At 35.3% G+C, this 53675-nt stretch carries 53 protein-coding genes and 1 tRNA gene (1 of these 54 only partly in view); 12 read left to right on the top strand and 42 right to left on the bottom strand.

Annotation, left to right across the window (positions count from 1 at the left end):
• Positions 1-70: 70 nt before the first annotated feature.
• The gene (locus AABL81_RS08155) at positions 71-487 is read left to right on the top strand and encodes a hypothetical protein (RefSeq protein WP_341340784.1); all 417 of its coding nucleotides are present in this window, start codon (positions 71-73) and stop codon (positions 485-487) included.
• A gap of 39 nt (positions 488-526) precedes the next feature.
• On the opposite strand, the gene AABL81_RS08150 is transcribed toward AABL81_RS08155, so the two are convergent.
• The gene (locus tag AABL81_RS08150) at positions 527-1201 is read right to left on the bottom strand and encodes a carboxylesterase family protein (protein WP_341340783.1); all 675 of its coding nucleotides are present in this window, start codon (positions 1199-1201) and stop codon (positions 527-529) included.
• A 691-nt stretch (positions 1202-1892) separates the two neighbouring features.
• On the opposite strand from AABL81_RS08150, the gene AABL81_RS08145 reads away from it, so the two are divergent.
• Positions 1893-1966, top strand: a tRNA-Arg gene (locus AABL81_RS08145).
• Between the two features lie 66 nt (positions 1967-2032).
• On the opposite strand, the gene AABL81_RS08140 is transcribed toward AABL81_RS08145, so the two are convergent.
• The 10 genes from AABL81_RS08140 to AABL81_RS08095 all read right to left on the bottom strand — a co-directional run bounded on the left by AABL81_RS08140 (position 2033) and on the right by AABL81_RS08095 (position 8741).
• Complete coding sequence (locus AABL81_RS08140) at positions 2033-2521, bottom strand: GNAT family N-acetyltransferase (protein WP_341340782.1); 489 nt, start codon at positions 2519-2521, stop codon at positions 2033-2035.
• Positions 2522-2552: 31 nt separating this feature from the next.
• Complete coding sequence (locus AABL81_RS08135) at positions 2553-3098, bottom strand: hypothetical protein (RefSeq protein ID WP_341340781.1); 546 nt, start codon at positions 3096-3098, stop codon at positions 2553-2555.
• Between the two features lie 117 nt (positions 3099-3215).
• Positions 3216-4082, bottom strand: a complete 867-nt coding sequence (locus AABL81_RS08130; RefSeq protein WP_158210572.1) for a hypothetical protein — start codon at positions 4080-4082, stop codon at positions 3216-3218.
• 185 nt (positions 4083-4267) lie between these two features.
• Positions 4268-5023, bottom strand: a complete 756-nt coding sequence (locus AABL81_RS08125) for a YegJ family protein (RefSeq protein ID WP_410505276.1) — start codon at positions 5021-5023, stop codon at positions 4268-4270.
• Positions 5024-5096: 73 nt separating this feature from the next.
• Positions 5097-5699: a rhomboid family intramembrane serine protease gene (locus tag AABL81_RS08120; RefSeq protein ID WP_158210571.1), complete on the bottom strand. Its 603-nt coding sequence runs from the start codon at positions 5697-5699 to the stop codon at positions 5097-5099.
• A gap of 18 nt (positions 5700-5717) precedes the next feature.
• A complete protein-coding gene (locus AABL81_RS08115) occupies positions 5718-6167 on the bottom strand; it encodes a DUF7832 domain-containing protein (RefSeq protein ID WP_158210570.1) in 450 nt (149 codons plus the stop codon).
• Positions 6168-6366: 199 nt separating this feature from the next.
• Entirely contained in the window at positions 6367-6795 is a 429-nt protein-coding gene (locus AABL81_RS08110) for a hypothetical protein (protein WP_158210569.1), read from the bottom strand.
• Between the two features lie 113 nt (positions 6796-6908).
• Positions 6909-7457 (bottom strand): HutD family protein, encoded by a 549-nt coding sequence (locus AABL81_RS08105; protein ID WP_341340780.1) that lies wholly within the window; start codon positions 7455-7457, stop codon positions 6909-6911.
• A gap of 72 nt (positions 7458-7529) precedes the next feature.
• A complete protein-coding gene (locus AABL81_RS08100; RefSeq protein ID WP_341340779.1) occupies positions 7530-8030 on the bottom strand; it encodes a hypothetical protein in 501 nt (166 codons plus the stop codon).
• Between the two features lie 114 nt (positions 8031-8144).
• Positions 8145-8741: a hypothetical protein gene (locus AABL81_RS08095; protein ID WP_341340778.1), complete on the bottom strand. Its 597-nt coding sequence runs from the start codon at positions 8739-8741 to the stop codon at positions 8145-8147.
• Between the two features lie 158 nt (positions 8742-8899).
• Here AABL81_RS08095 and AABL81_RS08090 point away from each other — a divergent pair, with 158 nt between their 5' ends.
• The gene (locus AABL81_RS08090; protein ID WP_341340777.1) at positions 8900-9883 is read left to right on the top strand and encodes a DUF6624 domain-containing protein; all 984 of its coding nucleotides are present in this window, start codon (positions 8900-8902) and stop codon (positions 9881-9883) included.
• A 67-nt stretch (positions 9884-9950) separates the two neighbouring features.
• On the opposite strand, the gene AABL81_RS08085 is transcribed toward AABL81_RS08090, so the two are convergent.
• The 12 genes from AABL81_RS08085 to AABL81_RS08030 form a co-directional block, all read right to left on the bottom strand.
• A complete protein-coding gene (locus AABL81_RS08085; protein WP_233269257.1) occupies positions 9951-10742 on the bottom strand; it encodes a tetratricopeptide repeat protein in 792 nt (263 codons plus the stop codon).
• Between the two features lie 29 nt (positions 10743-10771).
• Positions 10772-11935 carry an erythromycin esterase family protein gene (locus AABL81_RS08080; RefSeq protein WP_341340776.1) on the bottom strand — a complete coding sequence of 388 codons (1164 nt, stop codon included), beginning with the start codon at positions 11933-11935 and terminating at the stop codon, positions 10772-10774.
• 476 nt (positions 11936-12411) lie between these two features.
• The gene (locus AABL81_RS08075; protein ID WP_158210562.1) at positions 12412-13473 is read right to left on the bottom strand and encodes a hypothetical protein; all 1062 of its coding nucleotides are present in this window, start codon (positions 13471-13473) and stop codon (positions 12412-12414) included.
• 145 nt (positions 13474-13618) lie between these two features.
• Entirely contained in the window at positions 13619-13906 is a 288-nt protein-coding gene (locus tag AABL81_RS08070) for a GNAT family N-acetyltransferase (protein WP_158210561.1), read from the bottom strand.
• A gap of 12 nt (positions 13907-13918) precedes the next feature.
• On the bottom strand, positions 13919-14308 hold the full coding sequence (locus AABL81_RS08065; RefSeq protein ID WP_158210560.1) for an OsmC family protein: 390 nt from the start codon (positions 14306-14308) through the stop codon (positions 13919-13921).
• A 10-nt stretch (positions 14309-14318) separates the two neighbouring features.
• A complete protein-coding gene (locus AABL81_RS08060; protein WP_158210559.1) occupies positions 14319-15236 on the bottom strand; it encodes a pirin family protein in 918 nt (305 codons plus the stop codon).
• 269 nt (positions 15237-15505) lie between these two features.
• Positions 15506-15835: a DMT family transporter gene (locus tag AABL81_RS08055; protein WP_158210558.1), complete on the bottom strand. Its 330-nt coding sequence runs from the start codon at positions 15833-15835 to the stop codon at positions 15506-15508.
• 81 nt (positions 15836-15916) lie between these two features.
• Positions 15917-16525, bottom strand: a complete 609-nt coding sequence (bioD, locus tag AABL81_RS08050) for a dethiobiotin synthase (RefSeq protein ID WP_341340775.1) — start codon at positions 16523-16525, stop codon at positions 15917-15919.
• Positions 16526-16529: 4 nt separating this feature from the next.
• Complete coding sequence (locus AABL81_RS08045; RefSeq protein WP_341340774.1) at positions 16530-17648, bottom strand: aminotransferase class I/II-fold pyridoxal phosphate-dependent enzyme; 1119 nt, start codon at positions 17646-17648, stop codon at positions 16530-16532.
• Positions 17641-18249 carry a hypothetical protein gene (locus AABL81_RS08040; RefSeq protein ID WP_090407028.1) on the bottom strand — a complete coding sequence of 203 codons (609 nt, stop codon included), beginning with the start codon at positions 18247-18249 and terminating at the stop codon, positions 17641-17643. The genes AABL81_RS08045 and AABL81_RS08040 overlap by 8 nt, the downstream gene beginning before the upstream one ends.
• A 136-nt stretch (positions 18250-18385) precedes the next feature.
• Positions 18386-18793: a helix-turn-helix domain-containing protein gene (locus AABL81_RS08035; RefSeq protein ID WP_341340773.1), complete on the bottom strand. Its 408-nt coding sequence runs from the start codon at positions 18791-18793 to the stop codon at positions 18386-18388.
• Between the two features lie 14 nt (positions 18794-18807).
• Entirely contained in the window at positions 18808-19182 is a 375-nt protein-coding gene (locus AABL81_RS08030; protein ID WP_341340772.1) for a hypothetical protein, read from the bottom strand.
• Positions 19183-19694: 512 nt separating this feature from the next.
• Between AABL81_RS08030 and pdxR the strand changes: the two genes are divergently transcribed.
• Positions 19695-21176, top strand: a complete 1482-nt coding sequence (pdxR, locus tag AABL81_RS08025) for a MocR-like pyridoxine biosynthesis transcription factor PdxR (RefSeq protein ID WP_158210555.1) — start codon at positions 19695-19697, stop codon at positions 21174-21176.
• A gap of 67 nt (positions 21177-21243) precedes the next feature.
• On the opposite strand, the gene AABL81_RS08020 is transcribed toward pdxR, so the two are convergent.
• The 6 genes from AABL81_RS08020 to AABL81_RS07995 all read right to left on the bottom strand — a co-directional run bounded on the left by AABL81_RS08020 (position 21244) and on the right by AABL81_RS07995 (position 26169).
• A complete protein-coding gene (locus AABL81_RS08020) occupies positions 21244-21960 on the bottom strand; it encodes an SDR family NAD(P)-dependent oxidoreductase (RefSeq protein ID WP_341340771.1) in 717 nt (238 codons plus the stop codon).
• Between the two features lie 40 nt (positions 21961-22000).
• Positions 22001-22699: a hypothetical protein gene (locus AABL81_RS08015; RefSeq protein ID WP_341340770.1), complete on the bottom strand. Its 699-nt coding sequence runs from the start codon at positions 22697-22699 to the stop codon at positions 22001-22003.
• Between the two features lie 73 nt (positions 22700-22772).
• Entirely contained in the window at positions 22773-23456 is a 684-nt protein-coding gene (locus AABL81_RS08010; protein WP_341340769.1) for a DUF4328 domain-containing protein, read from the bottom strand.
• Positions 23457-23469: 13 nt separating this feature from the next.
• The gene (locus tag AABL81_RS08005; protein WP_341340768.1) at positions 23470-24081 is read right to left on the bottom strand and encodes a hypothetical protein; all 612 of its coding nucleotides are present in this window, start codon (positions 24079-24081) and stop codon (positions 23470-23472) included.
• An 81-nt stretch (positions 24082-24162) separates the two neighbouring features.
• A complete protein-coding gene (locus AABL81_RS08000; protein WP_341340767.1) occupies positions 24163-25215 on the bottom strand; it encodes a tyrosine-protein phosphatase in 1053 nt (350 codons plus the stop codon).
• A gap of 192 nt (positions 25216-25407) precedes the next feature.
• On the bottom strand, positions 25408-26169 hold the full coding sequence (locus tag AABL81_RS07995) for a GNAT family N-acetyltransferase (RefSeq protein WP_341340766.1): 762 nt from the start codon (positions 26167-26169) through the stop codon (positions 25408-25410).
• 293 nt (positions 26170-26462) lie between these two features.
• Here AABL81_RS07995 and AABL81_RS07990 point away from each other — a divergent pair, with 293 nt between their 5' ends.
• Positions 26463-27941 carry a catalase gene (locus AABL81_RS07990; protein WP_341340765.1) on the top strand — a complete coding sequence of 493 codons (1479 nt, stop codon included), beginning with the start codon at positions 26463-26465 and terminating at the stop codon, positions 27939-27941.
• 94 nt (positions 27942-28035) lie between these two features.
• Here the strand turns inward: AABL81_RS07990 and AABL81_RS07985 are convergent, their stop codons facing one another.
• Positions 28036-30063: a tetratricopeptide repeat-containing sensor histidine kinase gene (locus AABL81_RS07985; protein WP_341340764.1), complete on the bottom strand. Its 2028-nt coding sequence runs from the start codon at positions 30061-30063 to the stop codon at positions 28036-28038.
• A 305-nt stretch (positions 30064-30368) separates the two neighbouring features.
• On the opposite strand from AABL81_RS07985, the gene AABL81_RS07980 reads away from it, so the two are divergent.
• Positions 30369-32963, top strand: coding sequence for a tetratricopeptide repeat protein (locus AABL81_RS07980; RefSeq protein ID WP_341340763.1), 2595 nt, complete (start codon positions 30369-30371; stop codon positions 32961-32963).
• Positions 32964-33101: 138 nt separating this feature from the next.
• Here the strand turns inward: AABL81_RS07980 and AABL81_RS07975 are convergent, their stop codons facing one another.
• From AABL81_RS07975 to AABL81_RS07945, 7 genes are all read right to left on the bottom strand, one after another.
• Positions 33102-34157, bottom strand: coding sequence for a linear amide C-N hydrolase (locus AABL81_RS07975; RefSeq protein WP_158210545.1), 1056 nt, complete (start codon positions 34155-34157; stop codon positions 33102-33104).
• A gap of 67 nt (positions 34158-34224) precedes the next feature.
• Complete coding sequence (locus tag AABL81_RS07970) at positions 34225-35532, bottom strand: cryptochrome/photolyase family protein (RefSeq protein ID WP_341340762.1); 1308 nt, start codon at positions 35530-35532, stop codon at positions 34225-34227.
• Positions 35533-35675: 143 nt separating this feature from the next.
• Complete coding sequence (locus AABL81_RS07965; RefSeq protein ID WP_158210543.1) at positions 35676-37106, bottom strand: anion permease; 1431 nt, start codon at positions 37104-37106, stop codon at positions 35676-35678.
• 19 nt (positions 37107-37125) lie between these two features.
• Positions 37126-38334 (bottom strand): porin, encoded by a 1209-nt coding sequence (locus AABL81_RS07960; RefSeq protein ID WP_158210542.1) that lies wholly within the window; start codon positions 38332-38334, stop codon positions 37126-37128.
• A gap of 10 nt (positions 38335-38344) precedes the next feature.
• On the bottom strand, positions 38345-39097 hold the full coding sequence (locus tag AABL81_RS07955) for a succinate dehydrogenase/fumarate reductase iron-sulfur subunit (RefSeq protein WP_158210541.1): 753 nt from the start codon (positions 39095-39097) through the stop codon (positions 38345-38347).
• A gap of 10 nt (positions 39098-39107) precedes the next feature.
• Positions 39108-41027, bottom strand: a complete 1920-nt coding sequence (locus AABL81_RS07950) for a fumarate reductase/succinate dehydrogenase flavoprotein subunit (protein ID WP_158210540.1) — start codon at positions 41025-41027, stop codon at positions 39108-39110.
• A 12-nt stretch (positions 41028-41039) separates the two neighbouring features.
• Positions 41040-41690, bottom strand: a complete 651-nt coding sequence (locus AABL81_RS07945; RefSeq protein WP_158210539.1) for a succinate dehydrogenase cytochrome b subunit — start codon at positions 41688-41690, stop codon at positions 41040-41042.
• Between the two features lie 839 nt (positions 41691-42529).
• Between AABL81_RS07945 and AABL81_RS07940 the strand changes: the two genes are divergently transcribed.
• Complete coding sequence (locus AABL81_RS07940) at positions 42530-43018, top strand: GNAT family N-acetyltransferase (protein WP_341340761.1); 489 nt, start codon at positions 42530-42532, stop codon at positions 43016-43018.
• Between the two features lie 123 nt (positions 43019-43141).
• Here AABL81_RS07940 and mdtD read toward each other — a convergent pair whose 3' ends face one another.
• Both mdtD and AABL81_RS07930 read right to left on the bottom strand, forming a co-directional pair.
• Positions 43142-44569, bottom strand: coding sequence for a multidrug transporter subunit MdtD (mdtD, locus tag AABL81_RS07935; RefSeq protein ID WP_158210537.1), 1428 nt, complete (start codon positions 44567-44569; stop codon positions 43142-43144).
• 280 nt (positions 44570-44849) lie between these two features.
• Positions 44850-45455, bottom strand: coding sequence for an anthranilate synthase component II (locus tag AABL81_RS07930; protein WP_341340760.1), 606 nt, complete (start codon positions 45453-45455; stop codon positions 44850-44852).
• A gap of 43 nt (positions 45456-45498) precedes the next feature.
• On the opposite strand from AABL81_RS07930, the gene AABL81_RS07925 reads away from it, so the two are divergent.
• Positions 45499-46467: an aminodeoxychorismate synthase component I gene (locus tag AABL81_RS07925; RefSeq protein ID WP_341340759.1), complete on the top strand. Its 969-nt coding sequence runs from the start codon at positions 45499-45501 to the stop codon at positions 46465-46467.
• 518 nt (positions 46468-46985) lie between these two features.
• The gene (locus AABL81_RS07920) at positions 46986-48677 is read left to right on the top strand and encodes an acyl-CoA synthetase (RefSeq protein WP_158210535.1); all 1692 of its coding nucleotides are present in this window, start codon (positions 46986-46988) and stop codon (positions 48675-48677) included.
• A gap of 64 nt (positions 48678-48741) precedes the next feature.
• On the opposite strand, the gene AABL81_RS07915 is transcribed toward AABL81_RS07920, so the two are convergent.
• A complete protein-coding gene (locus AABL81_RS07915; RefSeq protein ID WP_341340758.1) occupies positions 48742-49503 on the bottom strand; it encodes an SIMPL domain-containing protein in 762 nt (253 codons plus the stop codon).
• 18 nt (positions 49504-49521) lie between these two features.
• Positions 49522-50172 carry a rhomboid family intramembrane serine protease gene (locus tag AABL81_RS07910; protein ID WP_158210534.1) on the bottom strand — a complete coding sequence of 217 codons (651 nt, stop codon included), beginning with the start codon at positions 50170-50172 and terminating at the stop codon, positions 49522-49524.
• A 99-nt stretch (positions 50173-50271) separates the two neighbouring features.
• Between AABL81_RS07910 and AABL81_RS07905 the strand changes: the two genes are divergently transcribed.
• A complete protein-coding gene (locus AABL81_RS07905; RefSeq protein ID WP_341340757.1) occupies positions 50272-51171 on the top strand; it encodes a lysophospholipid acyltransferase family protein in 900 nt (299 codons plus the stop codon).
• A gap of 75 nt (positions 51172-51246) precedes the next feature.
• Positions 51247-51927: a TIGR02117 family protein gene (locus AABL81_RS07900; RefSeq protein WP_341340756.1), complete on the top strand. Its 681-nt coding sequence runs from the start codon at positions 51247-51249 to the stop codon at positions 51925-51927.
• A gap of 244 nt (positions 51928-52171) precedes the next feature.
• On the opposite strand, the gene glmM is transcribed toward AABL81_RS07900, so the two are convergent.
• Positions 52172-53560 (bottom strand): phosphoglucosamine mutase, encoded by a 1389-nt coding sequence (glmM, locus tag AABL81_RS07895; protein WP_341340755.1) that lies wholly within the window; start codon positions 53558-53560, stop codon positions 52172-52174.
• A gap of 98 nt (positions 53561-53658) precedes the next feature.
• Here glmM and AABL81_RS07890 point away from each other — a divergent pair, with 98 nt between their 5' ends.
• Positions 53659-53675 carry the start of an acyl carrier protein phosphodiesterase gene (locus AABL81_RS07890; protein WP_341340754.1) on the top strand. Its footprint extends 583 nt past the window's final position, so only the first 17 of its 600 coding nucleotides appear in the window; the start codon lies at positions 53659-53661; its stop codon lies off the right edge, out of view.

The raw sequence follows: 53675 nt of genomic DNA, 5'->3' as shown, positions 1-53675 counted from the left end.
TTCGAATCCTGCCACCCCGACAAAAAGGAATCACTATTTAGTGGTTCCTTTTTTTATACCCATAAACTAAATGAATAAGCAATTATTACAAAAGCTGTATAGTCAATACTTAAACTATTACTTCTACTCTTCTTATCAAGAAGATGAAGTACAAGCGAGGAAAGCATCTACTGAAATTATCTTCAACCTCTTGTTCATCGCTTTAAGTGTTACTACACTAATTATACTTATTTATATTTTAAAAACTATTGGCATAAACCACAACACTAAAAACGTGATTGGCAAGATAACATTACTAACTCTTACCTACACAGCCTATGTCATTGCAAAAAAGAAATATTTCAGTCGTTTAAACAACTTCTTTTCTTCTGTTGAAGTTACCCAAAAACCAACCAACAATTACATCATATACTATAGCATCATTGGTATATTTGCCTACTTTGGTATCATTACTTCCTTAATTATAGTATACAACAAAATATTTTAAAGCATAAAAAAAGAGTTAGCAGTTGCTAACTCTTTTCGTTTACTCTCCTTTGCTATGTTGTAGCAACCAATTATATAAATCTATGTGTCGATATAAATCCTCTACACTTCCGTGTGTTCCTCCTTTGACAACTTGCAACTCTACTGGTGCTGCTTTATCACAATTTTGAATTGCTGCCATTATTTTCTTTGACTCTCTCAATGGCACAATGAAATCTTTATCTCCGTGAATCAATTTAATCGGAATTGACGTTAAAGCACAGGCTTCTCTTTCTTCCCCTCCTCCACAAATAGCAATAGCCGCTGCAATACGATTAGGGTATTTACTCGCATACTTCATTGTTCCATATCCTCCCAAACTCATTCCTGTAACGTAAATGCGACTTTCATCTATATTGTAATTTGCAATCATATAGCTTACAATCTCATCAATCTTATCTGCATTCCACGGTCCTGATGGCAATTGTGGCGCAACTAAATAAGCCGGAATATCAAGTCCTTTTTCAATGCCCTTTAACGCACCATATCGTTTTACTCTTTCAATGTTTGTACCAGACAAACTTCTACCGTGTAAAGAAATGATTAGTGGATTCTTTTCTTGAACCTCTCTTGGTTCGTTTAACCAAAACTGATACGCTGTCTTGTCTACAACAGCTTTGGGTTGAGCAAATGCTGTTATTGATAACAGACAAATGAATGCAATAATAAATTTCATACCTTTTTTAAAGGTAAATATAATTGGTATAATTGAATTTCAACAACTCAATTCTTCACAAATAGTGATTTTTAAAACCAGTCTCCTTTTATTTCATTCAACTACACTTACTTACATATTCAAAAAAAAGAACAAGCTAAACGCTTCATTTCTTCGTTTTCCTTATTCATTGTATTACTTTCTTTACAATGCCATAAACAGTGTAATATCTTATTAAATTTAATTATCTCATTAAACTACACAATCAACTAATATATGCTTCCCTCCTAATTAATCTCAACACTCCATCTCTAAAAACAGAAGAATTTACTCATCAAATTTATGCTTGTAAGAAGAATTTATCTCTAAAAACATACCCTCTTCCAATAAAAAACAGCAAACTTGAACAGCAAATGACTAAAAAGAGAAAGACAATATGTCTTTTTTTACAACTTTTTTACACTCATCTCAATTGTCACATCTCCCATTTTCCTAATAATATCGCTATCTCAAGGGTAGTTTACATTTTAATCAGTAAAAATTTACTTACCTAAAGAACTACCTATCAAACACTTGTTTTTTTTATTAAAAAAACATTACTTTTTTCTTGCGAGGAATAAATAAAAAGACCTATATTTGCACTGTCAAAATGAGAGAACAATAGTGCTCAACATTACAAGACAAAACAATTAAATCTTCGAGATTTAAGGACGGTCCAATAGCTCAGCTGGATAGAGCAACTGCCTTCTAAGCAGTAGGTCTCAGGTTCGAATCCTGATTGGATCACAAAAAAAGCCCTTGATTATTTCAAGGGCTTTTTTGTTTCTAATACTTTCCTATTTTATATCGTAATTACAGCAGTTGCTCTAACATAACCATATCTTTCAATTGTATGCCATTTTCAATAATTGGGGCGGCATAATTGTCAAGAAAGAAGTTCTCTTTCACACCATATTTCTTAAAACCATTGCGTTCATAAAAGCGTATTTGATCTATACCACAATCAGCTGTACCAACGATTAAGCGAGAATACCCTCTTTTCTTGCTAATAGCCACAATTTCCTGTATTAATAATCCACCAAGACCTTTTCCTTGAAAAGATTCGGCTACAGCAATATTTTTAAGTTCAAGTGTACTTGCATCAATCGGATATAAACAAAACACCGCTAATTGTGCTTCTCCTTCTTCTAAAATGAAAACATCTGAATCATCAACGTATTGATTAATTGCATCCATCGTTTCATCTGCTAACAATAGCAAATTAAACGGATAGGCTTCTCCCTCCTCAATCAAGCGCAAACGATAATCTGAATTTACTGATGTCATATATTCTCCAATCATACTCTATTTTTTACTATGATACATAATGTGGTTAAGCAAGTGTCATTGCGTGTTTTAAAAACTTCTTAGCCTTGTTTTGATATGCTACAGATTTAGTTGAATAGTTTCCTTCAATTATTTCAGACGCCAAGTGAACCTCCTCCTTGTATTTGGTGCTAAGCAACAACAAGATGTCCATAGCAAACGATTCTGTAGCTACTTTTGAATTAGAGACCAACCACAGCAGTGCTATATCTACCAAGCGCTTCTCTTGTAAATCTGTCAATCCTACTTTTTTACTCTTTACTAATAGATAACTTAGCCTGCTGAGTAATCGCTTACTGGACTCATTAGTTACCTTGTCTAAGTGCTCTAAAAAGTAAGTTAAGTGGGGAAGTATTTTTACAATATCAACGGACACAATTTCTTGTAACAACAAACAAGCATTAATATGTATAGGGTCATCGACTTGAAAACTATAATCTATCAAAAAAGAAACAACCTCTTTTGAATTACCTATTATAAGCAAAGTACGCTCACGACTTGCCACGTGTACAGTTGTCTCTAATACAGATTTATACAATGCTTCTGTTGTCATATTTATGCTATTTAACTGTTGTAAAAATAGATAAAACTAACCTTACTATACTTATCAGAAAACACTTTTAAACAAAAATCCCTCTACAAACAGTTGTCTATAGAGGGTTTTTATATATTACTTTACAAAAACAGCTCTCTTATCTTTGTAAAAATTATCTATTACATTCTTCAGTTTTCGTTGCGTATTAGAACGTCTTACCCAAATAGGAAAATCCTTTATTTTCATTTCTTTTACTGCATCCAATACTTGATCTATCGTCCATTTTTTCATAAATGCTCTCATCATAAAATCACTAATAATAGCACTCCATTCCTCTTTATTTCCCCAATAATGTCCTACTATATGATCTCCTGGCTTTATAGCTCCTTGTTTACTTAAGGCAACGCTAAATGCCAACTGCTCCACAAGTTTCCTAATTACATCTGTTTCACACATTCTGTCATTTACCTCTAAACAAACATCAATATACCCCAAGTTCTTAGAAGAAATCCCAATTAAACCAGAATTCCACATACAAGTCTCCTTATCAATTACAACTCCTTCAAAAGTTTTACCTTGCAAAGAAGACCACATTTTTTTTTCAGTTTTAGTCGGCAGTTCACTTAATCTCCCTTCATTCAAATGCATAAAATTTTCTCCATTGTCCATTCCTGTTTTAATAGAAGAAAAATCATTGTAAACAAAAGTATCTCCATCCATAAACAATATATGATCAGTTGGATATTTTTGAGCCAATAACTGCAAAGCTTTTATCTTAATACGAAAATAACAATCGTATGCCGATGCCCATTCCTTAAATGTTTGTTTTGAAACAAGTATAACCTCAACTTTATCTCCTAAATGTTCAAAAAACGTAGTGTCTTCTGTAATAATAATTACTTTATCATTATTACTCTTTTTATTTAATGTTGTGTAAATAGAAAAACACACTTGTTGATAATTTACAATACTTTCTCCAAAAACTAAATAAACAATATTCATCTTATGTTTGTTAATTTACAAATACACTTCTACATCAAACTCACATCATTTACTGATATAAATTTAATTTTAAGTAAATATATTGCTTTATTTACTTATTATAAACATCAAATTCCTATTAATAACAAAAAAAGCGTCTTTGAGTATGATACTCAAAGACGCTTTCATATTGTCTAAGCAATTAATTAAGCTAAAACAGGAATAATGTGTTCCCAGTTCATTTCTTTAGCATAATCTAACGCTGTTTTTCCTTCGTTATTTACTGCATTCTTATCAGCTCCGTGTGCTAAAAGAACCTCAACACTTGTCAAGTTTCCAGCAATCACCTCTTTTTGTAAGAAAGTAAAACCAGCTTCGTCAAGACGACTAACTTCTTCAGGATTCTTAGTTAAAAAGTCTCCTAAGTTTTCTTTCATATTCTTACTCATTGGGTGCTCTACTAAGTTCTCAGGACTTTCTTGTTGATCAATTACAATTGTAACTTCATTAAAATCACCAAAGTCAAGTCCCCAAGCAGCATCGTGCTCAGCGCGCTCTTCGTCAGTCATTTCTGAACGCAACGCTTGAACAGTGAAACCTCCATAAGATTTCCCTTGAGAAATAAACATCCAATCGCTAATTTGATCTAAAGTTACCCCTACTTGATCACCTTCTACTAACTCAGTAATCTCATTTGGTTCGTTTAATAATTCCCCGTAAATAACCTTTCCATCAAAGTCAAGATTACCTATCCACATATGTTCTACAACTGGCTCATCTTGTCCTTCCACTTCTTGTGTGAATGCTACTTTAACGCTTGCCATGTCTAAACCTGGAACTACTCTTCTATATTCCCAAGACAACTCTCTCCAAAAATATTTGAATGTTTCTTGTGCTTTTTTATAAGCTTCAACCATTTTTGGATGATCTCCTTCTGCGAAATAAATTTTATTTTCTCCCATTATCTTTATATTAAGATTACAAATCTAAAAATTGTAAGTTACCAATCCTAACAGCAGCGAACTTCTTTGTAATTTATCTCGCTTGTCTAAAATTGTGTTTGTTAAATTGCCAAGCTAAGTATCCTCCTGCTAAACTCCCCATTAAGTGCCCTTGCCAAGAAACATTACTGCCTAATTGTTCGTTTGGAAAAACACCATATATCAATCCCCAATACAGCACTCCTATCCCTACAGACAACAATAACAATAAAAACTTCTTGCTTAATATGCCACTTATAAATAGAAAACACAGCAACATATAAATAACGCCACTGGCTCCTATATGACACGAGCGAACTCCTGTACTTAAACTGTCGATGTCTGGAAATAACCACACACCCAAGCCTGCCATTAGCCAACCTATGATAAACACTTTATAGGCTATTTTATTGTAAAACTGTATGGCTAAGAAACTCAAAAAAAGAAAGGGAACCGTATTGCTAATCAAGTGATCCCAGCTTCCGTGAAATAAAGGTGATAAGACAATCCCCTTTAATCCTTGCAGTTTCCAAGGAATTACCCCATAACATTGTTGAAACACACCTATTTGTTGTAATATAAAGACAAGCCACATCACCCCAACTAACACAAGTGGAACCACAATAGCCTGTTTATTTATATGTCTTTTCGTTTCCATTATTATTAAAGATTAACATCACACAAAACTCTTCCATTGCTCATAACGGTGATTTATGATCTCTTTTATTTCGTAATAATTCTCCCACGTATCTTCTACGTGATAGAATTGATCAGGATGCCCTATGTGATGAGCTTGAATATAATCGTCAAAATAATTGGCTACTTCTTTTGAAAATCGACTATCTTCATCGTAGTAATCTTTCACAAAAGCATTTCCTTCTTCTGTTAATTGCGTTGATAACAACCTTCCTTGATAGTGGTCTAACAAAAACTCAGTTCCCGAATACCTCTTTTTCTTAACGGCATTAATATCTTCCGCAAACTCATTGATAACAGAGGGATCTACAAGATCCTTTGACAAACACCACGAAAAGAAAAAACCTATATGCGTAGCCCCTTGCTCGTGTGCCAAATCTACTGGAAAATCTCCCTCATAATGCCAAGCATAATCATCGTATTTATTCATCTTTTGTTTATTATTTTTTATAAAAATAGATAAAAAAACAAATAAGCAGAATAAAAAATAATTCTAATGCTAAAAAACACTAATTAAAAACATTTATGTTAATGCTATACTCCCCTTAAGCAAAGGCGTTAAAGCGACAATTATAGTCATAAAAAAAGCAGAAACTACATCGAGTAATTTCTACTTATATATCACAATCTTAAATTTCACTGAGAAAAACACTCAAAAAAGGCTCAAAAGTTCGTTCCTCATAAGTAGGAACTAACGCTTGTATCAAGGGTAAATATGAATCATCTAAGCCACTCTTCTCCATCAGCTTATTTCTATTTTTCAACAAATAGCCCTCATAAAAACAAACACTACCTCCTGTAATATGTAAGTACAACAGCTTTAAATAAGGATGCTTTCGACTAAAACTGTGGACTATTTCTTCTGTTTGAAGCAATTGCTCTTCATTGCAAACACCTAAATCTAACAAATTATCAATATCAAAATAAAGTGTCAAGAGCAACTGATCGTGTATCTTTAAAACCTTCATCTTTCCAAAGGGAAATAACTTGGCTAACTCTTGATCAAATATATTTTCACCACCTTTTACTAAGGGCACAATAAGATAAGACACTTCCATAAATTGACGTTTTTACATATACACCAAAATACGCAAACTAAAGCTTAATACACTCTTTTTTACTTTACTAAACTATTTCCTATAGATTATCTTTGTGTTAAGTACCTAACACATTATAAATTCAAATACCCTATAATTGAGTGGCTTCCCATTTCAATATCTAATAATGCTTTTTTAGGGTTCTCCACCAAGATACAATCTCCTTCCTCTACCTTTAAAACCTCTTTATTTACACGGATATCCATAGCGTTCAATGCAAAAACAAACACAAAATTACATTGGGTAATAAAAGGAAATGCTCTCAATTCTACTACCTCATCTTTGACATCCTTATGCAACATCAAGTTGAAATCCACTCCCTTTGAAAAAGAGATAATATCATCTGCTGAATCAAAAGAAAACACCGTATTTTGCTTGTATTCTTTATCCTCCATATTTTGAGTTATCTGCAGTGTATTGTCAAGCATCACTAAATAACGGCGAAAACCGTCAAACTTTGTAAACGTAGAAGGTACATCTTCTATTGTTGCGCTACTTATGCGAAGCTTAAAACGTTTTTCACTATAACTCCCCTCAGAAGGATAAATACAATATTCATACGTTTTCCCCCCTGACCAAACACTTGGTATTATATTATCCTTTTTTAAAACTCTTATTTTCATATCTATTTTTACAAATAAAGGCCTTTAAAACAATTGCTTTAAAGGCCTAAGAATTAACAACTAACACTTTGTTTAGTCCTCTATAATAAAGTGAGTATCCTTATTATAAATATTATCTACAATAATCATCTCGAAAGGATGAACTGTATAATCTCTTTCGTTTACATCTTGTTTGATGCGATATTTCAACTCTATAGAATTTGGTTTCTCTTGCAATGATTTCACTTCAAAAGTAGTTTCCTTATCTGTTACTTGCCCAATAATTGCTAATACAAATGAACTTTTAAAGTCTATCTTCGTTGGCTCTCCATTCTTCCCCATTACAGGCGATGGTCCAAAGTACTTATCAAAATCCTTTTGACACGTAATCTTTAAATATTCTACTTGTTTATTATCAATTGTATTATTTACAAAATACCTATTTGCTATTTTATATGAAATATCCCTAACACTATCTAACGCCTCAATTGCTATTGTATCTTCTTTTTGCTTATCCGATTTCTTTTTTGTAGTATCACATCCGATTAGTAAACTACTTAAAATCAAAGCAAATAATAACATTCTATTTTTCATATTATATTGTTGTATAGCTATATAACCCTGAATTCATAAAATTATTGTTAACATCTGTCAATTTTATTTTCGCAGGTATTAAATTTATTCAATGTACACTCTTCTTCACTGAGATTAAAGCTCTCCATTGTTGTAAACAGTGATAAATTCTTCTATCAAGTACGATTCATTTACTTCTTTTGTCCAACTTATTGGCTTGTCATAATACTCTAATTCGTGTAGTATAACGGGTATTTTCCTACCAAAAGAAGTTTTTATCACCCCATCATTGTGTAATGAAAGAACCAACTCTTTAATGCCTTCCATAAACACTGTTTCTAAGTGTTTCCCTTTTACTAACAATTGGTCAAATAACAAATCGTCATCTGCTGCTGCTTCATCGTCTTCATCACTAAAGTAATAAGGAGTTGAACTTAACCACCTGCGCAACGACTCATCTTCACATCCTCCTATTTCTAACAACTCATCTTGCAACCAATAGGCGTAATTCCACTTTGCCTCGGCTTCACTTGATGCAAAATCTACTTGTTCCTTGAAATGGGATGTTGTATTAAAACTTACATTTATTATTGGATAACGGGCATCGTCATCTTCGTTGTAAAACCAAAAAGACAACGCATATACATCTTGACGTTCCTCGCTATCAACACGTTGAAACGCCTCTTTAATTTTATGGTAACTCGCTTTTAAAAAAGCCTCTCTTTCTGTCATTTTCCTAAATTTCAAAGGGCTAATTTATTCTATTTTAACTCTTACACACAATATTTAATGTTATAATATCCGATTGGGTATCGTTTTTCTACAATTCAGTCTTCTTTATTTTAATTACAGTCTGACAAACACTATTTTAGCCAAACTAAACCTCAACTATGAAAAGAATATTTTACACAATAATCGCGTTAGTAGCGCTTCATTTCACTGCTCAAGCGCAAACGGCTAATGAAAAAGTACTCTTAGAAAGAGTGGTATCACTAATGGCTGATGAGAAATACGAAGAAACGTTGAACATTTACAAGCAACTACTGGTTGAAGCACCACATTCTATTTACTATTTTCAAAGTGCACAGCTATTGGCAAAACTAAGTAGAGATGAAGAAGCATTGGACTATCTTGAAAAATACGTTACCTCAGATAAAGTACACCCAGAATTAGCCATCGTTTTTAATGTTTTACCTGAATTTGAAAACTTGAGAAACACACAAAAATGGCATAATATTATGCTTACTTTCAACAATAAAGTATACACTACACCTACTGAATATAACTCTGTACGCGAACATTTAGAGGCGCTTTATGATGCTGACCAAGGCATTAGAAATGAATGGACTGCAATTGAAAAAAAATATAACCCAGAAAGTACGGAATACAAAGAGTTTCTCAAAAAATGGGTACTTACAGATAAAGAAAACTTGTTTCAGGTACAACAAATATTAGATGAAAAAGGATGGTTAGGTAAAGATGATGTAGGCATTAAAGCTAACGCTGCTTTGTTTTTAGTTATTCAACACGCTGAATTGGACACACAGAAAAAATACCTGCCTATGATGACACAGGCTGTAAAAGATAAAAAGGCTAACGGACAAGATTTAGCATTGTTAGAAGATCGCATTGCTATGCGTGAAAAACGCAAACAAGTCTATGGCTCACAAACGTTGTCTATTGACGGCTCTGAATATGTTTTATGGCCGGTTGAAGATATTGACCAAGTCAATGAACGCCGTAAAGCTGTGGGATTAAAGCAAACCTTAGAGGAGTATATGGAGTTAGTTACTGGCAACAAATGGTCGTTACAAACGTATAAGGAAAAGTTACCTGCTTTAGAAAAACAGCTCAAACTTACTGATCAACAATAATCTACTCCCTAAAGGGCATAAAAAAAGACAGGCTATATACATAACCTGTCTTTTTTATATTGAATCATTACTGATACCTAAACTCTTTTACTTGATAGGGATATTCTTCATATAAAGCATTTGCCTCATTAATAGAATACCCTTGACTCTTATAGATAGCTGCTTTTTCAAGTAGTTCTTTCATTTCTTCTGTATACTCATTTTCTAATTTAAACATACAAAATACTTTATGATAATAAGCATCTGAAAACTGAGGATACTCTGCAATAGCAAAAGAATAAGCTTCAATTGCCTTTTGATATTCCTGTAGTTCCATAGCGACAACTCCTTTATAAAACCACAAAGTATGGTGTAGTTCACCAAAATCATGTAATGCCTTTTGTTCTGCTTTAACAAAGTATTCTTGTGCTTTTTCAAATTGTTCTAATTGTAAATAAGACAACCCAATATAAAAAGAATACGAGTGATCCATCTCATAATTATCTCCAAACTCATTTATACAAGATTCAAAATCGGCAATTGCATCCTTGTATGTCTTGGAAAATATACATTTAAGAAATGCTCTATAAGGCAAATATCGCTTTCTATCATACAATACTGCTTTATCCACATATTCCATTCCCACCTCATATTTCTTTATTTTAAAATAAGGCATTCCTTTTTGTTGCCATAAATATGCTATTGTACTGTCTTTTTGTAAACCAGCATCCAAACAAGCTTGGTAGTCTTTCATACGCACATAATAATTTATTTTATGCGCACACTTTACTGCGTGCTTTTGAATAATAGCTTCTTGATTTTCTTGTACTGTTTTTAGTACTTTCTTTTCTTTACACCCTAATAAAAAAGTGCTTATCATTATATAAAATACAAAGTACAATCTACTCATTACTTTTTCCCTTTTCGTATTACAAATGGTTTTACGTCTTTAATCAATACAAGTCCATCTACCACCTCCCATAAATTCATCTCTACAAAAGAATGTCCTAACATTCTACAATACATCAATCCTTCTGCCTCTTGTTCGTTTTTAGATAAAAAAACAGCTGAATCAGAGATGGCTAAATATTGTTCTTCTATTGCATTAACAGCAACATCAGATAATGGTACTGCTTTTTTAAACATTGAAAACTTCTCTCCAGACAACGCACTATAGGCTATAAAAGCATATTTATCACCTATTGATTGTGCTAACAACATCCCTAATGTAATCCTATTATTTTGAAAAAAGGTAGTTTTAATGCTCTTAGGTGATTTTATAAAATGGGTAGAGGATCCAAACAACACTATTTTTTCATCAGCATAATGGTCAAATAAAAACTTTACATTTGAAGCCATCACCACATCTCTAGTATTCGAAATATCGCTACTATCTTCTTTGTACATAGCTATAAAATTAGCCAGGGTTTGAGCAAAAAAAGCATCGTCATCTGTATGTACAACAAACTGTTCAAGCACTTGCTCACTGTATGATACAATAGTTGATTTTATCTTTTTATTATTGCGAAATAAAACGCTTAGATTACTTATACTCGCTTTTTCAATCGCATTTACAAAGCTCTCTTTTTCAATCGCAGACAAAGTGTTTACTTCTACAAGCTTCCTTTCTATGCAATGTGATAGTGTTGTTCCTGATAATGCGCCATCAAATCCTACTAACTTTACTTTATTTCCTTGCTCATTTTGTTGTTGTACAAAATAATACAACTCATCCATCTCTGTAGCATTAAGTTGTGAATACATAGCCCTGTCATAAAGGGAAACATCTTGTGTACTTAAAAATGCTTGATAGGCACTATATAATTCATATAAATTTCCCTCAAGGGCAATAATCTTATAACCTTCTTCTAAAACTAACTGTTTGATTAAAGCGATGCGATGTTTTGTTATTGTTGATTCTTGATGTGTGGGATCTCCTAATGCCAATACCCTCGTTTCTAAAGAAACTCTACTACCAATGTTTGTTATCAACTCTGGTGTGAGTAAGGCTTGTGCATTGGCTATCACACAATATAGAAATACTGTGATGAACCAAGTGAACATATTTTTCATACTTGTTGTGTTTGATTATGATTTATAAACGAGTTTATCTCCCGTTTAGTCTATACTTCTGTAAAGTGTCAAATAACAAGCGGATTTAGATTAGAAACAAAAGTTAAAAACGAAGCTCCAACATCCCCTTTCTATCAAAAACAGAATATGCGAAGATTTAAAATATATGACATAGAATTGGGATTGCAATAATGTACATACCAGAGTGTAGTTTTAAACGTACCTTGTTCGAGACATCTACCACACAAGTACCATAGAGGCTCGGAAAAATAGCCTTTTTCCCGAAGGTGTGTGGTACTTGTGTGGTATTTCTGTGAAACAAGTATCAAAGAAGCCAATAATAACAGTACTTTAAAACCTATTCTTTAATTAATGAAGATGTTATATTCATTCTAATATTATACTCCCTAAAGGACATAAAAAAAAGACAGGCTATATACATAACCTGTCTTTTTAATATTGAATCGCTTTTACAATTATATCTGGTGTTGCAACACAAATAACTTGTTATAAGCCTCTTTTCTTTGTTTACGTGGGTAAAACACAATACCGAACTTATCTTCTGCAATCGGACTGATTCCTGACAATACTAAATCGTTATTGTCAATTGTCAATACCTCTTTTGTCAATAGGTTTTGGTACCCTTTTTTGTTTTTGTTGTAGAACAATTCTACCAAGTCATCATTTTTGATTACTAACCATCCGTTACCGAATTCCGTTGTAAACTGAACCGCATTCGTATTCTCATTGATGCGTTGTGGATGCCAAGTTCCAAAGAACTCATCACCGATATTGTACAAATCACCGTACATACCTTCTCCTTCGCTGTCAATCTCTACGATACCAATCTCCCCGTTTTCCTCACATAACAAGTATGAGTTCTTGTCAAACGATAAGTTTAATGCCTCGTGTACAAATGGAAAGTCAAACTCTAACACTCTGCGTCTTAATTCAACTCCGTTTTCATCTATCTGACGGTGTAACCACCCTTCTTCTACTTCTGTAATCAAGTGAATTTCTCCATTGACAACACATATCTTGTTGTCTTTTGGAAAGGGAATAGCTACTTTTTTCTCTGATACTAAAACGTCATTCTCGTATGCTAAAACAATCATTGTATCTGCTTGTTTATCGCTCCAAATATCTACGTCATAGAATAGAGAATGATTTGCTGTACACCCTACAAATCTACCATTGAAAGACTTACTTCCTTTTAATCCTTTGCTCTCTTTATTGAAAATAGGGAATGAAATAGTCTGCTCACTTTCATCTTCTAATGATACTACTGATGCGTAGTTTTCATTAGACGGACTTAAAAATAAAGTTGGTAGAACTCCTTTATCTTCCTTACTATCTTTTAAATCTCCTTCCTCACTAATAATCGTGTACACCAAGTCATACGGACTTTCAGCCCCTTCTTCTGTGTAAACATAATTAGCTACTAACAATCCTTCTTTACTCCAACAGCTTCCTTTAGCACTTAAAGCGAAAGGTACTTCTATTGTGGTTATTAAACCAAAAGGCGTTTTCTCGTTCATATAAAATTAATAGTTTTAATTCCCGACAAAGGTAGGAAAAACAAAATGGTTTACAGGCAATAGCGCAAGTGTTTATTATTATTTTAAAGCAGCTTTTTTTAGCATTAACACTATTTTACAAACCTGCGATTTACTAATCTATTGCTTAAGCTAACACATCTCCTATTTCTGCACTCATCTTTTTAAATGCAGCTGAGGCAAACGGACATAATGGCAATACTTTAATCTTGTTTTCACGGGCATAAGCTACCACCCCTTCTACTAACAATTGCTTCCCTACACCCATTCCTTTAAACGCTTCATCTACTTCGGTATGGTCTACAATCATCTTGTCTGTTCCTGCCATAGAATACGTCATTTCTCCTGCTTTCTTTCCGTCTTTCATCGCCGTAAATACACCTTTACTGCCGTGTGCTGTATGTTTTACCACCATAATTATGTTCTATTAAAATTCTGTATTAACAACTACATCTCCCATTAATGCCTTGTGAACAGGACATTTATCTGCTATAATTTTCAAGCGTTTGTTTTCGTCTTCTGTTAGATTTCCTCCTACAAACGATACTTTTCTATTGAACACAGTGCGCTCTGTTTCTCTAATCACCTCTACATCAACTACAATCTCATCTACAACCCACTGCTTTCTGTCCATATACATTTTTAAAGTAGCCGCAGTACAACTCGCCAATGAGGTAGCTAATATTTCAAAAGGATTAAACCCTTTATCTCCTCCTCCTAAACTTGTTGGTTCATCTGTAATTAATGTATTATTTCCTGCGGTAACTTCTGTGTAGTACAATTCTTTACCTAATCTTGCTTTAACATTCACGTCCATAGTTCTTATATTATTTTAATTTAGTTTTTAATCCTTTCATCGGTTCCGGAAACGGTACATAACTTTTATCATCTCCAGGAATTAAAGGGAATACCTCGTGGTTTTGGTTAATCCAATCTTCTTTCGCTTGTTGTAAACGCTCTCCATCGTGTGATAAAAAATTCCACAACAAGAACCTTTCTTCTGCCATTGGCTCTCCTCCAAAAATATACACTGTTGTATTAGCTTCCATTTCAAACTCACATAGTGTACTGTCTTGTGCTACCAAAATCTGCTTTGGCTCATAGTAATTTGTATCACTATGCACTCCCCCTTCTAAGATATACATCGCTGCCTCACCAAAAAGTCCGGCTCCAATATTTACTTTCGCACGCTCTTTACTCTTGATTTCAATGAAGTAAAGCGGACTATAAACGGGTACTGCGGATTTGCGTCCTAACGCTTCTCCCGCAATTAGCTTGTACGAAACCCCATTTTCTTCCCAACTTGGCAACTTATCTGCTGCTATGTGTACAAAAGAAGGGTCTGTTTGCTCTAATTCCTTAGGCAACGCAATCCATATTTGTAATCCGTGTAATATTGTATCTGGTTTATTTATTCTTATATCCTCTGGCATACGCTCAGAGTGCACCACTCCTTTCCCTGCTGTCATCCAATTCACCGCACCGGGTGTAATGCGTTCTACACTACCAATGCTATCGCGGTGCATAATCTCTCCTTCAAACAAGTAAGTCAGCGTAGATAAGCCTATATGTGGATGTGGATCAACGTCTAAATTATCGTGTTCAGCTACACCAATTGGTCCCATGTGGTCAATAAACGCAAAAGGTCCTACCATTCGCTTTTGTCTAAACGGCAATAACCTACCCACTAAAAAGTTTCCAATACTCGCTGCACGTTCTTCTATCACTAAACTTATATTTGACATATCGCTTTCGTTTTTAAAGTTGATGATTCTCTTATTTCTACAAGTGTAAAGTTATTCATCCTTCTAACAATACAGCTTAACATAGGTTAAGTTATTCGTGCAAAGTGCCTTATCTATACAACTACCTACAATTAAGCTATTTGTAAGTTACAACATTCGGTTTAAATTAAAAAATAACATAAAAAAAGGCATAACAAGTTGCCTCGTTATGCCTTTAATTATACTTCTAATATAAGTTTACCTTTCTTAAAAAAGGGAAGTTTTAACACTTATGATGCTGCTACGAACTTCAATCCAATGATTGAACCAATCAACGTAGCAATAAAAAACATTCGCCAAAATGTAGCTGGATCTTTAAAAACAAAGATACCTACCAACACTGTTCCAACTGCTCCAATCCCTGTCCAAACAGCATAAGCTGTTCCTAACGGAAGTGATTGTACTGCCTTAATCAATGCTGCCATACTACAAACTAACGCAATTAAAAAACCAGCATACCATCCTAATGCTTCTGTTCCTACCGAATCTTTTGCTTTTCCTAAGCAATAAGTAAACGCTACTTCACATAGCCCTCCAATGATTAAAATAATCCAGTTCATTTTATTGTTTAAAAAATTAGACTGCAAATTTGAATAATATATCTCAATTTTGAATACTTTGAAGTACTTTTTTTTTGCTATCTACTTAATATACTGACTAATTTTTTTTATCTCTGCTGCATTAACTTCTGTTAATTCGGGTAAACGAACTATTTGGGTTGTACTGTCTATATTCTCCACTATCGCATCATAGGTATCTGAATCAAACTCGCCGTTTAATACCAAATACGCTATTGGAATATGTCGCACTTTTAAGGCTTCTATCGACAAAACAGCGTGGTTGATACAACCTAAATAATTGCGTACCACAAGCACTGTTGGTAAGGCTAATCGCTGAATCAAGTCAATCATATAGTACCCTTTTGCCATTGGAACATATAATCCTCCTGCTCCTTCTACGATTAGGTTATTTGCTGTTTGAGGGAGTTGAATCTTACTGTCTTCTATCGTTACTCCCTCTTTTCGAGCCGACTTATGGGGTGAGGCTGCAAGTTCAAATCGGTAACTCTCCGGATGTGCCACTAAATGCGAATCTACTAACTTACTTACTTTTTCTGTGTCGGTTAAGTGTAAATCTCCTGATTGTACGGGTTTCCAATAATCAGCTTGAAATCGCTGTACAAAGGCAGCACTAACTACTGTTTTTCCAATTTCTGTTCCTATTCCGGTTATAAATAATTGTTGTTTCATTTCTCTATTTTTTGTTTACTTGTTGCAATGCACACACAAGTTGTTCTATGTCACTTGGGGTGTTAAAACTGTGGATACAAAGGCGAATGCGCTCTTGTCCTTGGGCTACAGTCGGACTCATCACGGCAAAGGCGTTGATACCTTGTTGTTCTAATTGACTCACAAAGGTTTTGAGCTGTTCATTATCGCTAAAAAGAACCACTTGTATCGGACTACTCGCATCGGATAGAGTAGATTGAACACCACTTCTAAACAAGGTGATATTGTGTTGTAACGTTTGTTGTAAGTCCTTGTTTTCAAAGATAAATTCATACCCAATAGCCAAACTTTTAGCAAACAAATCAGGTAATCCAGTGCTGTATATAAAAGACGAACTGAAGTTGATTAAATAGTCCTTCACCCATTGTTTAGCTAACACACAAGCACCGTGTTGCCCCATTGCCTTGCCGTAAGTAACCACGGTAGCAAATACCTTATTTTGCAAATTAGCACGATGTACTAATCCCAAGCCAAACACGCCAAAGGTATGGGCTTCATCTACGATTAAATGGGCCTTGTATTGTTGGGTTAACGCCCATATTTCTTGCAACGGTGCAAAGTCGCCATCCATTGAATACAGGCTTTCAACATAGACAAACACATTGCCTTTGCCTATTTGTAACTTCTTTTCTAAGTCGGCTAAGTCGTTGTGTTTAAACCTTCTTTTGTCGGCAAAGCTCAATCGACAACCGTCTATGATAGACCGATGACTCAACTCATCAACGATAATGGTATCTCCTTTTTTGGCAAAAGTGGATAATAAGGTTGCGTTGGCGTTGTAACCAGAGGGAAATAACAGGGCACTTTCTACTTGGTGATGTTGTGCTAATTGGTGCTCAACGGCAACAAAACAAGGCGAGTTTCCACTGATTAAGCGGGAACCTGTTGCGCCACTTAGCAAGTTGCCTTCTGCTAAAACTGCTTGTTGTATTTGTTGTAAAAACGCTTCATTTCTGGCCAATCCCAAGTAGTCGTTGGAGTAAAAGTCTATTCCCTCTTTGCGCTGCTTCAGCTGTCGCAGATTGCCTTGTTCTTGTCGAGTGGTCAATTCTGCTAAAGAGCGAATAGCGAGCGGACTATCCACGATTTATTTCTGTTGCTACTTGATTGATCCACTGATTGTATAGTCGATCTTCTATCTCTAAAATCTTCTTAGCGTGTACTTCCCAATCCGGAGAAAAAGCTTCTAATTGTTCAATCATCTCTTCTAAATGTCCTTCTTCTTCTACGATGATTGACTTCACCATCACCTTGCTTTTGTGGTTTGTCAATACTTCTTGATACACCGGATACAGGTAGTCTGCTCTTACTTCAATGGCGTAAGTAACGTACAAATAAGCGATATCAATTAGGTTACGACCCGCTAATTGCAGTTCGTTTCTCAAGTAACGAGAGGTGTGTAAATCCAATAAATTCAGGTATCTTCTTGTTTGTGATGGCGCCAATAACCACTCATCTGCATACGTTGTAAATCCGTCTGCTACCGCTTTGCTAATTTGCTTTTTTAAGTAAAAAGCGTGGCGGTGTTCCTCTGCGGCGTGTTTTAACTGAATAAGATTCACGCTATTGCTGTCTTCACAAGCAGAGATTTTACGAGCCCCTACGTTTTCTAAATAAGATAGTGTGTTTAACCACTTTCCGTGTAACACAGGTTCCTGTACTATTTGGTTTAAGATATTTTGCATTTGTCGTTTATTTTGATGCCAAAAGTACTATGCATCAAAACGAACAATATAGTCCGGTTCTAAGATTAACAACGGACCAGTGAGGTTTTTGTTTGTAAAAAACAGCTGTTTTACTTGTTGATAAACAGTATTAAAATTACTCTTTAAAAGTATTTTTATCATCTTCTGCTACACTATCTACTCGCTTTAAACTTGTTGTATATCGTTTTTGAGAAATAGTAGATTGTTCCTCATTTTCATAAAACTTATTTTCATGTTCTTCTATAGATAAGTACTGAGGGGGTTGTAAGACGATGCCTAAAGCGTGTTGGAACTTAGCAATATGCTCTACATTCAACTTCTTTTTACTGTTTAATAAGGCACTTAAAAAAGGTTGAGACAACCCCATTCTTTCACTTAATTCAGCTTGAGTAATCTTTTTCTTTTCAATGACTTCTAAAAAAGTGTGGAGTATTCTATTTTGAACCATAGCAGCTTCAAACGTTAAGTCGAATGAAGTGGTTTCTAATGTAGATAGTACTTCTTGTAATTTATCTTGTTTCATATAATTGTTTTATTTTAGAGAATAGAATAACGATAATTAGATACTATTTTATAGCGGTTTAGCAATTCTTTATCAACGTCATTTGAGCTTTTGTGAAAGAAAATTTCTGACAATATAATATGTTGTTTTTCATTCTTCATCTTCATAACATGACATATAATCCTATCATTTTGCCTATTCAAAAAAGGCTTTAACGCTTTTGTACCGAAAGGTTCATCACCATATTTCTTACTTTTCAATCCTTCAGAAATACACATAAATATCTGCTTAATCTCTCTCCCGTATTTTTCGTCTTTTAGTACATATTCGATAAATGTTGGGATAAAGTTGACATCACAACAAATTATATACTTCTTTCCTCTTTTTAAAACTACTGCTTTTTTCTCCATACAAATATAACCTATTAGTTATAATTAAATATTATTTCTCAGTTTTATTTTAAAAAACCTCCCTCAACTATCTTTTTCAATACACTCAAATATAATGCTTTACAAATAAAACATCACTATATCATCTATAAAGCCCTACAACTTTCCTTGTCAAAAAAGTGGTTTTTATTCCCCGCTAAAAACCTGGGTTTACTCTGGGTTTACTCGAGTTACAAGTAGGGTCTCCCATAGTGCTCTCCTAAGAATTACAGCAATAATATGGTTGCACTATGGGAACACTATGGAAGCATACAAAAAATAACACCAATAAGTTGCTACTAACTGGTTCTTACAATACACTTACAACGTCGAATACTATTTTGAACTGTACAACGTCGAAATTTCTATTTTACAAAGTAAAAAGCCTATTAAAACAAGAACACTAACTACCTAAAAAATATACTTTGCTTAACCTTGTTTAAAGCATAAAAAGTGTAAATTGCCGGAATATTTAATTGCTTATAATTTATACTATGAGTAGTCCAGTTAAAATTCCTTATCAGAGCTTTATTCAAATAGACCGCAATTCAAGCACGCCTATTTATATGCAGATTGCCAACCAGTTTAGCAATGCCATTCAACGCGATTTTTTGCCAAAGGGAACTAAACTTCCTGGTTCGAGATTATTGGCTGAATTACTGTCGGTTAACCGCAATACTATTGTAGCGGTTTACGATGAACTAACAGCACAGGGTTGGGTAGAAACGAAGCCGAATAAGGGTACGTTTATCATTGAAAAAGAAGCAGACAAACCGATGCGTTTTACTGATGATGAGGCGAGTTATTTACAGACTTACCCTTCTTCTCCTGGCTATGATTTTAACAAGAGTAATTTACTGGATACTCCGTATGAACATAGCCATAGCGACTTTCTTTTTAACGATGGGTTACCTGATACGCGCATTATTCAAATCGAACAGTTATCGTCGTATTACAGCGCCAATTTAAAGCGAAAAAGCAACCAAAAAAAGCTAAGACACGCTAATTATGAGGGAAATGACGCGTTTAAAAAGAGTATGGCTAACTACTTGAATTTGTCGCGTGGACTACACGTAAGCAAGGATAATATATTGATTACGCGAAGTACTGAAATGAGTATTTACGTGGCTTGTGAGGTACTTTTAAATCAAGGCGACAATGTTATTGTGGCTAATTTGAGCTACTTTTCAAGCAATATGACTTTTCAAAAGGCGGGGGCAAAAATACTGACAGTGCCAATTGATAAAGAGGGAATTGATGCTAATGCGGTGGAAAATATGTGTAAGAAACACAAAATACGAATGTTATACTTAACACCACACCACCATTACCCTACTACGGTTACTTTGAGTGCCCAAAGACGTGTACAGCTATTGCAATTGGCTAATAAATATGGCTTTATCATCTTAGAAGACGACTATGATTACGACTTTCACTATGATAAGAGTCCGGTTTTACCACTGGCAAGTGTAGACACAAATGGAATGGTCGTTTATATTGGTTCGTTTGGTAAATCATTGGCTCCAAGTTTTCAAACGGGGTTTATTGTTGCCCCAGAAAGTGTGTTGGTAGAAATGCAAAAACACTTGCGACTTATAGATCGACAAGGGGATGTTTTAATGGAACAGGTATTGGGAGAACTGATTGAAGAAGGGGAAATATTCCGCTCTCTCAAAAAATCTATAAAAATTTACAAGGAAAGACGTGACACTTTTTGCGACTTATTGCATCAATATTTTGGGGAGGATGTGCAATTTGACATTCCCTCTGGAGGATTAGCAGTGTGGACAGAATGGAAAAAGCCGTTAAATCTATTGCAGTTGAGCAAAAAGTGCTTGCAAAACAACCTGCTTATTCCAAAAACACTCTTGTATCAAAATCGCGAATTGACTGCTATGCGACTTGGCTTCGGACATTTAACGAAGGAAGAAATGGCACAGAGTTTGGATATACTATATCACGTGATGAATGAGTAGCACTTTCGTCAGCGATAACAAAAATAGATTAATAGAACAAAGCCTAAAGAACATTTAGGCTTTGTTTTTATACGTTCATATCCTGCATAGCAGGCATATTGATTTCTTTTACGCAACTTGCTTTAGATGTACTCAAAACAAACTTTATTGCTTGTAAAACATCGCTTAAAGGAATTAAACTCGCTTGGTTTTCTTCTACAATTATATCGGAATCAACGGTATAGTCATATTCCGTTGCTAAATACCCTAAGTTTAAAATGGTAATACCAATATTGTCTTGACGCAAAGTCTCACGCATCGAATGTACAATTCCCCTCAAAGCAAACTTAGATGCTGAAAAGGCTACTTCTTTTCCGTTGTGATTGTCTAAGCCCCAAGTGGAACCAATCAATACAATTTTAGCATTTGACGATAAGCGTAGGTTCTTGACAAAGGCTTTCAATGCCAAGATACACGAGGTTACGTTGGTTTGAATAAGGTTGATTAACTCCGCATCACTGCATTGCTCTACGTCAAATTCGGCTGTAAATGCCATCTGCTCCCATATTCCTACATTGTAAATAAGGTAGTCTAACTGCTTTTCTTGTAACACCTCAGCAACCGCTTTAACGGCTGTTTCGGGTTGACTCAAATCAGCGGGAACCCACACTAAATTGTCTTTTGCATCTGCTGGTTTACTTCTTGAAACACCGTACACAATGTCGTTGTCTTTTGGCAAGCCGTGGGCAATAGCGCGACCTAAGCCTTTGCTAACTCCATATATTAAATAACTCTTGTTTTTCATAGATTGATCGTTTTAAAAAAGTCGCATCAAGTTGCTTTGTCTAAACGAGTTGAATACCGTTTAAATAAGCTAATTGAAACACTTTATCGTTAGCGGAATTACTCTCGATAAACCCTTTGTATTTAGGGGAACTCATCTCTTTGTAAACGCGCTTCACTTGCGAAGATAGTCCTTCTCTCTTAACGTAATTGTTAAAGGCGCGCTGTACTTCACTTTTACTGGCAAAACAACACATAAAGTCGATTGGAAAAACGAAATCGCCAGACGACATATACTCGTTTAAACGCCAACCATTGTCTATAACGTGGTTGACAACATCTTGAGTGTCTTCAAATAGTGTAAAAATCGGATTGACGTATTCTTCTAAAAAAGTGGTGATAGACAGCGCAAACTCCTCTTGTTTCTTGTCCTTTATTTCCCACGTAAACAACTTAGGTTGAACGGGAATAATCTCTTTTAAATTGGCAATAAACACGGTTGAAGTAGCAATATCTTTACTGCGGTATTTCTTAAAACGCCACTCGCGCAATTGTTCTGAAAGGATGACAATTGTACACGATAAAGTGATGTATTCTTTGGGATCACTCTCAATGGGTTGAAACTTAATCTGATACTCGAAAGTACCTGACATAGCGTTGCCCTTAAGCACTTGTCCCTTTTGAGTTGAGACATACCCCTGTGCAAGATAGGGTTCGCCTATTTTGTGAATTGTTTGAATAAAAGCTTGTTTTCCTGCCATGTAGCACCAAGTAAAATAGTTCTTTTTAATCCGTTATTGACGCTCTTTTTGTCAATGAGCAATGCACCTATGCTTACTCGATTACCTCAGCAATAGACTCGTCTTCATCTTGTGGTTTTTCAAGACTTGCTGTATATAATTTATGCTCTAATTTTCTGTAATTACTTATAAAATAGCTCATTACCAAGATTCCCGTCAATACACAAACCTCTTTAGCGATTCCTAATTGCATCAATGTATCATAATCCATATCTACACTTCTCTTTTGCATATAACCGCGAATAAAGCTGGCTATAATCACTGTAATCCATCCAAACAACAACAAATTAGAACTAATTAGTTTACCTCCTTGAACTTGCATTCTTCTCAACTGAAAATACGTGCTGTAATTCAATTTATCTATCCAACGGAAAGGTACTATCATATTGTAAATCGGAATAATCCATCCGAATATTAGCATCAGTTTCGGAGCATCTATATTCCTATCTAATTTCTCCATATTGGCATACGCACGGTACAACCACAACACAAAAACTACCAATAAAAATAGTCCTGACAAAGCAGATAAAGTGACTACAATATTTGTAATACTCTCTAAGCGCAGTAATTCTCTATTGACAAACTGTACGCCTGCATCTAATTGTTTAACCACCCAAAACTGCATAAGATAGCAGTTAAGAGCCGCGAATGTTGTTGTGATTTGTGTTAATATAGCGTAGTGCAATACCTTACCCCTGATTGCATTTGATGATAGCATTCGTATACTTTTTTTACCTCCAAAGTTCGATACTCTGGATTTTGATTTCTTTAATTCTATTTCCTTCTTTTTTTCCAATTGGTTCATCACAAACCACCCAATACATCAGCCTTCTCTTGCTGTTTGGATTGGTGTAAACGCAACTTAGTAAAGGCGACTCCGGATTGTTTCCTTTTCCGTTTTTATACGTCATAGGTGTTGTACAATAAGGCATTAACTCCTCTACTGTAGCTTTGTACAAATAAGCAGGGTCTGTATAGCTTACTTCTCCTTTTTGATTCTTAGTGTATGAACTGCTAATTAAAAACTGCATAGTGTAAAACAACTTGTCTTTTTGCTTTAGCTTTTCAACAGAAAAACGAGGTTCATCTGCCTGGCGATAAGGGATGTAGTACAACGTATCTCCTTCAAAATCGTCGTAAATACTATAGTCCATTGCAGCTTCTTGCATCTCTTTTGGAGCAATAGCTAATGTTTTTAATATTCCTCTTATCTGTGTGTTATCTGCTGGTTCTGCCGTAGCAAGTTCCATTAGTTTTCCTATTTTCTGACCAAATGTTGCTTCCTGTGCCTGACTGCTAACAAAGCTTAAAAAGGCACAAAACGCTAAGACTACTTTCTTCATACTTGCGTCTTTTATATGACTAAATTAATACAATTGTATTTTTTAACAATAGTAAATGCTATATTTCTGTTGACTTTATTCTCAATAAGTGAACTTATCAATATACGCTTCACGTTGTTCTTTACTGATTTTCAACCCTTTCTCTATATAATTATCCATTGAGCCGTATTGTTTATCTATCTCATCAAACATCGCTTGAATAAACTCTGGTTTAATCCACGAGAAATTCTCAATCACTTCATAGTTGATATTGTGGAAGAATAACTTGCCAAACTTTGCTAATTTCATTCGTTTAGCTACATCATTTTCTCTGTAATTGTTAGACAACAAATACTCATTGATAATCACCTCTCTATCCACATTTAAGATGCTCAATAAAATAGCACCCACCATACCTGTTCTGTCTTTTCCGGCTGAACAGTGAAACAAAGTTGATTTGTCATTGTCGAGAATTGTACTCAAAATAGTACGTACTTTCTCTACATCGTGTGTTGCGTATAAACCGTAAAACTCCTTAACTAACTCATTAGACACTTCTGGTGATACACGTCCCTTAATCACGTCTTTACGTGTTTTGCTAAACATATCTTCAGAATCGTCATACGCTTGGTAGTTAAAATACTTCATACGAGAAGGAATATGGTCTGGTTTCTTGCCTATTTCCTTGTCTGTACGCAAGTCAATCACCGTAGATAATCCAAGATTCTCAAACTGGATGAACTCCGACTTCTTAAGCTTGTTTAAGTGACCACTTCTGTATATTTTCCCCCACTTAATGATTTTACCATCCTTCGTTTTAAGTCCTCCTATATCTCTAAAGTTGATCACGTTTTTGAAGTTCACCAATCGATTAGCCACCTGTAAGGTATCACCTTGGCGAACAACAGTGTACACTTTGCGTTGTGTATCAGGCAAACGAACGGGCATCTTTGAATGGAAATCAACAGCTAAATCTCCTAAAAGCACTTGATCTCCCTTGTCAAAATGCGCTATATAACCTTTTCTATCTTTTACAATCGTAGGATTATCTTTATCAAGCGTCGAATATTGAATCGGTTGGTATGTTGTTTTATAAGAACATCCTTGTAAGGCAAGAAATGCTCCTGCTATAACTAAATATTTTTTACTAAACATAATTAAGTGGTTTACTTCAAATTTACTGATATTAATCGGAAAAGCCCTTGTATTTGCTTTGTTATTAGAGAATTCTAATCCAAATAAGCCATAAAAAAAGCGAGCTTACAATCTAACTCGCTTGTGTACTATATCGGTAATTATTTCGCTTTTTAAGTATGCTAATGTAGCATTTTAATATTGAATAACTCTTTACAATGCATAGCGCATCCAAACATTAGGCTCTACATAAGTTCCCTTATTCAATGCCATATCTATTTTCATCGGATTTAATGCAAACGGAAGAATATACTCACCTGATGTCTGAAACGTCAAGTTGGTCCACGCCTCCCATTCTAACACCGTACCTTCTACTGCCATTGCTTTGTTACACACCTTTACTATGGTTGCCCCATTTCTAACGTGACTGCGTATCCACGCATCATAAGGAAGTCCTCTATTGTTAATCCACTGCATATAACTATCCATTTGTTGCAACGGATACCTGTGTTTTAACGTAGGTCGTATTGGTAGAATAAAATCAGAGAAGTTACTCTCAACAGCAATTCCCTTCATATAATCAATCAAGTGTTTGCTCACGCCCTTTCCTTGATAAGCAGGATCAACACTAATTTGCAACGCACAAAGGGTATTTGGTTTCAACTCCTGTTCAAAATCAGCAAAGGCTTTAGCTATCGCCCAGTCCCACCCTTCATCAGGTAAGTCCTCTTTTTCTTTTGGGGTTAAGTATAAGGGAACACAATTGCCACTACCTACTACGCGATTACCCTCTAAAAGAAAGAATTGATATAGGGGAAACACCTCATAGAGTTTATCCCAATATTTTAGATTATTGCGGTCTTGTAGTATGTATTTTGGCCAAACACTTTGCTCATTCACTTGCTCCACTAAATTAGTATAGGCTGGGGAATTAGTTTCTAATGATCTAAAGAAAGTAAGTTGATTATTTTCCATATTATTATCAGTGCAAATTGCGATGTTATTTTCAACGTACTAAATATAATGCTATTAAATCGAATAAAATCAATTAATTAGAGAATAAAGTAGTTTCAAAAAATTATTTGTAATTTAGTAAGCGAACCCTATATTCTACAAGGGCTATACATTATATATGGTTTTTCTATCGTTTTATTTTTACTGATAGATTATACTTATTCGTGTATTGATACAAAATATAACAACAACTGGTAATCAACTCTTTACCACCCTATATTTGTGGTATAGAAAAAAACAAAAAATAACTAATTATGGAAACTAAAAAATTGACAACAGCTTCTGGAAGACCGTACACTGATCACGAAGATTCATTAACTGCTGGAGCAAGAGGTCCAGTATTATTAGAAGATTATATTTTACACGAGAAGTTAGCACACTTCAACAGAGAGCGTATTCCAGAACGTATTGTACACGCAAAAGGTGCTGGTGCATTTGGTACGTTTACAGTTACAAACGATATTACAAAATATACAAAAGCTAAAGTATTTAGCGAAGTTGGAAAGAAAACAGACTTATTTGTTCGTTTCTCAACAGTAGGTGGAGAAAAAGGTTCTGCTGACTCTGAGCGTGATCCGCGTGGGTTTGCTGTGAAATTCTATACAGAAGATGGTAACTGGGATTTGGTTGGAAACAACACCCCTGTGTTCTTTATCAAGGATGCTAAAAAGTTCCCTGACTTTATCCACACACAAAAAAGACACCCACATACAAACTTAAAATCACCTACAATGGTTTGGGATTTCTGGTCTCTTAACCCAGAAAGTTTACACCAAGTGTTGATTTTAATGTCTGATAGAGGTACTCCGTTTGGTTATAGACATATGAATGGGTATGGTAGCCACACCTATTCTATGATCAACAAAGACAACGAGATTGTCTATGTGAAGTTTCACTTTAAAACAGCACAAGGTATTAAAAACTTGACTGGTCCTGAGGCTGATCAAATGAGAGCTACGGATATGGATTATGCACAACGCGACTTAATCGATAATATCGAAAGTGGTAACTTCCCTAAATGGAACTTGAAAATTCAGGTAATGACAATGGAGGAAGCAAACAATGCTAAGGTAAATCCGTTTGACGTTACTAAAGTATGGCCTCATAAAGACTTCCCTCTTATTGATGTTGGGGTAATGGAATTAAACAGAATGCCTGCTAACTACTTCCAAGATGTAGAACAAGCTGCTTTTGCTCCTACTCACATTGTAGATGGTATTGGATTCTCACCTGATAAAATGTTACAAGGGCGTATCTTGTCTTATCCAGATGCACAACGTTACAGATTAGGTGCTAACTATGAGCAGATACCGGTAAACCGTTGTCCGTTTGCAACTAACAATTACCAAAGAGATGGGTATATGCGCGTAGATGGTAATGGTGGTAGTGAGCCTAACTATTTCCCTAATAGTTTTGACAACATTGTGGCTGACCCAAGTTATAAAGAACCAGCGAGAGAGTTACAAAGTACTATGGCTGATCGTTTTGACAGAAATGCAGAAGGTGAAAATGACCACTTCTCTCAACCAGGTAATTTATTCCGCATCATGACACCGGAAGCAAAACAAAATACAATCAACAATATTGTTGCTGCTATGAGTGGTATTGATGGTCCGAAACGCGATGAAATCATTGGTCGTCAATTATGCCACTGGTTCAGAGCAGATATGGAACTTGGAATGGGTATTGCAAAAGGATTAAACTTTGACGTTAATAAACATATGAATTCATAATATATATTTCCAAAGTTAATTTTATTAGCGTTAAAACGAGTAAGGGTACTTTACAGTTGTAAAGTACCCTTATTTTATTATAACCTTTTACCGATTATTTAATCTTTACTAAAAATAGTAATATTGTTCCTTTCCCAACTGTACTTGTCAATACTAATTTACTATTTAAGGCATTTAACCTATCTTGAATATTATTCAATCCTTTTCCTCTTCTTGTTGTATATACGTCAAATCCTCTTCCATTATCTTCAACACTTACTTCTACTAAAGTATCTGTTTTATATGTAAATGACACATAACAATTCTTAGCATTAGAATACTTCTGTACGTTGTTCAATGCTTCTTGAACAATGCGATAAATACTTATTCTATAGCGATGAGAAAAACTTTCAAGCTCTATTCTTGGGTCTATAAATATATCAAACTGAATAGCTGTATTTCGATTTTGTAACACCACCATTTCGATAATAAGCTGTTTAAAATTACTGGCAAACAGTTTCTTTTCATTCGACAATGCGTATGAACTATCGCGTATAAACTTTTCAACATCTTGAACCTCTTTAACCAGTAAACCTTTTGTTTCTTCTATATTCTCCTGCTCCAATTGCATCAGAGAAAAACGTGTTACAAATAATTTATTTAATACGCCATCGTGTAATTCTCTTGCTATATTCTTCCTTTCAGCTTCTTGGACTTTAGCAATAGCATTTTGATGATCAATTACAGATTTATAATAACGCTCTGTATCGCGTTGATACATTTTAATTGTTGCTATTTCTCTTACTTTGTTCTTAATAAAAAAAGCAATTACAACGATAAGAATAAATGAAATTACCATAAACGAAAGAATAACAATAGTATCCTTTTGATTGTGTAATTTATCATTTACTTGAAGTAGATCATCTGCTTCATATTTTAAACGAGCAAATCTATTTCTAACTATTGTTTGCTTTTTATTAATGATATTATCTAACTCTAAATATCGCTGAAAATTATCCTTTGAGTTTTCTGTATCATATTGCAATAAAACAGTTAGTGCTTCCTTTTGAAGTTTATAATCATTTATTTTTATAGCATCTTCTAATAATTCTTGAAGAATAGTATTGGCTGTAAAGATCTCTCCGATCTCAAAATAGTACTGAACTAATAAAACGTCTGTTAACTTTTTGTTCTTAATATAGTTATATTTTGTATTTAACGTTAACGCTTCCTTGATGTACTTTAATGCTAATTCATTTTCATCTTTGGCTAATTTAACAACTGCAAAATTGTGTATTATTTTTAAATATAGCTCAATATTATCTTCTTTATCTAACATTTTATAATCATCAAAAGCGACTGATAAAAAATGTTCTGCTTCAGTAAATTGGTGTTTTCTGATATGCGCAATTGATAAATAGTTGTAAATATCAAGACGTTTTAAACGCAATTCTTTTTCTGAATAATATTCTTTTACTTCATTAGAAGTACTTAAATCTAAAGCATTATTAAACCGATTAATTGCTTCGGTATACTGTTCTAACCCTAAAACAATTTTAGCATACAAATATTCTTGATTAAATAAATCATAGTTAGAAACAGTATGTTTATTTAGAGAAATTACTTTATGGATTTGATGTTCTGCCTCAGAAAAAACTCCTTTATCAGCTAAAATATTACTTATTATTAACGTCACTTTTTGCTGATTAACAGAATCGTGTAACTTTCTATAACTATATTTAGCTTGATTAAAATAGTAATAGCTACTATCAATTAAATAATTGCGATCAAAGAACTCTCCTAATAAGTAATAGCTTTTTGCGATTCCTTGCGTATCCCTTGCTACTCTCGCATAGGTAGCATATAAATCAACATACTTTTTATCGGCATCAGTTTGCTTGATATAGGTAGCTAAAAAATCTCTGTTACTTTGTGTGTTTTTTAAATATAAAATAAAGTTATCTAAAGAATCTCTTTGAAGTTGAGACATATTATTTTTACTAAAACTGTCGTAAGCTGTAAGAAAACGCTCTTGTTCTTCACCTGTCCAATCGTGTAGTGATGTAGATCTTGTACAGCTAACCCCTATGAGTACTGCAAAAAATATCAAGAACAAACTATGATAAACACTTCGAATAGACATTGAACACTAACAGTTAATAAAATATTTTTTTAGTAATAAATTCTGCAAAGATATAAGATAATAGCATCCTACAATACCTAATTATCATCTATGCCGTTATTTAAAACGAAGATGAAATAGCTTATCACTTATTTGAGTAATTCGTCCTTTTAAACAACGCTATAAACAACAAAGGTGACTCTTTATTTACGTCTTATATCTAACTATTTAAGATACAAAAAAAAACAATATGCATTTTCACATTATTTAAATATCTTTCGCCCCCGTTCTTTTTGTGAACTTCTATTTAATTCATATTACAACTTATGGCACATCGGTTATATATCTACAATGTTTCCTTAGATCAGGAATTTTATGACGAATCTTTAGTGGGGGAATGGAATTATGTGATTCCTCTTTTCTTCCTACCTCTTTTTGCACATCCGCTTACTAAGAGTGAACTAAAGCAATTCGGTTTTAAATCGTCTAAAGACCTTTTCTTTAATGTAAAGGAAGCATTGCCTTTGTTTGAAAAATTTCACCTGTGGATTCAACAGCAAGTAGACCTTATTCCTACTACTGATCAAGCAAAGTACCTTCAGTCGTATGAGCGTCAATTGTACTATTTTCAAAACTTGCCGTATGACTACTTTCGCTTAGATGGAACGGATGTGTACAATATGAATGAGGAGAGTCATAAAAAACAGGCACAAGCATTCTCAGCTGAAATTGCCTTGTACACAGAGGAATTGGCTAATATTATAGACCTTGAATTAGATAGTGAACACATCAATCGCGGAGTTATCGGTCAGTCTTATTTCCCTTTTTCTACATTTGAAGAATACCTCAACAACGACAATGCTAACTTTGGTTGGGATTGGTTAGAAATAGCGTTTGAAAAAGATTACGACTGCCTACAATATGAAGAGAATGGGTTGTATGGACTAACAACTTTTGACAACAAAAAGATAACTGAGGCTGTTTATGGATATATAGGCGAGTTTACAGAGCCTAATTTAGCTATTATTCAGCGTGATGAGCTGTTTGGTTTTATAGATAAAACTGGTGTAGAGGTTGTTAAACCTTTGTATTTCGATGTAGGAACTGCTCAAATTGAAGACTTCTTTGACGAGCAAGGCAACGAAGATACAAACCGTACGCTTACTGTGGCGGCAGTGTGTCAAGATGGGAAATGGGGACTTCTAAACTTGCTTTCTCACACTTACTTGATTCCTCTTGCCTATGAATTGGTTGAGTTCTTATATCCGTATTACTACAATGTGTACAATGGCAGTCACTACGCAGTGTACAACTTTGCAGGAGAACAACTTATTCCGTTTAAAGGCGACTCTCCTTTTGAATATCACTACTCTTATTTCTGTACTTCTATGGGAAATAAGCGCGATTTTTATAGTAGATCTCATCACTACTTAGGCAAGTTTGCTTATGCAGATGTGAGAAATAGCGATATCGAAAACCACTTACTTGTCCCGTCTGACGTTAATCCGAAATTACACAACTTGATTACGTTTGAAGGCGAATTGGTCTTGGAGAGTATCAAACACGTACAATATGTTACGAATGAATGCGTCATCGTGTACACTGACAAGCTAAAGGGGATTTACAACCACAAAAAGGCAAAGTATGTTTTAGAGCCAATGAACTGTAAAATAGATACGTATATAGACTATTGGATGAACCTTGGCGCTGGACAATGTCACGTTTCTCTTGGCAAGAAGAAAGGGATTTTTGATGTTATTGAAGAACGATGGATTGTACCGTTTACAACAATTGACGTGGTTAAAATACTAACCAACGGCTTTGCTGCTACTAAACTCAAAGACAAGTGGGCATTGCGCGTAATTGCACTCCCTGAACAAGAGTCTGTTTATGAGTACGACTTTATTACAATGCACAACTTGGAACAAGACATCGACACTATTGTATTGTACAAAGACAATGCTGTGTTTACTTGTAACAATGATGAAATACACACAATAAGTACGCATCACCTACTGTTGTTAGCGGGTAAATTGCGATACGACTCTAATGGTGAAGTCGGATTGTTTAATCCGTATTTTAATGAGAAAACACAGATTTTAACAGCTGATGACTACGCACAATTGGATCCCTACCAACTTAATGCTGTAAAGGATTATTATGCTGATCACAGCTTTGATGAGCAATATGAGGCGTTGTTATTAATGGCTGAGGCAGTGAACAATAGCGAACTACTTCAAGAGTTAGGATACCGCTATTTAACGGAAGACGACTATATCGATTACAACAAGGCTAAACACCTTTTTGAATTGGCAGCAACACACAATAACCCCTACTCAGTAACCAACTTAGGGTATATGTATGAACACGGGTTTGGAGTTGAACAAGATATACACAAAGCGATTGAATATTACACTAAAGGTGCTGAACTTGGCAATAACACCAGTTATAACAACTTGGCGCTAATCTACTATTATGGAGCCGCTGATTTGGACAACGACTTCAATACGGCTATTCACTACTTCAAACAAGTGAACACAAAAGAATACGAGGTTTGCAATTACCTTGCTGATTGTTACTACTTGCTTGGAGAATATAAAAATGCCCTAAAGTACATCAAGGAGGATATGAAAAACAACGATAATATTGGTTCGTTCCTCTTAGGTAGAATGCATTGCTACGGTTATGGTGTAAAACAAGATGGTAAAAAGGCCATTACTCTTTTAGAGAAAGCATTACAACAAGAGTACAACCTTGCCATCTTAGATTTAATTGATATCTACGCTAAAGACGAGGAAAACAAAGACCCAGAGAAGTTAGCTTATTACATTGCTCTTGCTAAAGAAAAAGAGGTTGAACTACCGGAAGAATACAAAGAAAAGAACTTTCTAAAAAAGACCTTAGGCAAATGGTTTAAATAGCACTACCCTTTTTTAAAAGTAACACAACATAAAAATACCCCAAAAAGCACAAACTTCTTGGGGTATTTAATTTATTGAGAGTAGGTTAGCTTTTGTAATCGAATACTAAACCACCTAATATTCTATTGTATGGGCAGATTAAATTCCTAAAAACTTAAATGCTTTAGCCTCTACTAACTTATCGTTTGAAAGACCAGCATATTGTTGGCTTTGAGAAACATCTAACTTTTTAACGCTTGCTTTCTCGCTAAAGTCAATTGCTTTTAAATCTATCCACATTGGTGTTAATGACAATGGATCTTCGTAGTAATACACTAAGTTCTTTTGGTCAGATACTGTTCTCCATTTTGTTGACGACAAGTTTGGCTCCCCATCAATGTGAACTCCATAAGGCACTGAACAGTTTCTAATCACACTAAACGTTGCTCCTAAAGCCACTTTAATGTCATCTGATTGTGTTACTGCCGTTGCGTAATACTTCGCTCTTGCAAAACGATCTTCTGATCTACCTGTTCCTGGTAACACTTTGTTTCCTGGTAAATAGCTGATATAATCATTAATTGCTAATTGCTTGTCAAATGTAGGCGAGTTCGTTACTACAGTGTACGATGCATCGTGATATACTTTCAACTTTCCATCGATATACTCAAATACTGCACTGTCTCCTTTTGCATCAGAAATAGTTAAGTGCACTGTTGCCAATGACGTTCTTCCTGGCGTATTAGCTGTTACAACAACTACCGGGTTCTTCTGTAAATCAATTACTGCCTCTTCTACAGTTGCGTAATTATCTAAAGCGTACTGTGCCCACATCGCTAAGCTAATTCCCTTGTCTTTTCCTTGTGGATTATACTCAGGGTATTGCGACTCTACCAACCATAGGATGTTAGACACTAATCCTTTCTCATTCATTCCATCTGTTGTCGCTAAGTCAAAAGCAGAAGTAACAACACTTCCGTATTTTGCTTTCCACTTTGCGGACGCTTTACCTACTTCTCCTTGACGCTCAATACCTCTTGGAAACACCCATATATTAGGCATAATCTCCTCTTTCCAGTCCATCGAACGAGCCGTTAGAATCGTATTATTAGGTCCTTTGTACACTACTCTGGTACAAGCCTCTGCTTTTGGTATCATCACAAAAGCACCACAACACATCAAGATTGTAGCAACTGTTTTATGTATTCTTTTCATTATTTATCGTTTTAGAATTTTGATTAGTATTACAATATTCAAGCCAATTTGCGAACTTCTAAGAAAATTATTGTTCTAACCCACGTTTATAGGTTTCAAGGGCACGAATACGTGCTTCTTTGTGGTCAACAATCTCCTCCCAATACTCGCCATTTGCTAATTCAGGCAACCATTTGTTGATATACTTATTTTCCTTGTCAAACTTCTTGGTTTGCTCACTCGGATTAAATATCCTGAAATAAGGAGCGGCATCACACCCACATCCTGCTGCCCATTGCCAATTCCCATTGTTAGCAGACAAGTCGTAATCCAACAAGTGCTGTGCAAAGTACGCTTCTCCCCATCTCCAATCAATCAACAAGTGTTTTGTCAAGAAACTGGCTACAATCATACGCACTCTATTGTGCATAAATCCAGTGGTATTCAATTCGCGCATCCCTGCATCGACAATAGGATATCCCGTGCGACCTTCACACCATAGCTTAAACTCCTCCTCGTTATTTCTGTACTGAATATTCTCGTATTTTGGTTTAAAACACAAGTTTTTAATCTGAGGAAAGTTAAACAATATTTGACTAAAGAAATCTCGCCATATCAATTCAGACAACCACACATCGTTGTGTTGTAAAGCAAAAATCACACACTTGCGAATAGATATTGTTCCAAAGCGCAAGGCTATTCCTAAATGCGTCGTTCCTTCTATCCCCGGATAATCACGGTGTAAGTGATAACTATCAATCAACGTTTCGTTTAACGTTGGAATGACAAACTTATACCCTGTCGTTTCATAGCCTAAACTATTTAAAGACGGAATAGTTGTATCTGTTGTATATAAATTTTCACTCGACAACTTTGGTGTGTAATTATACAAATCTTGTTCCCCCAACTTACTTCTCCACAACTTAGCATAAGGCGTATAGATCTGATAAGGAGAGCCATCTTGTTTTAAAATCTCATCCCCTCTAAAAATAACGTGATCTTTAAATCCGTTAAATGCTATTTGTTGCTCAGCTAACAAACTACCAATCTCACGATCACGGGCAATTGTTTTGGGTTCATAGTCTTCATTGTAAAAAACACCCTGAATATCAAATTGTGCCATCAAGGAAGAAAAAGCCTCCTTTACAGTTGAGTGAAAAAAAGTTATTCCTGCGTTGTATTGCTTCAAAAAAGCGTTGAGTTCTGTCAGCACTTGGTGAATATAGTCAACTCTCCTATCTGCTTTGTTAGGAAACTGTTCTAAAATATCCTTGTCAAATACGAAGATAGGCAATACTTTATACCCACTTTGAACAGCGTAATACAGAGCTTTATTGTCCTTTAACCTCAAATCTCTTCTATACCAACAAACTACTACTTTCTCTTTTTGATTCATTGTTTTATGTTATTACAAGTCAAAAATACAACACAAATAAAAAAGGATTAGACTTTTCTTTCTCTTTATTATAAAGATACTCGAAAAATCTAATCCTTTTAAAAACTATATAAATATGTTGTGTTCTAAATCACATCTATTTTTTAGTATGCTCCAATTAAGCCCATCCAACTTGTACCAACTACTAAGTAAACAGCTAATAATAACACACCAATAATAAATCCGTACAACCACCAAGTTTTCAATTCAACATATCCACTACCAAAGAATACTGGAGCCGGACCGTGACCATAGTGAGTTAATGTACCATAGATAGATCCCATGAAACCTAACATCATTGCTAACAATACTGGAGGAACACCTAACGAAATACCTACACCTAACAAAGCTGCATACATTGCCGCAACGTGAGCAGTAGCACTCGCAAAGATATAGTGACTAAAGAAGTACACGATGACAAGAATTGGGAAAGCATAATGCCAATCCATATCTCCCATCTGACCTTTTACTAAATCACTAAACCATCCGATGAATCCTAATTTGTTTAATGAACTTGCCATCATTACTAATACGGCAAACCATACAATTGTATCCCAAGCACCTTTCTCAGCTTTAACATCTTCCCAAGTTAACACAGAAGTTAACAATAGAATTGCTAAACCAATAAAAGCAGTTGTAGTAGCATCAATTTTAAATAAATCACCTGTAATCCATAAAACTAAAAGAATAACGAATGTGATTAACATTAAGATTTCTGACACTGATAATTTCCCCATTTCTTTTAACTTCTGAGCAGCCATTTTAGGAGCATCAGCTGTTTTCTTTAATTCAGGTGGAAATATTTTATACAAAACAATTGGTGTTATGATGAAAGCAACCAATCCTGGTACAAAACCAGCAGCTGCCCACGACATCCAACTAATGTTTACCCCCATATCAGCAGCGAACTTCTGACACATCGGGTTACTTGCAGTACCTGTTAAGAACATTGAAGATGCGATCAAATTCATGTAATAACAGTTTAATGTCAAGAAAGAACCTAATTTTCTATGAGTTTCTGGTTTAGCTGCATCAGAACCAAAGTTGATAGCCATAGATTTCATAATTGGGTAGATAATACCTCCCCCACGAGCAGTGTTACTTGGAATAGCAGGTGCTAATACTAAATCAGCTAACCCTAATCCGTACGCTAATCCTAATGTACTTTTTCCGAAAATACGGATAAAGATAAAAGCAATACGATTTCCTAATCCTGTTTTAATAAACCCTCTCGCAATAAAGAAAGATATACCAATTAACCAAATTACTTTATCTCCAAAACCACTTAAACTTAAAGCGATTGATTTACCAGGATCACCTGGCGCTAACAATTGGAAAAATGCTGTTAAACCGACTGCCAACATACACATTGTTCCCATTGGGGCAGCCTTTAATATAATTCCTAAAATCGTACTTACGAATATGGCAAATAAGTGCCACGCATCTGGTGTTACTCCTTCTGGAATTGGACAAAACCATAGTAGCACTCCCACTACTAACGTTATCCCTAAACTCTTGATGTTTACTTCTTTCATCGCTAATTATATTTAGCTTTTATAAAAATCTACATTGTAATTGAAGAAATGCAAGGTTTGAATTGTATGTCTTACTATTTTCAATGTTGTGTTTGAAATTGTCAATTTGCATACCTGCTTGAATTCTAACACCGTAGTTTTTCAATACTTCTAAAGTAAGCATTGGAATCCAAGTTTGTCTTGCATTTGAGTTTAATGTACTATTTTCATCTAAGTACTCATAACGACAAGCAAACTCAATTGCGTGAAACGTTTTAGCACCTATTTCATATCTAATATTTGGCACAAAGTAAAAACTCTTTACTTTGTAATCATCAATTGTTGAAGTTAAAGCTGGTGCTCCTTCTACTTTTGATGCATTTAAAGCTTTAAAATATTGTTCGTGGTTAGTAGCTTGTTTAGCTTCTGTTTGGAAATCAATACTCCAACGCTCAGTAATCGGAAGTTTTGCTGTTGCTTCAACTCCTACCGCATACGCTTTTTCTTTATTTACTTCTGCAATACCTCCACTAACACCAACATTTAAGTTGTGTTTTTTGTCAAGGTTAAACAATAATCTACTCGAGTAATTTTTACCGTCGTCATTATCTGTTTTATTCTTACCATTACCATTTGTTACAGAGAAACCGTAGCTCATTGGTACATCTCCTAAATCAACACTACCTGTAATCGCAGCACCAACCTGGAAACTTGTCCATCCTAATCTACCAAAAGTATAGTAAGAGTTTGTATAGTCAATCGATCTAAGCACATCTACAGGCATTGTTTCCTCCATACCAAATAATGGTCTAAACTGTCCAACTGTAATCTGTAAATAACGATTTACTGTATATTTAGCAAACGCATTCTCTAATACACGAGTACTTACATCTTTTTGTTTGAAGTCGGCAAAGTTAGCTAAAGCAGTAACCTCTAAATTCTTAGTTACTTTAACTCCCATTGACACCCTCATTCTCTTAACGTCAAATGTATTGTGCGTTCCACTTCCATCACTGTGGTGTAAACCATCAATATCAACGTTATTCTTAAAATTCGCTGAAAAACGAGATTGAAAAACACCTCCTACTTTAAACTTAGGAAACTTCTCGTCAACAGGATTCAAAACAATTTTTTCCTCAAATACGGCAACTGTATCAGTTTCAACCTTTTGAGCGAAAGATACCGCGGTACAGCATACTGCTGCACCGACCAATACCTTAAGTTTTAATGTATTATATAGATTTACCATATATAATCTTTTATTTCTTAAACTTTAATAAACTTGCACGGTTGTACTCGTAGTTCATACGTGCAATGTTAAGAACTGAGATCCCTTGTGGACATTCAACCTCACAAGCTTCCGTATTTGAACAGTGTCCAAATCCTTCTTCGTCCATTTGTGCGATCATTCCTAAAGCTCTCTCTTTTCTTTCTTCTTGAGATTGAGGTAGAATAGCCAACTGTGTAATCTTAGCAGACGTAAATAACGCCGCACTACCATTTTTACAAGTTGCCACACAAGCACCACAACCGATACAAGCCGCAGAGTCAAACGCTGCTTCAGCAGTAGCGTGGGATACTGGAATTGTATTTGCTTCAGGAGCTTGTCCTGTGTTTACAGAAACGTATCCTCCAGCAGAAATAATACGGTCAAAAGCACTTCTATCTACTTTTAAATCCTTTTTCACTGGGAATCCATTTGCTCTAAACGGCTCAATCATTACAGTTTCACCATCTTTAAACTCACGCATATGTAATTGACAAGTAGTTGTGTTTTCTAATGGTCCGTGTGCGTTTCCATTAATTACAACACCACATTGCCCACAAATACCCTCACGACAGTCGTGATCAAATTCGATAGGTGCTTCTTTATTTACAATTAACTTTTCGTTTAAAGTATCTAACATTTCTAAGAAAGACATATGTGGGTTCACATTATCTAAAGTATAATCTACAAGTTTACCTTCAGCTTTGCGTCCCGCTTGTCTCCATATTTTAAGATGCAGTTTCATAGACTAATAATTATTTATAACTACGGATAGTTGGTTGTACGAATTCAAATTTCAATTCTTCTTTGTTCAAGATTGGCTCTTTATCAAGTGAACCTGCCCATTCCCAAGCGGAAATAAACTGGAACTCTTCATCATTACGTTTTGCCTCTCCATCTTCTGTTTGAAACTCTTCTCTAAAGTGAGCTCCACAAGACTCATTTCTTGTTAAAGCATCATAACACATCAATACACCGATTTCAAGATAATCTGCTACTCTTCCTGCTTTCTCTAACTCAGCATTCATTGTATCATTTTCTCCAGGAACGTTTACATTTTTGTAGAATTCCTCTCTTAATTTCTTGATCTCTTCAATCGCAAATGTTAATCCTTCTGCAGTTCTTGCTAAACCACAGTAATCGTACAACAATTTTCCAAGTTTTTTGTGGTAGTAATCTACCGACTTGTCACCTTTAATTTTTAATAAACCTTCCAGTTTATCTTGTGATTCTTTAACCACTTTATCAAACTCAGGGTGATCTGTTGAAATTTTTCCTACTCTAATTTGATCTGCTAAATAGTTAGCAATCGTATAAGGAGCAATAAAATATCCATCTACAGAAGCCTGTAATAAAGAGTTAGCACCTAATCTATTTGCTCCGTGATCCGCAAAGTTTGCTTCTCCTAAAGCGAATAATCCAGGAATAGTAGTCATCAATTCATAATCTACCCATAATCCACCCATTGAGAAGTGGGCAGCTGGAGAAATCATCATTGGTTCTTTGTACGCGTTGATACCTGTAATCTTTTCGTACATTCTGAACAAGTTACCGTATTTCTCAGCAATTTTCTCTTGCCCTTGTTCTCTAATTGCTTTAGAGAAATCTAAGTAAACTGCATTTTTCAAAGCACCTACTCCGTATCCAGCATCAATTCTTTCTTTTGCAGCACGAGATGAAATATCACGAGGTGCTAAGTTTCCGAATGCAGGGTAACGACGCTCTAAGTAGTAATCTCTTTCTTCTTCTGGAATATCATTAGCAACTCTTGTCTCATCAAGTTTTTTAGGAACCCAAATACGACCATCATTACGTAATGACTCAGACATCAACGTTAATTTAGACTGATAATCTCCTGATTGAGGAAGTGATGTAGGGTGAATCTGAGTCCAACTTGGAGAAGCAAAGAAAGCTCCTTTTTTGTGTGCTCTCCAGATTGCAGAACCATTACATCCCATTGCTAAAGTAGATAAGTAGTAAATTTTACCAAATCCTCCAGTAGCTAATACTACAGCGTGCGCTGCGTGTTTTTCAATTTCACCAGTTTCTAAGTTACGTACTACAACTCCTCTTGCTTTTCCGTCAATAACAACTAAGTCAAGCATTTCGTGAGATGTGAATAACTCTACTGATTTTTTATTTACTTGGCGCATTAACGCTTGATAAGTACCTAAAAGTAATTGTTGTCCCGTTTGTCCACGTGCATAGAACGTTCTACTTACCTGTACTCCACCGAACGATCTATTATTTAAATATCCACCATATTCTCTACCAAAAGGAACCCCTTGTGCTACAGACTGGTCTATTAAGTTTAGAGAACACTCTGCTAAACGATATACGTTTGCTTCACGAGCTCTAAAATCTCCTCCTTTTAATGTATCCATAAACATACGGTAAACACTATCACCGTCGTTCTTGTAGTTTTTAGCAGCATTCACCCCACCTTGAGCTGCAACTGAGTGCGCACGACGAGGAGTATCTTGGAAACAGAATGACTTAACATTATATCCCATTTCACCTAAAGATGCCGCAACAGAACTACCTGCTAAACCAGTTCCAATTACAATAACATCTAATTTTTTTCTATTCGCTGGGTTTACCAAACGAGCAGTTTTTTTATAGTTTGCCCATTTATCTTCTAATGGACCTTGAGGTATTTTTGCATCTAATTTCATCACAACAACGTATTAATTAGTTAAATAAATATAAATTGGCATTAAGGCAAAACCTGCACATATTACGATAGAATAAATAATACCGAATACGTTAACCCAACGTACATACTTAGGGTGGAATAATCCAAGAGTTCTAATTCCACTTGTAATTCCGTGAATTAAGTGGTAGCACAATGCAATCATTGCGATTACATAAAGTACAACCAACCATAATTGTTGGAATGCAACTCTAACAACTTCGTATAAATCTTTGTTTCCGTTTGCGTCAAGCGTGATAGATCCAAATTTGTATACATACCAAAAGTTTGCAAAGTGCATTACAAGGAAAATAAGAACAATTGATCCAAGTACACCCATACTTCTGCTGTACCATTTACTTGCTCTACCTCTATTATCCTTTTTATACGATCCACCTGCTGCCTTATTTTTCATTGTTATTATCAACGCATATACTGCGTGTCCAATAATAGACAAGTAAAGAATATAGGAAACAGCCTTAACTAATGGATTTCCTGTTAAAAAATGAGAATAAGCATTGAAGCTTAATCTTGCCTCTTCTGGCTCTAAAAATAATTGTGTATTCCCTAAACAATGGATTAGTAGGAAAAAACACAAAAATAATCCTGTCGCAGCCATTACAATCTTACGTGAGAGTGTGTTCATTTTGATAACTGTTTAAAATAAATAAATGCTTTAATTTTATCTTTCTATAATTCGAAGTTATAAAGGTACAGTGTAAAAAGGTCAAAAAAAATGATAATTATCACAACTTTTAAAGACTCAACACTTTTAACTTTTTAATACCAAAAATTAGAAAAAGAGTAATAGAATACTTTCCATAAATAAAACTATCAAATATTTTTAACAAACAATGCGTGTTTTAAGTAATATTTTTGACAATTTTAATTTATAGAACCAATATAAATAACTACACATCGATTCTATCATTTAGCATTTAATAAATAATCGTGCCAAACTCTTTTTTTATATAGTAAAAATGCCTCTCCAAGACGCTTTAAACTCTATTTATTTTTAATCTAAGTTATTTAACATATCGCTTCACCTCTTTTTAGTTTTTTTTCTACTAATACCTACTTATAACACCATTATTGCGGTAAATTATACCTAACAATTGCGCTATAAATACTCATAAATAACCAACAATAAAAGCTATTCATTTACATACCAATAAGTTACAACAAATAATAAAAATAAAACGAAATGTCTTTGCCTAATTTCACATTTCTATCAACACTTTTTTATCTTAAGAATTTCTTTAAAATAATCAAACTGTCTTATCTCTTATCTTAACACAATTATAAAAATCAAATATTTGCCAAATTCTATATTATCTATATTTTTTTTAACAATACCCCCTTATTAAAAGCAATCTCTCTTATAAAAAACACAACAATTGTTTCGATGCTCAAAAAGAGTAAAAAACATTGTGTGTTCTCCTATTTTTTAAGTTATTGTAATACTATTTTAAAATCGTAAATAATATGATTCGCCTTCTTACTTCTGCCGACTTGCCTCAGGCGGTAACTGTACTTCAAGCGGTAAAAAAACATATGATTGAGCAGGGTATTGATCAATGGGATGAAGAATATCCTACTCCAGAAATACTTGCCAACGACATACTGAACAAACAGGCGTTTGCGTATTTTGAACAGGATAAGCTTATTGCTTATATGGTTTTGAATGAGTTATGCGATCCGGAATACGATGATATACGATGGCAATACGCCCCTCCTTTCTTAGTGATGCACAGACTTTTTGTAGGTCCATCGCAACAAGGAAAGGGTATCTCGTCTAAAATGCTCGCTTTTGTAGAGCAATACGCTAAGCAACAACAATACAATAGTATTCGCTTTGATACGTATGCTAAGAATCCAACGGCAAATGCAGTGTACACAAAGAAAAACTACCGCTTTGCTGGTACGGTAACTTTCTCAAAAGGACTATTTAATTGCTTTGAGAAACAACTTTAATCGCAAAATAACACCAAGGGTGGACAGGTTGAATACGTATCCTCCTTGCTAAAAATACAAGCATAAAAAAAGGGAATATACAACTAATGCATATTCCCTTTATCTTATATAACAAGGAGCAAATTACTGCTCATCTCTTTTATACTCACGCTTTCCTGATAAGTTCGCTCCTGATGTACTACTCAGTTGTAAGAAGATTAAACTTGACAATACTGTCAATAATCCCATAACTAAAAACGTGTATCTAAATACGGCAATTCCATCTCCTGCATTCCCCACGCCACTGTTTTGAAATATCATCAAGAACATAGCAGATAACGAAATTCCCAAGCTAATTGCCAATTGTTGGGTTACAGATAGCAAGCTATTTCCTTCACTTGAGGTTTCATTGTCCAAATCTGCCAGTGATATCGTGTTCATTGAGGTAAATTGAACGGCGTTAAAAGCACCATTCAATGCCATTAGTATAATGATTACCCAAAATGGCGTGTTCTTCGTAATAAAGAAAAACACCGATATCAATAGTCCAAGGCAAATCGTATTGGTTACCAAGGTTCTTCTATAGCCAAATCGCTTTACAATTGGCACTACAAAATTACGGGAGATAAGGTTTGACAACGCTTGCGGAATCATCATTAATCCTGCGTAAAAAGCAGAATATCCATAGCCTACTTGTAATAATAGTGGCACCATTAACGGCATTCCTCCTATTCCAAAACGCGTAATCAAGTTACCTACTAAACCTACTCTCAACGTGGTAATTTTAAACAAACTCAACGCAATAATTGGTGCTATTGCACGTCTGGCGTGGTATATATAACCGATGATAAAGCTGATTGCCAAGGCAAATAAGAATAGTAACTTAACCACAGACATCTCTGGTGCATTCCATCTTTCAATTACCAAAGTTAATGCAGTCAATCCCCCACTCAACATTACCCATCCCCACAAATCAAACTTTCCTACTTTGTTGGTGAAGTTTGGAATAATTGATCGCGCTACAATAACAGCGATAATTCCAACGGGTAAATTGATAAGGAAAATCCAATGCCACGACAACTTCTCTACTAAAAATCCCCCTGCTGTAGGTCCTAACATCGGTCCGACTAAAGCGGGAATGGTAATAAAGTTTATCACTTTTAGCAATTGATCTTTCGGATAAGCGTATATCAGTGTTAATCGCGCTACTGGCACCATCATCGAACCGCCTATGGCTTGAAATATTCGCGACATAATCAATTCGTCTAAATTGCGTGAAAGCGAACAAAACAGTGAACCTAAAGTAAACAAGGTTACGGCTAAAATGAAAATGCGCTTGGTTCCAAACCTATCTGCCAGCCAACCACTCAGCGGTATCAGCAAGGCAACTGTAAGCGTGTAGGACACAATAACACTCTGCATTTCCAATGGCGATTCGCCTAAACTCTTGGCAATGGAAGGTAGTCCTGTATTTAGAATTGTACCGTCTAATGCTTGCATAAAAATTGCCAAAGCACCTAACCACGGTAAATATTTTTGTATTCTCGGATCTTTTATAACTCCTGCCTCCATATCTTAATTCTCTTTTCCGGTTTATAACAATTTACGAGTAATACCCTACTTGTTTAGGCAACAAATAAACAGACCTATTAAATCAGGTCAACACAGAAAAACAAAAACGTACAAAGTAAACAACACCTCTGTTTTCCTTTGTTTATCACTCGATTGCAAAGATAAGACAATCGCAGAAAACAGATAAAAAGCCCCATTTCCAACTTGACGTATTTTCGTGTTAAAATTTACGTCATTACTTTTTACAACCTTCCTTTTATCGGAGATATGTATTTTAAATCTATACTTTTTCAGTATTTGGCAAATCTACCTCCTCAATCCAATTATTTATCATTTCTCGCCCTTGTTCTGTCATAAACGACTCAGGGTGAAACTGAATTCCTTTGATATTATACTCTCGATGTGCAATTCCCATTACCACACCCTCTGCACTTAAGGCAGTTACCACAAGCGGATCCGCAATTGTCTCTTTGTCTAACGCCCAAGAATGGTATAGTCCAACTACAATAGGCGATGTTAGCTGTTGAAACAACACCTCCTCTGTTTGCAAAGTCAGTTTACTTTGTTTTCCGTGATAAACCAAAGGTAGATTAACTAAAGTAGCCCCAAAATACTCCCCAATAGTTTGGTGACCAAGGCAAACCCCAAGTATGGGTTTAACGCCTTTAAAACGCGTAATAATGTCAAATAAAATGGGATAGGAACGAGGAACATCAGGCCCTGGCGATAGCACAATCTTGTCAAAAGTGTCTAACTGTTCTAAGGTAACTTCGTCATTTTTTAAAACAGTTATTTGACAATGAGGATTTTCGTCAAATAGTTGGTATAAATTGTACGTAAACGAATCGTGGTTGTCTATTATTACAATTTGTTTGGGCTGACTCATAAACAATTTTGTACTTTTGAATTTTAAATTTGACTTGATTATTATGCCGCTCAAAGATACGATTATCTCACAAATGAATACACTTGGATCTGATAGAAAACCTTTTCTATTTATCCTGAGTTTTGACGGTAATCACGGCTTGGTAAAACCATTGGAGGACATCAGTGCAAACGAGGTGCTTTTTGACTTCAACGGGGTTAGTAATGCCGATATAAATACCCCAACTTCTACTGTGGCATTAGAAGCTAATCCGCTTTCTTTTGAGGCGTATAAAGAGCAATTTGACTATGTACACCACCAACTTCAAATTGGTAATTCGTACTTAACTAACCTGACAATTCAGACTCCAATTGCCCTAAAGGGAACGTTGCAAGAGGTATTTTATAGTACGAAAGCAAAATACAGATTATGTGTAAACGAACAATTTGTATGCTTTTCTCCTGAAATATTTGTGCAAATTAAAGCTGATAAAATCTTTTCTTTTCCTATGAAGGGAACGATTAAAGCCGACTTGCCAAATGCGGCGGAGCAATTGTTAAACGACGAAAAGGAAACAGCGGAACACTACACTATTGTTGACTTAATACGCAACGACCTCAACATTGTTTCTAAGAAAGTAAAGGTAAACCGCTTTCGTTATTTAGACCGCTTGGAAACCTCTAAAGGGGCTATTCTACAAATGAGCTCTGAAATTAGTGGCGAACTAACGAGTGATTGGCATCAGCGCATTGGCGATATTTTTAACAGCTTACTTCCAGCGGGTTCTATTACGGGTTCGCCAAAGGAAAGTACGGTTAACATCATACAAACGGCTGAAACATACGAGCGCAACTACTATACGGGTATTTGCGGTATATACGACGGAAAGTCTATTGACAGCGCTGTGATGATTCGCTTTATAGAGAAACAACAAGATAACTACGTGTATAAAAGTGGTGGCGGAATCACCTCATCAAGTGAGGTTAGAAAAGAATATGAAGAGCTGCTACAAAAGATTTATATTCCTAAGTAAAAAGTTTATCTGGGGCTAAATTCTCCTTTTTTCCAAAAAACAAAAAACACTTAATCCCTTATTACACAAGGCTTACAGGAGTTTTATGCGTACCTCGTACCACACAAGTACCACACAAATACCACACATCTTCGAGAAATACCCCCTATTTCCTAAGTAATCCGGAGCATATCTCGAACTTGTCTCGAACATGGTACGTTTAAAACTACTCTAATTCTCTCTATTGATATGCATTATCTTAGGTTGCCTTATTTTCTGTTCTACAACTTCCCCTATCACTACCCTTTTTTTACTTTTTGAGTTATATCTCTTAAAAACAACATATTACAACGATTACTTCAATTTCACCCCCTTCTATCGCAATGGACTTTGCTATATTCTCAATAAACGCAATAAAAAGCAGGAGATTCTATTAGAAAATTACAGAATATCATCAATAACAAACTCATTCATAGGAATTTAATTTTTATTCTATACTTACTTTTGTGTATATTACGCTTACCAAAAACTAATTAAGAATGAAAGATTTGTATAAAAAAATCGGTGAGCTTCTCATCGAGCAGGATTTTAATGCCCTGCACGATCTAAAAATCGAAAAGCCCGACTACTTCAACTGGGTACAGGAGGTGTATGAGGATATTCACGTACAAGAAACGCCAGACAAAACGGCTTTGCTGTGGACTGATGGCGAGGTTACGCATCATTACACTTTTAAAACACTTTACAACAGATATAACCAATTGATTAATTTCTTGCGTACAAAAGGTATTCAGCAAGGAGATGTGGTGTTGACACAAATGATGTTGCAACGCATTAACTGGGTAACGCATTTAGCGGCTATTAAAGCGGGATATGCGCTATCGCCTGCCGCAAGTATTTTGGGCGTACAAGACTTGGCATATCGCTTTGAAAAGATTATGCCTAAGGTGATTCTTGCCGATAGTGATAACGTTGAAAAAATAGACGAAGCTGAACGAGTTTCTGGCGTAAAAGTACCCGTTAAAATTATTGTTGACGGACAGCGCGAGGGTTGGTATCCGCTTACTGTGATTGATGAGCAACCGACAGAAAGTGAAGGGGCTAAAACAAAGCCTGACGATACGCTGTTTATGTTCTTTACCTCTGGAACTACGGGAATGCCTAAAATTGTTTGTCACACCCAATTAAGTCAGCCTTTGGGACATTTAACAACAACGGCTTGGATTGGGGTTACGAAAAACGATATCCATTATAATATTTCTCAACCTGGATGGGGTAAATTCGCTTGGAGTAGTTTATTTGCTCCGTGGAATGTTGGGGCTACTATCTTTGCTTTTCACACCAAAGAGCGCTTTAGTGCGGCAAAAACATTGTCGCTAATTGAAAAATATAAGATTACTACTTTGTGTGCACCTCCAACGGTACTCCGCTTTTTTATTCAAGAGGATTTGAAAAAGTATAACTTCAGCTTGAGACAATGCGTTGCGGCTGGGGAACCTCTAAACCCGGAGATTATTGAGGAGTGGAAAGAGGCAACGGGTATTTTAGTTAGGGATGGTTTTGGACAGACCGAAAGTACGTGTATGGTAGCGAATTACCCTAACGCTAAAGTGAAATACGGCTCAATGGGAAAACCTACTTTCTTATATGATATTGTGATTGCGGATGAGGACGGTCGCGAAGTACCGACAAACGAAGAAGGAAATATCTGTGTGCGCACAAACACCACCCAGTTAAACGGAATTTTTAAAGAGTATTTATACGATAAGGAGAAACAAGCACAAGTGTTTAACCACAACTTGTACTATACGGGTGATAAAGCCTATAAAGACGAGGATGGTTACATCTGGTTTATCGGAAGGGATGACGATGTTATCAAAGCGTCAGACTATCGAATCGGACCGTTTGAAGTGGAGAGTGTACTTCTTGAACACACGGCTATTATTGAATCAGCAGTAGTGGCAAGTCCACATCCTGTCAAGGGATACGAGGTTAAAGCCTTTGTGATTATCAACGATACAGCAACGGCTTCAAACGAATTGGCACAAGAGATATTTGCGTTTAGTCGCCAAAACTTAGCGCCTTATAAAATGCCACGCAAAATAGAGTTTGTTACTGAATTACCGAAAACGGTGAGTGGAAAAATCAAACGCGTAGAACTGCGTGCTTTACAAGCAGAACGCATTGCGAAGAAACAGGCGGTTCCAATGGAATTTGACTATGTAAAATAAAAGTAAAAGGGGCTGTCTTGCTATATGAGACAGCCCCTTTTTCGTATTAATTATTTATCACTTCTTATTCTAATGAAAAACTGATAGATACATTTGATGTAACTTCAATTTCTCCAACTGCTAATGTTTCTTTCATCTCATCAGCACTTGCGCTTTTCATCATATACATCGGACGTACAATTGGCGCATCGTAAGACGTACCATCTGATACAAGAATTGCCTTTCCTACCTTTTGTCCTAATGCATTCGCGTAATCTGTTGCTTTTTGTTTTGCCTCTTTTACGGCTAACGTACGCGCTTCTGTTTCGTAGCTTGCAGCTTTTGAAGATGTAAACTCTACTCCGTCAATTCTGTTGATTCCCAAATCCATCAACCCCGTCATTACTTTCTCATATTTGCTGATATCATCAAGAGAAATAGTCAATGTTTGTGAAGCTTGAAAGTAGTCTTTCTTCTCTTCATAATCTCTTGACTTGTATAAATTAACGCGTTGCGTTTGAATTTGTTTATCGTCTATTTTTAAGCTTTTTGCGTATTTGATAACCTTAGCAATAACAACGTCATTTGCTTTTTTAGCGCTATTAGCGTCGTCTGCTTTGTTATCAACACCAATGCGGATACTAACCTTATCTGGTGTAACACTTACTTTTCCTATTCCGTTTACTTGTACTTGTGGAACAACTACTCCTTGGTGGTTTTGTGCCACAATTGCTGTTGTTGTCATCAATAATGACGCGAACATAATTCCTGCATTTCTCATACTATTTTTCTTTTTCTTGTTTACAAATGTATCCAAATTAGAAAGCCATAGGAGTTTCGGAATCATAAATATTCTCTAAATTTTCTATCGTATCCTTTTGTTTTTATACATCCCCACTAAAATTAAAACAGGAATTAACAATATTGCGATCAACTTATACTCTGCTTGAAGTAGCACAGGATATTTCAGTAAAATCAACACTAAACCAGCTATAGCCCCTCCTATATGTGCTGTATGCCCTATTCCATCGTTGTTTTTCTTCATTCCGTAGATTGAATACAGCAAGTATCCTACCGCAAAAGCGTAAGCAGGAATTGGAATTGGGATAAAGAACAAATACAAACTCATATCTGGATTTAACAAAATAGACGCATATAACACTCCCATAATTGCTCCTGATGCCCCTACTGCTCTATAGTTTGGTTGATTTTTAAAGAATTGATATGTCAATACATTTCCAACCACTAAACTCACCAAGTAGATTAGCACAAAATAAAGTACTCCTGACGTAAATATGATGATATCTGCAAAGAAATACAGCGTAAGCATATTAAACATAAAGTGCATCCAATCGGCGTGTAAAAACCCAGAAGTAAAGAATCTATGTTTTTCCCCAGCGTTAATGCGACTGATGTCAAAACAATACTTGTTGAAAAAACTAAAGTCATTCAACCCTTTATACGTTACCAACCCATTTAAAGCTATAATGATTAGAACAATTGTAGATATATCCATATTTTAAAGATTTTGATAAAAATAAGAATTAAGCCGAACTCAAACGTATATTTGCGTAAGAATATTCGAATCGAGTATCTTTGCACCAAAGTAAGACCTATGAATTTTATCGTTTACATCCTTATATATCCCCTTTTATGGCTTGTTTCTAAACTGCCTTTTCCTGTATTTTACTTTATATCAGACTGTTTTTATGTACTGCTATACCGCATTGTGGGGTACAGAAAAAAGACCGTACGTGAAAACATTCGTATGACTATGCCAGAGCTGTCTGATGAGGAAGTGAAAAAGGTTGAAAAAGAATCGTTTAGACATTTATGCGACATCTTCTTAGAGATGATCAAACCACTTACTGTATCTGAAAAAGAACTGGCAAAACGCTATAAATTTACCAATGTAGAAGCAATTCACGAAGTAGAAAAACAAGGAAAAAGTGTTATGTTATTTTGTGCACATTACGCCAATTGGGAATGGATGATTATCTTAGACAGATTCGTTGCATACAAAGGATATGCTGTCTATAAAAAAATCAATAATCCGCATTTTGACAATCTAATTAAGCGTATTCGCGCTCGTTTTGGAACAACATTAGTTGAAATGAAAGAGACAATTCGCCTTATCCGTCAAAATGAAGTAAACAAAAAACACGGTATATACGCTTTTATCAGTGACCAATCGCCTATGGTGAGTCAGGCTAACTACTGGCAAGAGTTTATGGGCATTGAAGTTCCTGTGTTTACAGGTGGGGAAGCCTTGTGCAAAAAGTTTGATATGGTGCCGATGTACTTAAAAGTAGAATACATCAAACGAGGGCATTACCAAGCTACCTTTGTTCCCCTAAGTGCTGAAGGTGAAAATGTAAAAGAGATACCAAATTACGAATTGTCTAACCGATTCTTACAAGAGGTTGAAAAGTCGATTAGAGAAGCTCCGTCCTACTATTTCTGGACACATAAACGTTGGAAACACAGAGGAAAGAAACCTAAAAATATCAAGTAGTTATAAAGTGTAGTATTAGTTCGAAAGATTTATCTTATTTTCGATTTAATATTACACTTTTTAATTTATAAGTATATGCCTTTTATTCAAAAGACAATCAAGTTTACTGCCTTCGCTGTGGCTACCCTTGTGGGTATCCTACTACTATATATGCTATTAGCCAGGGTGTTATCAAGTATAACAGTCAATAAAACCCCCGTTGATACAACTGATATCACTATCTATTTATCAACTAATGGTATGCACACTGATTTTGTGCTTCCTATTCAATCTGAGTTCATCGACTGGAGTAAGGAGATTGAGTTTTCAGCAACTAAAGGGCAAGCTACCAACTATAATTACGTGGCGATTGGTTGGGGAGATAAAGGGTTCTTTTTAGATGTAGAAGATTGGTCAAGCGTAAAGCCAGGTATTGCATTGAATGCTGCATTTGGATTGGGTTCTACAGCTATGCACACCACTTTTTTGAGAAATGCCATTGAAGATGATGAATTTAAAAAAGTACTTATTTCTAAAGAACAATATCAAAAGCTTATCGCCTATATCCAACAATCGTTTAAGAGAAACGAGCAAGGAGAGATTATACAAATCGTGACAGATAAAGTGTACGGACAAAACGATGCCTTTTACGTAGCCAACGGAAGTTATAGCTTTGTTTACACTTGTAATTCGTGGGCTAATGAAGGATTGAAAAAAGCGGGGATGAAAGCCTGTTTATGGACTCCCTTTCAAGAAGGTATCTTTAGGAAGTATTGACAAAAACAGAAGTTAAACCACTAAAACGACCTCTTAATCCCTAATAATAAGTTAATTATCGCTTTTTAATTCGCATTTTATGGTTTTCCGTAACGAATAACAAACATAACAATCTACCTTTGGCACTTGGTATGAAAGAAAATTGTTTGTTATTTTCATTTTGAATCAACTATTACAAATATTACTTACAAAAAAAGGGAACAATTACTTGTTCCCTTTTATATTTTAAAAAAGTGTGCTGTAATTAAATACCAGCAATAACTTTTAATTCTTCAATCATACGAATAGCTAAGCTATCAGCGTCTGCTTGTGTTCCTGCTTCTGTATAAATACGGATAATAGGCTCAGTATTTGATTTTCTCAAATGTACCCAAGAAGTTGGGAAGTCAATCTTAACTCCGTCAATTGTAGATACGTCTTGGTCACTGTAGTTCTCAGCGATTTGCTCTAAAATCATATCAACATTTAACTTAGGAGTAAGTTCAATCTTGTTTTTACTCATATAATACTGAGGGTAAGACGCTCTTAATTCAGCCACAGTCATATCTAAATTAGATAAATGTGTTAAGAATAAAGCAACTCCTACAATAGAATCACGACCGTAGTGAATCTCTGGATAGATGATACCACCATTACCTTCACCACCAATGATAGCGTTAGTCGCTTTCATCAACTCAACAACGTTTACTTCTCCAACTGCAGATGCGTTGTACTCTCCGTTGTGTTTATTTGTAATATCGCGCAATGCACGAGAAGATGATAAGTTAGACACTGTATTACCTGGTGTTTTACTTAATACGTAATCAGCCACAGCAACTAAAGTGTACTCCTCACCAAACATTTCTCCGTCGTTAGAAATGAAAGCAAGTCTATCCACATCCGGGTCAACAACAACACCGAAGTCTGCTTTTTCTTTCTTCACTAACTCACAGATATCTTGTAAGTGTTCTTTTAATGGTTCTGGATTGTGAGGGAAGTGTCCGTTTGGCTCACAGTATAATTCCACTACTTCAACTCCTAAACGTCTTAATAACGCAGGAATAATGATTCCTCCTGACGAGTTTACAGCATCAACAACCACTTTAAACTTACGTGCTTTGATTGCCTCAACGTCAACTAATTTTAAGTTAAGTACCTCTTCTATATGTAAGTCCATATAGTTGTCTTTGTACTCTATTTTTCCTAAATTATCAACTTCTGCAAAGTCAAAAGCTTCTTTTTCTGCTAACTCTAAAATAGTTTGTCCTTCAGCTCCGCTTAAGAATTCCCCTTTTGCATTTAACAACTTCAACGCATTCCATTGTTTTGGATTGTGAGACGCCGTTAAAATAATACCACCATCAGCTTTCTCCATTGGTACAGCTACTTCAACAGTAGGTGTTGTAGATAGACCTAAGTCAATCACGTGAATACCTAAACCTACAAGCGTATTGACAACTAAATTATGAATCATTGGCCCTGAAATACGCGCATCTCTACCGATTACAACCTTAAGTTCTTCCTTGTTTGATGAGTTCTTTAAAAAAGTACCATAAGCAGATGCAAACTTAACAGCATCAATAGGAGTTAAGTTATCCCCTACTTTTCCACCAATAGTCCCTCGTATTCCTGAGATAGATTTAATCAATGTCATAACTAAAATTTTATTATACTCGCAAAGATAGATAATATTGTTTCGCATTATAAGTTATAAATGGTAAAATGCCGTATTTTTATAGGCAAATTGTAATTATGAATTTCTTAGCACA

Source organism: Myroides sp. C1519, assembly GCF_038039755.1.
In the GTDB taxonomy this organism is placed as follows: Bacteria; Bacteroidota; Bacteroidia; order Flavobacteriales; family Flavobacteriaceae; genus Flavobacterium; species Flavobacterium phaeum_A.
The sequence above is the reverse complement of the archived record's forward strand: the minus strand, read 5'-3'. Positions and strand labels throughout refer to the sequence as shown.

What these genes read in the sequence shown, in the direction of transcription:
- AABL81_RS08155 (WP_341340784.1), top strand. Translation starts at nt 71, where the DNA reads ATGAATAAGCAATTATTACAAAAGCTGTATAGTCAATACTTAAACTAT.
- AABL81_RS08150 (WP_341340783.1), bottom strand. Translation starts at nt 1,201, where the DNA reads ATGAAATTTATTATTGCATTCATTTGTCTGTTATCAATAACAGCATTT.
- AABL81_RS08140 (WP_341340782.1), bottom strand. Translation starts at nt 2,521, where the DNA reads ATGATTGGAGAATATATGACATCAGTAAATTCAGATTATCGTTTGCGC.
- AABL81_RS08135 (WP_341340781.1), bottom strand. Translation starts at nt 3,098, where the DNA reads ATGACAACAGAAGCATTGTATAAATCTGTATTAGAGACAACTGTACAC.
- AABL81_RS08130 (WP_158210572.1), bottom strand. Translation starts at nt 4,082, where the DNA reads ATGAATATTGTTTATTTAGTTTTTGGAGAAAGTATTGTAAATTATCAA.
- AABL81_RS08125 (WP_410505276.1), bottom strand. Translation starts at nt 5,023, where the DNA reads ATGGGAGAAAATAAAATTTATTTCGCAGAAGGAGATCATCCAAAAATG.
- AABL81_RS08120 (WP_158210571.1), bottom strand. Translation starts at nt 5,699, where the DNA reads ATGGAAACGAAAAGACATATAAATAAACAGGCTATTGTGGTTCCACTT.
- AABL81_RS08115 (WP_158210570.1), bottom strand. Translation starts at nt 6,167, where the DNA reads ATGAATAAATACGATGATTATGCTTGGCATTATGAGGGAGATTTTCCA.
- AABL81_RS08110 (WP_158210569.1), bottom strand. Translation starts at nt 6,795, where the DNA reads ATGGAAGTGTCTTATCTTATTGTGCCCTTAGTAAAAGGTGGTGAAAAT.
- AABL81_RS08105 (WP_341340780.1), bottom strand. Translation starts at nt 7,457, where the DNA reads ATGAAAATAAGAGTTTTAAAAAAGGATAATATAATACCAAGTGTTTGG.
- AABL81_RS08100 (WP_341340779.1), bottom strand. Translation starts at nt 8,030, where the DNA reads ATGAAAAATAGAATGTTATTATTTGCTTTGATTTTAAGTAGTTTACTA.
- AABL81_RS08095 (WP_341340778.1), bottom strand. Translation starts at nt 8,741, where the DNA reads ATGACAGAAAGAGAGGCTTTTTTAAAAGCGAGTTACCATAAAATTAAA.
- AABL81_RS08090 (WP_341340777.1), top strand. Translation starts at nt 8,900, where the DNA reads ATGAAAAGAATATTTTACACAATAATCGCGTTAGTAGCGCTTCATTTC.
- AABL81_RS08085 (WP_233269257.1), bottom strand. Translation starts at nt 10,742, where the DNA reads ATGATAAGCACTTTTTTATTAGGGTGTAAAGAAAAGAAAGTACTAAAA.
- AABL81_RS08080 (WP_341340776.1), bottom strand. Translation starts at nt 11,935, where the DNA reads ATGAAAAATATGTTCACTTGGTTCATCACAGTATTTCTATATTGTGTG.
- AABL81_RS08075 (WP_158210562.1), bottom strand. Translation starts at nt 13,473, where the DNA reads ATGAACGAGAAAACGCCTTTTGGTTTAATAACCACAATAGAAGTACCT.
- AABL81_RS08070 (WP_158210561.1), bottom strand. Translation starts at nt 13,906, where the DNA reads ATGGTGGTAAAACATACAGCACACGGCAGTAAAGGTGTATTTACGGCG.
- AABL81_RS08065 (WP_158210560.1), bottom strand. Translation starts at nt 14,308, where the DNA reads ATGGACGTGAATGTTAAAGCAAGATTAGGTAAAGAATTGTACTACACA.
- AABL81_RS08060 (WP_158210559.1), bottom strand. Translation starts at nt 15,236, where the DNA reads ATGTCAAATATAAGTTTAGTGATAGAAGAACGTGCAGCGAGTATTGGA.
- AABL81_RS08055 (WP_158210558.1), bottom strand. Translation starts at nt 15,835, where the DNA reads ATGAACTGGATTATTTTAATCATTGGAGGGCTATGTGAAGTAGCGTTT.
- bioD (WP_341340775.1), bottom strand. Translation starts at nt 16,525, where the DNA reads ATGAAACAACAATTATTTATAACCGGAATAGGAACAGAAATTGGAAAA.
- AABL81_RS08040 (WP_090407028.1), bottom strand. Translation starts at nt 18,249, where the DNA reads ATGCAAAATATCTTAAACCAAATAGTACAGGAACCTGTGTTACACGGA.
- AABL81_RS08035 (WP_341340773.1), bottom strand. Translation starts at nt 18,793, where the DNA reads ATGAAACAAGATAAATTACAAGAAGTACTATCTACATTAGAAACCACT.
- AABL81_RS08030 (WP_341340772.1), bottom strand. Translation starts at nt 19,182, where the DNA reads ATGGAGAAAAAAGCAGTAGTTTTAAAAAGAGGAAAGAAGTATATAATT.
- pdxR (WP_158210555.1), top strand. Translation starts at nt 19,695, where the DNA reads ATGAGTAGTCCAGTTAAAATTCCTTATCAGAGCTTTATTCAAATAGAC.
- AABL81_RS08020 (WP_341340771.1), bottom strand. Translation starts at nt 21,960, where the DNA reads ATGAAAAACAAGAGTTATTTAATATATGGAGTTAGCAAAGGCTTAGGT.
- AABL81_RS08015 (WP_341340770.1), bottom strand. Translation starts at nt 22,699, where the DNA reads ATGGCAGGAAAACAAGCTTTTATTCAAACAATTCACAAAATAGGCGAA.
- AABL81_RS08010 (WP_341340769.1), bottom strand. Translation starts at nt 23,456, where the DNA reads ATGCTATCATCAAATGCAATCAGGGGTAAGGTATTGCACTACGCTATA.
- AABL81_RS08005 (WP_341340768.1), bottom strand. Translation starts at nt 24,081, where the DNA reads ATGAAGAAAGTAGTCTTAGCGTTTTGTGCCTTTTTAAGCTTTGTTAGC.
- AABL81_RS08000 (WP_341340767.1), bottom strand. Translation starts at nt 25,215, where the DNA reads ATGTTTAGTAAAAAATATTTAGTTATAGCAGGAGCATTTCTTGCCTTA.
- AABL81_RS07995 (WP_341340766.1), bottom strand. Translation starts at nt 26,169, where the DNA reads ATGGAAAATAATCAACTTACTTTCTTTAGATCATTAGAAACTAATTCC.
- AABL81_RS07990 (WP_341340765.1), top strand. Translation starts at nt 26,463, where the DNA reads ATGGAAACTAAAAAATTGACAACAGCTTCTGGAAGACCGTACACTGAT.
- AABL81_RS07985 (WP_341340764.1), bottom strand. Translation starts at nt 30,063, where the DNA reads ATGTCTATTCGAAGTGTTTATCATAGTTTGTTCTTGATATTTTTTGCA.
- AABL81_RS07980 (WP_341340763.1), top strand. Translation starts at nt 30,369, where the DNA reads ATGGCACATCGGTTATATATCTACAATGTTTCCTTAGATCAGGAATTT.
- AABL81_RS07975 (WP_158210545.1), bottom strand. Translation starts at nt 34,157, where the DNA reads ATGAAAAGAATACATAAAACAGTTGCTACAATCTTGATGTGTTGTGGT.
- AABL81_RS07970 (WP_341340762.1), bottom strand. Translation starts at nt 35,532, where the DNA reads ATGAATCAAAAAGAGAAAGTAGTAGTTTGTTGGTATAGAAGAGATTTG.
- AABL81_RS07965 (WP_158210543.1), bottom strand. Translation starts at nt 37,106, where the DNA reads ATGAAAGAAGTAAACATCAAGAGTTTAGGGATAACGTTAGTAGTGGGA.
- AABL81_RS07960 (WP_158210542.1), bottom strand. Translation starts at nt 38,334, where the DNA reads ATGGTAAATCTATATAATACATTAAAACTTAAGGTATTGGTCGGTGCA.
- AABL81_RS07955 (WP_158210541.1), bottom strand. Translation starts at nt 39,097, where the DNA reads ATGAAACTGCATCTTAAAATATGGAGACAAGCGGGACGCAAAGCTGAA.
- AABL81_RS07950 (WP_158210540.1), bottom strand. Translation starts at nt 41,027, where the DNA reads ATGAAATTAGATGCAAAAATACCTCAAGGTCCATTAGAAGATAAATGG.
- AABL81_RS07945 (WP_158210539.1), bottom strand. Translation starts at nt 41,690, where the DNA reads ATGAACACACTCTCACGTAAGATTGTAATGGCTGCGACAGGATTATTT.
- AABL81_RS07940 (WP_341340761.1), top strand. Translation starts at nt 42,530, where the DNA reads ATGATTCGCCTTCTTACTTCTGCCGACTTGCCTCAGGCGGTAACTGTA.
- mdtD (WP_158210537.1), bottom strand. Translation starts at nt 44,569, where the DNA reads ATGGAGGCAGGAGTTATAAAAGATCCGAGAATACAAAAATATTTACCG.
- AABL81_RS07930 (WP_341340760.1), bottom strand. Translation starts at nt 45,455, where the DNA reads ATGAGTCAGCCCAAACAAATTGTAATAATAGACAACCACGATTCGTTT.
- AABL81_RS07925 (WP_341340759.1), top strand. Translation starts at nt 45,499, where the DNA reads ATGCCGCTCAAAGATACGATTATCTCACAAATGAATACACTTGGATCT.
- AABL81_RS07920 (WP_158210535.1), top strand. Translation starts at nt 46,986, where the DNA reads ATGAAAGATTTGTATAAAAAAATCGGTGAGCTTCTCATCGAGCAGGAT.
- AABL81_RS07915 (WP_341340758.1), bottom strand. Translation starts at nt 49,503, where the DNA reads ATGATTCCGAAACTCCTATGGCTTTCTAATTTGGATACATTTGTAAAC.
- AABL81_RS07910 (WP_158210534.1), bottom strand. Translation starts at nt 50,172, where the DNA reads ATGGATATATCTACAATTGTTCTAATCATTATAGCTTTAAATGGGTTG.
- AABL81_RS07905 (WP_341340757.1), top strand. Translation starts at nt 50,272, where the DNA reads ATGAATTTTATCGTTTACATCCTTATATATCCCCTTTTATGGCTTGTT.
- AABL81_RS07900 (WP_341340756.1), top strand. Translation starts at nt 51,247, where the DNA reads ATGCCTTTTATTCAAAAGACAATCAAGTTTACTGCCTTCGCTGTGGCT.
- glmM (WP_341340755.1), bottom strand. Translation starts at nt 53,560, where the DNA reads ATGACATTGATTAAATCTATCTCAGGAATACGAGGGACTATTGGTGGA.